The organism is Pseudomonas sp. B20 (assembly GCF_020515755.1).
Classification (GTDB): Bacteria; Pseudomonadota; Gammaproteobacteria; order Pseudomonadales; family Pseudomonadaceae; genus Aquipseudomonas; species Aquipseudomonas syringae.
In genome coordinates this window covers 115,344-166,301 of sequence record NZ_JAHPJG010000016.1, presented here as the reverse complement: position 1 = coordinate 166,301, position 50,958 = coordinate 115,344, and the positions used below count along the sequence as shown (strand labels likewise).

At 60.2% G+C, this 50,958-nt stretch carries 44 protein-coding genes; 20 read left to right on the top strand and 24 right to left on the bottom strand.

Annotated elements, in window-relative coordinates:
* Positions 1-11 precede the first annotated feature (11 nt).
* From msrQ to LIX91_RS16940, 6 genes are all read right to left on the bottom strand, one after another.
* Positions 12-644 (bottom strand): protein-methionine-sulfoxide reductase heme-binding subunit MsrQ, encoded by a 633-nt coding sequence (gene msrQ, locus LIX91_RS16965; protein ID WP_226488829.1) that lies wholly within the window; start codon positions 642-644, stop codon positions 12-14.
* Positions 644-1,657, bottom strand: a complete 1,014-nt coding sequence (gene msrP, locus LIX91_RS16960; protein ID WP_004410035.1) for a protein-methionine-sulfoxide reductase catalytic subunit MsrP — start codon at positions 1,655-1,657, stop codon at positions 644-646. Before msrP ends, msrQ begins: the two co-directional genes overlap by 1 nt.
* Positions 1,658-1,726: 69 nt before the next feature.
* A complete protein-coding gene (gene pssA / locus LIX91_RS16955; RefSeq protein ID WP_004410031.1) occupies positions 1,727-2,572 on the bottom strand; it encodes a CDP-diacylglycerol--serine O-phosphatidyltransferase in 846 nt (281 codons plus the stop codon).
* 147 nt (positions 2,573-2,719) lie between these two features.
* Positions 2,720-3,736: a ketol-acid reductoisomerase gene (gene ilvC, locus LIX91_RS16950; protein WP_002552076.1), complete on the bottom strand. Its 1,017-nt coding sequence runs from the start codon at positions 3,734-3,736 to the stop codon at positions 2,720-2,722.
* 47 nt (positions 3,737-3,783) lie between these two features.
* Positions 3,784-4,275, bottom strand: coding sequence for an acetolactate synthase small subunit (gene ilvN, locus LIX91_RS16945; protein ID WP_002552075.1), 492 nt, complete (start codon positions 4,273-4,275; stop codon positions 3,784-3,786).
* A gap of 2 nt (positions 4,276-4,277) precedes the next feature.
* Positions 4,278-6,002 carry an acetolactate synthase 3 large subunit gene (locus tag LIX91_RS16940; RefSeq protein WP_003317709.1) on the bottom strand — a complete coding sequence of 575 codons (1,725 nt, stop codon included), beginning with the start codon at positions 6,000-6,002 and terminating at the stop codon, positions 4,278-4,280.
* Positions 6,003-6,399: 397 nt separating this feature from the next.
* On the opposite strand from LIX91_RS16940, the gene LIX91_RS16935 reads away from it, so the two are divergent.
* Entirely contained in the window at positions 6,400-6,816 is a 417-nt protein-coding gene (locus LIX91_RS16935) for a DUF4124 domain-containing protein (protein ID WP_103696387.1), read from the top strand.
* 11 nt (positions 6,817-6,827) lie between these two features.
* Here the strand turns inward: LIX91_RS16935 and LIX91_RS16930 are convergent, their stop codons facing one another.
* The 3 genes from LIX91_RS16930 to mrcB are packed head-to-tail and all read right to left on the bottom strand — an operon-like array spanning position 6,828 to position 10,227.
* On the bottom strand, positions 6,828-7,157 hold the full coding sequence (locus tag LIX91_RS16930; protein WP_226488828.1) for a YqcC family protein: 330 nt from the start codon (positions 7,155-7,157) through the stop codon (positions 6,828-6,830).
* Positions 7,157-7,888, bottom strand: coding sequence for a tetratricopeptide repeat protein (locus LIX91_RS16925; RefSeq protein WP_219818074.1), 732 nt, complete (start codon positions 7,886-7,888; stop codon positions 7,157-7,159). Before LIX91_RS16925 ends, LIX91_RS16930 begins: the two co-directional genes overlap by 1 nt.
* 17 nt (positions 7,889-7,905) lie before the next feature.
* Positions 7,906-10,227 (bottom strand): penicillin-binding protein 1B, encoded by a 2,322-nt coding sequence (mrcB, locus tag LIX91_RS16920; protein WP_226488827.1) that lies wholly within the window; start codon positions 10,225-10,227, stop codon positions 7,906-7,908.
* A 130-nt stretch (positions 10,228-10,357) separates the two neighbouring features.
* On the opposite strand from mrcB, the gene LIX91_RS16915 reads away from it, so the two are divergent.
* Both LIX91_RS16915 and LIX91_RS16910 read left to right on the top strand, forming a co-directional pair.
* A complete protein-coding gene (locus LIX91_RS16915; RefSeq protein ID WP_226488826.1) occupies positions 10,358-11,896 on the top strand; it encodes a bifunctional aminoglycoside phosphotransferase/ATP-binding protein in 1,539 nt (512 codons plus the stop codon).
* A 100-nt stretch (positions 11,897-11,996) separates the two neighbouring features.
* Positions 11,997-12,341: a pentapeptide repeat-containing protein gene (locus LIX91_RS16910; RefSeq protein ID WP_103696448.1), complete on the top strand. Its 345-nt coding sequence runs from the start codon at positions 11,997-11,999 to the stop codon at positions 12,339-12,341.
* Positions 12,342-12,708: 367 nt separating this feature from the next.
* Here the strand turns inward: LIX91_RS16910 and deoC are convergent, their stop codons facing one another.
* Positions 12,709-13,494: a deoxyribose-phosphate aldolase gene (deoC, locus tag LIX91_RS16905; protein WP_226488825.1), complete on the bottom strand. Its 786-nt coding sequence runs from the start codon at positions 13,492-13,494 to the stop codon at positions 12,709-12,711.
* 241 nt (positions 13,495-13,735) lie between these two features.
* Here deoC and LIX91_RS16900 point away from each other — a divergent pair, with 241 nt between their 5' ends.
* A complete protein-coding gene (locus LIX91_RS16900) occupies positions 13,736-14,065 on the top strand; it encodes a Rieske (2Fe-2S) protein (protein WP_153222703.1) in 330 nt (109 codons plus the stop codon).
* Positions 14,066-14,095: 30 nt separating this feature from the next.
* On the opposite strand, the gene sfsA is transcribed toward LIX91_RS16900, so the two are convergent.
* Together sfsA and LIX91_RS16890 are read right to left on the bottom strand one after the other, a co-directional pair.
* Positions 14,096-14,809 carry a DNA/RNA nuclease SfsA gene (gene sfsA / locus LIX91_RS16895; RefSeq protein WP_003406665.1) on the bottom strand — a complete coding sequence of 238 codons (714 nt, stop codon included), beginning with the start codon at positions 14,807-14,809 and terminating at the stop codon, positions 14,096-14,098.
* Positions 14,809-15,981: a pyridoxal phosphate-dependent aminotransferase gene (locus tag LIX91_RS16890; protein WP_226488824.1), complete on the bottom strand. Its 1,173-nt coding sequence runs from the start codon at positions 15,979-15,981 to the stop codon at positions 14,809-14,811. The genes sfsA and LIX91_RS16890 overlap by 1 nt, the downstream gene beginning before the upstream one ends.
* A 347-nt stretch (positions 15,982-16,328) precedes the next feature.
* Here LIX91_RS16890 and dksA point away from each other — a divergent pair, with 347 nt between their 5' ends.
* The 12 genes from dksA to LIX91_RS16830 all read left to right on the top strand — a co-directional run bounded on the left by dksA (position 16,329) and on the right by LIX91_RS16830 (position 32,182).
* Positions 16,329-16,769, top strand: a complete 441-nt coding sequence (gene dksA, locus LIX91_RS16885) for an RNA polymerase-binding protein DksA (protein WP_003317723.1) — start codon at positions 16,329-16,331, stop codon at positions 16,767-16,769.
* Between the two features lie 698 nt (positions 16,770-17,467).
* The gene (gene gluQRS, locus LIX91_RS16880; protein ID WP_153222700.1) at positions 17,468-18,355 is read left to right on the top strand and encodes a tRNA glutamyl-Q(34) synthetase GluQRS; all 888 of its coding nucleotides are present in this window, start codon (positions 17,468-17,470) and stop codon (positions 18,353-18,355) included.
* Positions 18,356-18,453: 98 nt separating this feature from the next.
* Positions 18,454-18,630: a hypothetical protein gene (locus tag LIX91_RS16875; protein ID WP_002552060.1), complete on the top strand. Its 177-nt coding sequence runs from the start codon at positions 18,454-18,456 to the stop codon at positions 18,628-18,630.
* Positions 18,614-21,568: a sensor histidine kinase gene (locus LIX91_RS16870; protein WP_004415167.1), complete on the top strand. Its 2,955-nt coding sequence runs from the start codon at positions 18,614-18,616 to the stop codon at positions 21,566-21,568. The genes LIX91_RS16875 and LIX91_RS16870 overlap by 17 nt, the downstream gene beginning before the upstream one ends.
* Before the next feature lie 22 nt (positions 21,569-21,590).
* Positions 21,591-23,024, top strand: coding sequence for a sigma-54-dependent transcriptional regulator (locus tag LIX91_RS16865; RefSeq protein ID WP_004412367.1), 1,434 nt, complete (start codon positions 21,591-21,593; stop codon positions 23,022-23,024).
* A gap of 698 nt (positions 23,025-23,722) precedes the next feature.
* The gene (locus tag LIX91_RS16860; protein ID WP_003345072.1) at positions 23,723-25,126 is read left to right on the top strand and encodes a polynucleotide adenylyltransferase PcnB; all 1,404 of its coding nucleotides are present in this window, start codon (positions 23,723-23,725) and stop codon (positions 25,124-25,126) included.
* Positions 25,119-25,625: a 2-amino-4-hydroxy-6-hydroxymethyldihydropteridine diphosphokinase gene (gene folK / locus LIX91_RS16855; protein WP_226488823.1), complete on the top strand. Its 507-nt coding sequence runs from the start codon at positions 25,119-25,121 to the stop codon at positions 25,623-25,625. Before LIX91_RS16860 ends, folK begins: the two co-directional genes overlap by 8 nt.
* Positions 25,626-25,853: 228 nt before the next feature.
* Complete coding sequence (panB, locus tag LIX91_RS16850) at positions 25,854-26,654, top strand: 3-methyl-2-oxobutanoate hydroxymethyltransferase (protein ID WP_003423024.1); 801 nt, start codon at positions 25,854-25,856, stop codon at positions 26,652-26,654.
* Positions 26,651-27,502, top strand: a complete 852-nt coding sequence (gene panC / locus LIX91_RS16845) for a pantoate--beta-alanine ligase (protein WP_226488822.1) — start codon at positions 26,651-26,653, stop codon at positions 27,500-27,502. The genes panB and panC overlap by 4 nt, the downstream gene beginning before the upstream one ends.
* Before the next feature lie 253 nt (positions 27,503-27,755).
* Entirely contained in the window at positions 27,756-29,420 is a 1,665-nt protein-coding gene (pgi, locus tag LIX91_RS16840; RefSeq protein WP_004409985.1) for a glucose-6-phosphate isomerase, read from the top strand.
* Between the two features lie 609 nt (positions 29,421-30,029).
* Entirely contained in the window at positions 30,030-30,896 is an 867-nt protein-coding gene (locus tag LIX91_RS16835) for an oxygenase MpaB family protein (RefSeq protein WP_032702605.1), read from the top strand.
* A 107-nt stretch (positions 30,897-31,003) separates the two neighbouring features.
* Positions 31,004-32,182 (top strand): acetyl-CoA C-acetyltransferase, encoded by a 1,179-nt coding sequence (locus tag LIX91_RS16830; RefSeq protein WP_004412356.1) that lies wholly within the window; start codon positions 31,004-31,006, stop codon positions 32,180-32,182.
* Between the two features lie 39 nt (positions 32,183-32,221).
* Here the strand turns inward: LIX91_RS16830 and LIX91_RS16825 are convergent, their stop codons facing one another.
* Genes LIX91_RS16825 through ptsP form a run of 3 tightly spaced genes read right to left on the bottom strand, consistent with a single transcriptional unit; the run spans position 32,222 to position 37,788 of the window.
* A complete protein-coding gene (locus LIX91_RS16825) occupies positions 32,222-33,964 on the bottom strand; it encodes a PTS fructose-like transporter subunit IIB (protein ID WP_004412354.1) in 1,743 nt (580 codons plus the stop codon).
* Positions 33,965-33,976: 12 nt separating this feature from the next.
* A complete protein-coding gene (gene pfkB, locus LIX91_RS16820) occupies positions 33,977-34,918 on the bottom strand; it encodes a 1-phosphofructokinase (protein WP_024663879.1) in 942 nt (313 codons plus the stop codon).
* Positions 34,918-37,788, bottom strand: coding sequence for a phosphoenolpyruvate--protein phosphotransferase (gene ptsP / locus LIX91_RS16815; RefSeq protein ID WP_226488821.1), 2,871 nt, complete (start codon positions 37,786-37,788; stop codon positions 34,918-34,920). The genes pfkB and ptsP overlap by 1 nt, the downstream gene beginning before the upstream one ends.
* A gap of 354 nt (positions 37,789-38,142) precedes the next feature.
* Here ptsP and cra point away from each other — a divergent pair, with 354 nt between their 5' ends.
* Positions 38,143-39,138, top strand: a complete 996-nt coding sequence (cra, locus tag LIX91_RS16810) for a catabolite repressor/activator (protein ID WP_004412350.1) — start codon at positions 38,143-38,145, stop codon at positions 39,136-39,138.
* On the top strand, positions 39,135-39,935 hold the full coding sequence (locus LIX91_RS16805; protein ID WP_226488820.1) for a TatD family hydrolase: 801 nt from the start codon (positions 39,135-39,137) through the stop codon (positions 39,933-39,935). The genes cra and LIX91_RS16805 overlap by 4 nt, the downstream gene beginning before the upstream one ends.
* Before the next feature lie 35 nt (positions 39,936-39,970).
* On the opposite strand, the gene ampE is transcribed toward LIX91_RS16805, so the two are convergent.
* From ampE to LIX91_RS16790, 3 genes are all read right to left on the bottom strand, one after another.
* On the bottom strand, positions 39,971-40,807 hold the full coding sequence (ampE, locus tag LIX91_RS16800; RefSeq protein ID WP_003345100.1) for a regulatory signaling modulator protein AmpE: 837 nt from the start codon (positions 40,805-40,807) through the stop codon (positions 39,971-39,973).
* Between the two features lie 15 nt (positions 40,808-40,822).
* Positions 40,823-41,371 carry a 1,6-anhydro-N-acetylmuramyl-L-alanine amidase AmpD gene (gene ampD / locus LIX91_RS16795; RefSeq protein WP_003414880.1) on the bottom strand — a complete coding sequence of 183 codons (549 nt, stop codon included), beginning with the start codon at positions 41,369-41,371 and terminating at the stop codon, positions 40,823-40,825.
* A gap of 197 nt (positions 41,372-41,568) precedes the next feature.
* Entirely contained in the window at positions 41,569-43,824 is a 2,256-nt protein-coding gene (locus tag LIX91_RS16790; RefSeq protein WP_226488819.1) for a DUF1631 domain-containing protein, read from the bottom strand.
* Positions 43,825-44,177: 353 nt separating this feature from the next.
* Here LIX91_RS16790 and nadC point away from each other — a divergent pair, with 353 nt between their 5' ends.
* Together nadC and LIX91_RS16780 are read left to right on the top strand one after the other, a co-directional pair.
* The gene (gene nadC / locus LIX91_RS16785) at positions 44,178-45,026 is read left to right on the top strand and encodes a carboxylating nicotinate-nucleotide diphosphorylase (protein ID WP_226488818.1); all 849 of its coding nucleotides are present in this window, start codon (positions 44,178-44,180) and stop codon (positions 45,024-45,026) included.
* A gap of 47 nt (positions 45,027-45,073) precedes the next feature.
* Positions 45,074-46,150 carry a TIGR00266 family protein gene (locus LIX91_RS16780; protein WP_003414874.1) on the top strand — a complete coding sequence of 359 codons (1,077 nt, stop codon included), beginning with the start codon at positions 45,074-45,076 and terminating at the stop codon, positions 46,148-46,150.
* Positions 46,151-46,348: 198 nt separating this feature from the next.
* On the opposite strand, the gene LIX91_RS16775 is transcribed toward LIX91_RS16780, so the two are convergent.
* The 6 genes from LIX91_RS16775 to LIX91_RS16750 are packed head-to-tail and all read right to left on the bottom strand — an operon-like array spanning position 46,349 to position 50,937.
* Positions 46,349-46,927 carry a TerD family protein gene (locus LIX91_RS16775; RefSeq protein WP_003317757.1) on the bottom strand — a complete coding sequence of 193 codons (579 nt, stop codon included), beginning with the start codon at positions 46,925-46,927 and terminating at the stop codon, positions 46,349-46,351.
* Positions 46,928-46,964: 37 nt separating this feature from the next.
* The gene (locus tag LIX91_RS16770) at positions 46,965-47,540 is read right to left on the bottom strand and encodes a TerD family protein (protein WP_226488817.1); all 576 of its coding nucleotides are present in this window, start codon (positions 47,538-47,540) and stop codon (positions 46,965-46,967) included.
* A gap of 27 nt (positions 47,541-47,567) precedes the next feature.
* Positions 47,568-48,602: a TerC/Alx family metal homeostasis membrane protein gene (locus LIX91_RS16765; RefSeq protein ID WP_003414862.1), complete on the bottom strand. Its 1,035-nt coding sequence runs from the start codon at positions 48,600-48,602 to the stop codon at positions 47,568-47,570.
* Positions 48,603-48,628: 26 nt separating this feature from the next.
* Positions 48,629-49,078 (bottom strand): tellurite resistance TerB family protein, encoded by a 450-nt coding sequence (locus LIX91_RS16760; protein ID WP_003371299.1) that lies wholly within the window; start codon positions 49,076-49,078, stop codon positions 48,629-48,631.
* Positions 49,079-49,129: 51 nt separating this feature from the next.
* Positions 49,130-50,347, bottom strand: coding sequence for a TerD family protein (locus LIX91_RS16755; protein WP_226488816.1), 1,218 nt, complete (start codon positions 50,345-50,347; stop codon positions 49,130-49,132).
* The gene (locus LIX91_RS16750) at positions 50,344-50,937 is read right to left on the bottom strand and encodes a TerD family protein (RefSeq protein WP_003414858.1); all 594 of its coding nucleotides are present in this window, start codon (positions 50,935-50,937) and stop codon (positions 50,344-50,346) included. Before LIX91_RS16750 ends, LIX91_RS16755 begins: the two co-directional genes overlap by 4 nt.
* Positions 50,938-50,958 lie beyond the last annotated feature (21 nt).

The following is a 50,958-nucleotide window of genomic DNA, read 5'->3' as shown; positions in this document are numbered from 1 at the left end:
GACAGAGGGCGTCAACCGTTATTTTGAACTTTTACCGATCTGGCCTTCGCAGCTCCGCCCAGACGTGGGATTCGCCGAGCAAACACGGGAATCCGCAGCAGTAACAGGAATGCACCTATCCCCGCATACAGCGCCCACTCTTTAAGGTCAGCCCGCACGATCCAGAACATATGCAGCAAACCCAGCCCCAGAATCACATAGATGATCCTATGCAGCTTTTTCCAGCGCGCTCCCAGACGGCGCTGACTGTAACGGTTGGAAGTCACCGCCAGCGCAAGCAAGCCCAGCAACGCCAGCGCACCGACGATGATATAAGGACGCTTGACCAGCTCGACACCCAACTGCCCCCAATCCAGCCCCAGAATGAACAGCGCATACATGGTCAGGTGGAGCATCGCATAGGCAAAACACCACAGGCCCAGCTGGCGACGCACCACAACCCATCCGGACCAACCGGTAAGGCGCTGCAACGGTGTCATGGAGAGCGTGATCAGCAGCATGACCAGCGTCGCCACTCCGAAGTTCTCCACAAGGACCTTGCCGGGATCAGGCCCGAGCGCAAAGATCCATGCCTGGTACAACCACCACACAGGCGCAATGCAAGCGGCAAGAAATACAGCCAGACGCAAAAACGGATATCGCATCAATAGTCCTTCCGCAAATCCATACCGGCGTACAAGGCACCCACCTCTTCCTCATAGCCATTGAACATTTTCGTATCGCGCAGATTCGGGCTGAACAGACCGCTCGGCAAGCGGCGCTCACGGGCCTGTGTCCAGCGCGGATGATCGACAGTCGGGTTGACGTTGGCATAGAAGCCATACTCGTTTGCCGCAATGCTTTGCCAGGTGGTCTTCGGCTGTTCACTGACCAGACTGATACGCACGATGGACTTCACACTCTTGAAACCATATTTCCATGGCACCACCAAGCGTAACGGTGCGCCATTCTGGTTAGGCAGCTCCCGCCCGTACATGCCCACCGCCAGAATCGCCAGAGGGTTCATCGCCTCGTCCAGACGCAGTCCTTCTACATAAGGCCAGTCGATCAGTGCGAAATCGGAGCGCTGACCCGGCATGGACTTGGGATCCTCCAGCGTTTCGAAACGGATGTACTTGGCTTTGGAGGTAGGCTCTACCTGCTTGAGCAACGCCGAGATCGGAAAGCCGATCCACGGAATGACCATCGACCAGGCTTCGACGCAACGCAACCGGTAGATCCGCTCTTCCAGCTGGTAAGGCTTCATGAAGTCTTCGAGCGCATAGCGGCCAGGCTTGCCGACTTCACCATCGATCACCACGCTCCACGGCTCGGTCTGCAGAGAGCCGGCATTCTTCGCGGGATCGCCCTTGTCCGTACCGAACTCATAGAAGTTGTTGTAATGGGTCGCGTCCTTGAACGGCGTGATCGCCTCGTCCTTGACGTTGACCGCCTGCCATTTCGTGGCAGGCAGTTTATCCGCGAACCAGCCCGGCGCTTTACCAGGCTCCACATCGGCATACCGCGAAGCATCGGCGGCACCGGCCCAGCGCGGCATTGCTGTGACGGCAAGACCTGCAAGCGAGCTGGCGAGCAATGTGCGTCGCGAGAGATAAATGGATTCAGGCGTGACGTCCGACTCTTTGGAGTCGGACGCAGAAGGAAGTTTGATTAACATGATGACTCCGCAGGCCAGGGAACTGATGCACCAATAGACTACGGAGTATGGTGGAAATTAGATCATTGACTAGGCCTTGCGGCGACGTAATAGATACTGAATCGGTCCGGACAGAGCGTAGGCGAGGAAGATCAGCAGCAAAATGCGCGGTGGGTCGCTAAATACGACAGCAAACACCAATACTACCGCCAGAATCGCAACAAAAGGCACGCGTCCCTTCAAGTCCAGCTCCTTGAAGCTGTTGTACTTGATGTTACTGACCATCAGCATACCGGCGGCCGCCACCAGCAACGCAACGAGAAACGACAGCTTGGAGCCCTGAATCCCGAAATCGCTGAATGCCCAGACCGTGCCGGCCACTACGCCTGCTGCTGCCGGACTGGCCAGGCCGATGAAGTAGCGCTTGTCAGCCTTGCCGACCTGAGTATTGAAGCGCGCAAGACGCAATGCAGCGCCAGCTACATAGATGAAGGCGACCATCCAGCCGACCTTGCCCATGTCGCCCAAGGCCCAGCCGAACGCCAGCAACGCCGGGGCCACACCGAAGGCGACCATGTCGGACAGCGAATCGTACTCGGCGCCGAACGCGCTTTGCGTATTGGTCATGCGCGCCACACGACCATCCAGGCCGTCGAGCACCATGGCCACGAAGATCGCAATCGCAGCGAAGGCGAAATACTTGCTCGCACCAACGGTATCACCTGCACTCATCGCGCTTTGTGCACTCATGGAGCTGATGATGGAGTAGAAACCCGCGAACAGATTCGCCGTGGTAAACAGGTTGGGAAGCAGGTAGATACCCCGATGCCGGACTTGCCGGCCTTCGGCGTCATGCCCTTCTTCTACATGTTCATCGATCGGTAGCAGACTTTCAGCGTCAGAGGCCTTGATGGGCTCTTCAGGACGTTCGCTCATGGAGATTACCTTGCAGCGGTATGAAAAGGTTCGACACAGGTCTGCAGCGAGGGTTCGCCTGCAAACAATTGCAGCTTTATACCAGAGCCTGACCCATAACGAAAAAACGCGACCGATTGGCCGCGTTTTTTTTGTGAAGCTGAATGCTTAGTTCTTGTCTTTGTCGACGATTTTGTTCGCCGCGATCCAAGGCATCATCGAGCGCAGTTTTTCACCGATGATTTCGATGCCGTGCGCAGCGTTGTTACGACGCTTGGCAGTCATCGACGGGTAGCCGGTGGCGCCTTCGCTGATGAACATCTTCGCGTACTCGCCGTCCTGAATGCGCTTCAGAGCGTTGCGCATGGCCTGACGGGATTCGGCGTTGATGACTTCAGGGCCGGTGACGTATTCGCCGTATTCGGCGTTGTTGGAGATCGAGTAGTTCATGTTGGCGATACCGCCTTCGTACATGAGGTCAACGATCAGCTTCAGCTCGTGCAGGCACTCGAAGTAAGCCATTTCCGGCGCGTAGCCAGCTTCAACCAGCGTTTCGAAACCAGCCTTGACCAACTCGACAGTACCGCCGCACAGAACAGCCTGCTCGCCGAACAGGTCGGTTTCAGTCTCGTCCTTGAAGGTGGTTTCGATGATGCCGGTACGGCCGCCGCCAACGCCCGAAGCGTAGGACAGGGCAACGTTCTTGGCGTTGCCGGAAGCATCCTGATAAACCGCGATCAGGTCAGGGATACCGCCGCCCTTGACGAACTCGGTACGCACGGTATGGCCCGGGGCCTTCGGCGCGATCATGATCACGTCGAGGTCAGCGCGCGGCACGACCTGGTTGTAGTGAATCGCGAAGCCGTGGGAGAACGCCAGTGTTGCGCCCTTTTTCAGGTTCGGCTCGACTTCGTTCTTGTACAGCTGGGACTGGAACTCGTCCGGGGTCAGGATCATGACCAGGTCGGCAGCAGCAACGGCAGAAGCGACGTCGGTCACTTTCAGGCCATGAGCCTCGGCCTTGGCGACAGTGGCCGAACCTTTACGCAGGCCGACAGTGACATCAACGCCGGAGTCTTTCAGGTTGCACGCCTGAGCGTGACCTTGCGAGCCGTAACCGATGATGGCGACTTTCTTGCCCTGGATGATCGAAAGGTCACAGTCTTTGTCGTAGAAAACTTTCATGGAAATCCCCTGTTATCTTGGCCACGCAGGCCATTTGCTTAATTGATTTAGATGCTCAGCACTTTGTCGCCACGGGCAATGCCCGTTACGCCACTGCGTACTGTTTCCAGGATAGCGGCGGTGCCGATGGCCTGAATGAAGCTGTCCAGTTTGTCGCTCGTGCCGCTCAGTTGCACGGTGTAAACGCTGGCGGTGACGTCGACGATCTGCCCGCGGAAAATATCCGTGGTGCGCTTGATCTCGGCACGCTGCGCGCCGGTGGCCTTGACCTTGACCAGCATCAGTTCGCGCTCGATGTGAGCGCTTTCCGACAGGTCGACCAGCTTGACCACTTCGATGAGCTTGTTGAGGTTCTTGGTGATCTGCTCGATCACCTCATCATGACCTACGGTGGTGAGCGTCAGACGCGACAGGGTCGGGTCTTCGGTCGGCGCAACCGTCAGGCTTTCGATGTTGTAATTACGCTGGGAGAACAGACCAACGACGCGCGACAGTGCACCCGGTTCGTTTTCCAGCAGCAGGGAAATGATATGGCGCATGATTATGTCCGCTCCGTCTTGCTCAACCACATATCGCGCATGGAGCCGTCCTTGATTTGCATCGGATAGACGTGCTCGGTCACATCGACCTGAATATCCATGAACACCAGCCGGTCAGTCATGGCAAAGGCTTCTTCCATCTTCGGCTTCAGATCCTTCAGGTCCGTAACACGCATGCCGACGTGGCCATAAGCCTCGACCAGCTTGACGAAATCAGGCAGCGACTCCATGTAGGAGTGCGAGTGACGCGCGCCGTAGCTCATGTCCTGCCACTGGCGGACCATGCCCAGCACACCGTTGTTGAGCAGAATGATCTTCACCGGCAGACCGTACTGCAGGCAGGTCGACAGTTCCTGAATGTTCATCTGGATGCTGCCTTCACCGGTCACGCAGGCGACGTGCGCATCCGGAAAGTTTAGCTTGACGCCCATCGCAGCCGGGAAGCCGAAGCCCATGGTGCCCAGACCGCCCGAATTGATCCAGCGGTTCGGCTTGTTGAAGCGGTAGTACTGCGCAGCGAACATCTGATGCTGACCGACATCCGAGGTGACATATGCGTCGCCCTTGGTGACTTCGCAGAGCGTTTCGATAACGGCCTGCGGCTTGATGACCGTGCCATCGCCGCGGTTGTAAGGGAACAAATCACCCGTACCGCGCCACTCGTCAATCTGCTTCCACCACGCGGCAACCGATGCCTTGTCGGGTGTCTCGCCGATCTCTTTCAAGGTGGCGACCATTTCGGTCAGCACGCTTTCGACAGGACCGACGATAGGCACGTCGGCCTTGATGGTCTTGGAGATCGAAGCCGGGTCGATATCGATGTGGATAATCTTGGCGTTCGGGCAGAACTTGCTGGCGCCGTTGATGACACGGTCATCAAAGCGCGCGCCGACGGCCAGGATCACATCGGTGTGGTGCATCGCGAGGTTGGCGGTGTAGCTGCCGTGCATCCCGAGCATGCCGACGAACTGACGATCCGTGCCCGGATAGCAACCAAGTCCCATCAGGGTGTTGGTTACCGGTGCATCGAGCAGTTGCGCCAGTTCGGTCAATTGCGCCGAAGCATTGCCCATGATCACCCCGCCACCGGCGTAGACGATCGGGCGCTTGGCAGCCAGCAGCATCTCGACGGCCTTGCGGATCTGACCGGAATGGCCACGAACCGCCGGGCTGTAGGAGCGCAGCTTGGCTTTTTTCGGGAAGACGTATTCGAATTTTTCAGCCGGGTTGGTCATGTCTTTCGGAATATCGACGACCACCGGCCCCGGACGACCTGACTGCGCCAGATAGAAAGCCTTTTTCAGGATTTCCGGGATTTCCGACGGGTGCTTGATCATGAAGCTGTGCTTCACGATCGGCCGGGAGATACCGATCATGTCGGTCTCCTGGAACGCGTCGGTGCCCACCAGCGTACTGGCTACCTGACCGGAGAGGACCACCATCGGAATGGAGTCCATGTACGCCGTGGCGATACCGGTAATGGCATTGGTTGCACCAGGTCCCGAGGTCACCAGCACCACGCCCGCCTTGCCGGTAGCCCGCGCATAGCCATCGGCCATGTGCGTGGCAGCCTGCTCGTGGCGAACAAGGATGTGGCTCACCGCCGGTTCTTTGAACAGGGCATCGTAGACATGCAGAAGAGCACCACCGGGGTACCCATAGATATGCTCAACGCCTTCGTCACGCAAAAAGCGGACGACCATTTCAGCGCCAGATAAAAGCTCCACGTTGTTCACCTCTAAAACGCCAGAATACCGCCCACTCCGGGACGGGTCTTAATAGGTTTACTGCCAGCAGAGCATGAGCGACGGTGGTCGCCGACTACGTCAGCACTGACTGAGCAAGTATTGGGAGGTCCCTGAGTGTTGCGGAACATTCCCACCCAGCGCGAGGTAACGCGTTGCGGGTGTTACAGGTCGGCGCGGGTGTGCGCCTCATGATCTACCGAGAGGGTCTGCTTCTGGCAGTCCTTCTACAGCGAACTTTGGATTGTTGTGATTCCCCCCCTTCAAGTCAAGCGATCCGTGCGCTTTCTTGAAACCCGGCGAGTGAAATCGCACCGTTTCGGACTGAAATGCACTGTTATGGTAGCTTTCTGCATGCACAGACTTTCAAGGACCCGACATGCATTGGATGATTCTCGCCGCCGCGCTGGCCATCAGCGCAACCAGCCAGGCCGCTTCGATCTACAAGTGGGTGGATGCCCAAGGCGTGACGCACTTTGATGCCCAGCCGCCCACTGGCCAGCCGGTGCAGGAAATCAATGTGCAGACACCGCCACCCGCTGCCGCGCCGGGCATGCCCGCGGACGATGGGGCTGCGCAGCAACGCGAGATTGACCAGAAAGTCAAAAGCCAGGTGAAGGCTCAGGAAGCCAAGCGCGCGGAAAATTGCGAAACCTTGCGCACCAATCTCGCGCAATTACAGAACAATCCGCGCGTGCGCGAGCAGTTTGGAGGGGAATCGAGGCGCCTTACGGATGAGAACCGCAAGACGCGTATCGAAGAAACCAACAGGGCTATCAGCGAATACTGCCGCTAGAAGCGCGCCAATCAGCGCGCTGCTATAATCAGCTGGTCGAACCGCGCCAGATGCGCTTGCAGTTGCCGGGTTTCACTCATGCACCCGGCATAGACCATCTCGGCCATTTCCAGAATGCCGGACGCATTGGGTAATGGCAGGTCGCGCTCAAGGATGACCTTCATCCGCGGCAGGAAAATCCATTGCAGCCACTGGGCGAACTCCAGGGTATCGACGCTGAACGGTTCCTGACTGGCGAGCGCCTGCTCGCTGGGCGGTGTCGCATCCCACCAGCCCAGCAAGCGCAACTCGCGCTCTATCAACAACAGCTGCTCGGCAACCTCAGGCAAACGTCCGTCCATCAGCGAGCCTTTTGACGAGCCAGGGCAGCACCGGCCGCATCACCTTGCTTTTCGCGTGACTGAGCGATCAATCCCCACAGGCTGGCCTGAAGGCTGGTGCGCCCGTTGGCGTAAGTCAGACCACGACGTGCCAGTTGCTCGGCCTGGGCCGCATCGCCCTGAGCCAGACGCACCTGAGCCAGACGATAAAGCACTTGCGGCTCGCGCGGTGCAACCCGCTGCGCACGCTCGAGACTGGACGACGCGCCGTTGAGGTCGCCACTGGTCTGCTGTTGCTGTGCGGTGGTCAGCAATGCCAGTACAGGACCGTCAAGCTGCTCGTCCTCCGACAGACCGCCACCGCTGGACGGGATTCCGGTCGGGGCAGAGGCAGCCGGCATGCTGTAACTGTTGTTCACAGGAGCCTGACTGACCGGGGCCTGATTGACCGGCGCCGCATCGACAGGCGGAGTGTTGACACTGAACGGTGCCTGACTGGCGGGCGCAGAGTAGCTCTGTCCTGCATCAGCGCCACTCGCGCCCGGTACCATCACCACCACGCCCGAATCCTGCGGTACAGCTTGCGGCTGCTGTTGCACCGGAGCGGTGTTGGTGCGACGCGAAGCTGCCGCTCGTTCGCCGTTGGACACCTTGGAGCTCGAATCCACGACCGGAATCGAGCCGCGTTCCACACTGGCGCAGCCGTTCAGCAAGGCCAGTGCCGTTAAAGCTGGAATCCACCATTTATTCACTTCAAAACCTCGATTGCCTAGTTCAACCAACCCTTGACCCAGTCCATCACCTCAGTGGCAGGTGCCGGAGCGCCGCCGCATGTCGCGCCGGGCTGGGGCTCACTGCCGCGAATATACGGCATCTGCACGGCATTCGGGCAGCTAGCATCCGAACCCTGACCAGTCTGCGCATCGACCCACGCCTGAACGACGTTGTCCGGCATCGCCATGTCCAGCGGCAGCGGACCGGCCTTGCGCATGAAACTGGTCCACACCTGAAGAGCACCGGTGGCACCGGTAAACGGTGTCTTGCCGTTGTCGTCGCGGCCCATCCACACCACGGCCAGCAGGTCCTGACTGAACCCGGCAAACCAGCTGTCGCGCGAGTCGTTACTGGTGCCGGTCTTGCCCGCCAGATTCAACGAGCTCGGCAACACGTTGTAAACAGATTTGCCCGTACCTTCGCGCATGACCCGCTGCATCGCATTCTGCACCAGGTATATGGCACCCGGATCGAAGCGCTGTTCAATCTGGAACGGATAACGCTTGAGCGGCTCGCCTTCAGCGGTGAGCACGCTGCGAATACCACGCATCGGCGTATTGAACCCGCCGCTGGCGATGGTCTGATACATGGTGGCCACTTCCATCGGACTCAAGCCACCCGCACCCAGCAGCATCGACGGATAGGCAGGCCATTCGCGCGTCACACCCAGTTTGGCCAGCGTCTTGAACACGCTTGGAATGCCCAGCTCAAGACCCAGCTTGGCGGTCGACAGGTTGTAAGAATGCGCCAGCCCCTGGTACAGGAAGATATTGCCGTGTGACTTGCGATCGTAGTTCTGCGGTTTCCAGATCTGGCCATCGGCGCCTTTGACCTGAAACAGTTCGTCGGCGATCCAGCTGGTCAAGGTGTACTGGCTTGGCCGCTCGAGTGCCGTCAGGTAGATAGCCGGCTTGACCAGCGAGCCGATCGGCCGCACCGCGTCGATCGCCCGGTTGAAGCCCGAGAACCCGGCCTCACGCCCACCGATCAACGCCTGCACTTCGCCGGTTTCCGGGTTGGTGACGACCATGGCCGACTCCACTTCATCAGAGCCCTTGCGCCCGGCGAGCTTCTTGAACGTATCGTCCATGGCAGCCTGGGACTTCATCTGCAGGATCGGATCGAAGCTGGTAAAGATCCGCAGCCCTTCTTCGGTCAAGTCTTCGTCGCGATAATCTTCGCGCAGCTGACGCTTGACCAGATCGAGGAACGCCGGGAACGAGCTGTCGGCGAGGGTCCCGGTCTTGGTCACACCCAGTGGCATTTTCTTCGCAGCGGCAACCACTTCCGGCGTAGCGACGCCCTGCTGCTCGAACAGGTCGAGCACCAGATTACGACGCTCCAGAGCACGCTCCGGATTGCGCCGCGGGTTGTAGAAGGAAGGCCCCTTGACCAGACCGACCAGCATCGCCACCTGATGGATTTTCAGTTCGGACAGCGGCTGGCTGAAGAAATACTGGCTGGCCAGACCGAAACCATGAACGGCTCGCTGGCCGTCCTGACCGACGAACACTTCGTTGAGATAGGCCTCGAGGATTTCCTGCTTGCTGTAATGGATCTCCAGCAAAATGGCCATCATGGCTTCGGTCAGCTTGCGGGTCAGGCTGCGTTCGTTGGTCAGGTAGAAGTTCTTGACCAACTGCTGGGTCAGCGTACTGCCGCCCTGGCGCATCTGCCCCTGTGAGGTATTGACCCAGATCGCCCGGGCAATGGACTTGGGCGACACGCCGAAGTGGTGATAGAAATCCCGGTCTTCGACCGCCACCAACCCATCGAGCAGATAGGGCGGCGCCTGATCCAGCTTGATCAGGATCCGGTCTTCCAGATTCTTCGGGTACAGGCCGCCGATCAGCAACGGCTCAAGCCGTGCCACCGCAAGCTTGGCACCATTGCCCGAAGACAAGTCAGCCACGTAGTCACCGGAAAAGCGCACGCGCACCTGTTGCGCTGCGTCGGTGCCTTCATAGAACTGAAAGCCACGCGTATTGAGGTCGACGGTATTGCCGTTCACCGCTGCGGCGCCGGGCCCGTTCGCCACGCTCTCGCGGCGATAGCCCAGAGCGTCCAGTTCGATGAGAAAGTCATCGCGGCTCAGCTTCTGTCCGACGAACAGCTCCAGCGGCCGTGCATAGACCTTGGCCGGGATGGTCCAGCGCTTGCCGGAGAATTTTTCCTGGACGATTGCATCAAGGTAAATGGCCAGGCCGCCGAGCAGAACCAGGCCGACAATACCGAGCTTCAACGCCCAGCCCAGCCACTTGTTAAGGCTGAGGGGAGGTTGTTTTTTTGCAGAACGAGAGGTGCGGGATCGAGTCATGGGCGCGGATTATACGCACTTTACCGAGGATCGACAGACGCCCGAGTCAGCGGTTTGCAGCCTCGCGCCAAGCGGCCATAATGGCGGCATCGTGTACTTACATTTTGAACACATTCCTGAAGGATCGACCGTGAGCCAGTCTTTGATTGCTGCCCTGCAGAACCCTGCCCTCTTCCCGCATCCGGTGGAGAGTTTCCAGGTCATCGAAACGCACATTTCCTGGGTGCTGCTGACGGGTCCGTATGCCTACAAATTCAAAAAGCCGATGAACTTCGGCTTTCTGGATTTCACCACGCTGGCCCTGCGCAAGCATTTCTGCGAAGAAGAGTTGCGCCTGAATCAGCGTCTGACCGACGACCTCTACATCGAAGTCCTGCCGATCACTGGCACAGAGGACGCGCCACAACTGGGCGGCGACGGCGAAGCCATCGAGTACGCGCTGAAGATGAAGCAGTTCTCGCAGGATGGCCTGCTGAGCACGCTGCAGGCCAACGGTGAAGTGACGACTGCGCACATCGACGAACTGGCCAACCAGATTGCCGGCTTTCACCTGACCTCACCGCAGGTCGGGGCCGAAAGCGAACTCGGCTCGCCCGACAGCGTGATGGCCCCGGTGGTACAGAATTTCGAGCAGATTCGCCCGCTGCTCAGCGAAAAATCCGACCTCGCACAGCTCGATGCCCTGCAGGCCTGGGCAGAGTCGAGCTTTGCGCGACTCAAGCCGCTGCTGGCTCACCGCAAGGCCGACGGGTTCATCCGTGAATGCCATGGCGACATCCATCTGGGCAACGCGACGGTGATTGACGGCAAGGTCGTGCTGTTCGACTGCATCGAGTTCAACGAGCCGTTCCGCAAAACCGACGTCTACGCCGACATCGGCTTTCTGGCAATGGACCTTGAAGACCGTGGCCTGAAGTCGCTGTCGCGGCGTTTGATCAGTCAGTACCTGGAAGTCACCGGCGACTACGCAGGCCTTGAGCTGTTGAACTTCTACAAGGCTTATCGCGCAATGGTCCGCGCCAAGGTGGCACTGTTCACCCAGCCGGCCAATGCCGACGGTTTGCAGCGCGCGGCGACACTTCGTCAATACCGCAACTATGCCAATCTGGCCGAGAGCTACAGCGCAATCCCTTCGCCGTTTCTGACGATTACCCACGGTGTCTCTGCCGTCGGCAAAAGCCACGTAGCAATGCGCCTGGTGGAATCGCTGGGCGCCCTCCGCCTGCGCTCGGACGTAGAGCGCAAGCGCCTGTTTGCCGGCCAGAATCAGGATTTGTACGACGCGCAAGCCAGCAGCACAACGTATGCACGCCTGCATGAGCTGGCCTCCGCAACCCTGCGAGCGGGCTTCTCGGTGGTAATCGATGCGACCTACCTGAAGCGCGAGCAGCGCGATGCGGCGGCAAAGATTGCGGAAAACACCGGTGTGCAGTTCCTGATTCTGGATTGCGAAGCGCCACAGGCAGTGATCGCTGGCTGGCTTGCGCAGCGTCAGGCACAAAACAACGACCCCTCCGACGCGACACTGGAAGTCATTGAGGCGCAGCAGGCCAGTCGCGAGCCGCTCGGCGCCGACGAGATCCTGCGCAGCAAGAAGGTTGCAACCAACGTCAGCAGCGACCTGGACAGCCTTATCGACAACCTGCGTCAGCGCCTGCCGGGCCTGTAAAGAGACACATGGCCGTTGAGCGGTTAATGCTTCACGGCCTTACAGTGATGGCGATATACTGGCGCCATAATTCCAACGCAATGACATGTCGGAGGCCATCATGAGCCACCCCAAACAGATCGACTCACCGCTTTATATGCTGCTGCGCAAAGATGACGTCGAAGGTTTCAATCAAGAGAAACCACATACTGGCACCATCGACATGGTCGGGGGCGACTTCAGGGGGCTGGACCTGCGCGCGCTGGACACCGCCAATATCGACTTCACCGACGCCTACTTTCGCTCTGCCGACCTTCGTGGCCTGGACCTGCGCAATACGCCGATGGAAGGTGCGAGCATCGCTCACGCACAGATTTCAGGGGTGTTCTTTCCGGCTGAACTGTCAGCCGACGAGATTCTGATGTCGGTGAATTTCGGCACGCGCCTGCGCTACCGTACCCACTGATACCGCAAAAACGTTGCAGCCTGCATGCGCGATGCATAGCGGGCTGGCGATGTGTCGCACTCTTTTCATGCCCCTCTTCTTTTGCATGCGCGACCCGGTCACCACCGGCGCTTCGCTGTGCCCAGCACTTTTTAGTCCTTGAATATCAGTCCTGAATCAGGCGCAGGCAACGGCATCCAGGCGGCCAAAAGAAATGTTGACTTACAAATGAGAATCGTTATGATTATCACATCCGGTCGCGAGACTGGACGGTAGCCTGAAAGACCTTGGTTCGGACTTTCAGATTATCTCCTCATCAGGCTAATCACGGTTTTTGACCCGGCTCTTTGCCGGGTCTTTTTTTGCCTGGCGCAAAGCTGCCGATCATTCAAAAGCCATCGCCACTACCATGCGACTCGAGCAGGCCGAGCCTTGCCAGTAAGTCGTCCAGCAAGCTCGATCCTCCCAACCGTAAACGCCCGGCGTTGATCCATTGCAGACCAAATCGCGCGCGGACGAGCGCCATGTAAACACGCGCCTCGTCGAACGTACGGATCCCGCCTGCAACCTTGAGCCCCACTTGCCCGCCTACGTCCGCAATGGACTCCAGCATGATCCGTGCAGCCTGCGGCGTGACATGCCGGGCGGCCTTGCCCGTGCTGGTCTTGATGAAGTCAGCGCCCGAAACAATCGCATCGCGGCACGCATCGAGGATCATTTGCGAGTCACGCAAGTCACCGGTTTCAAGGGTCGCGGTAAGCCTGACCTGCCCGGCACACAAGGCCGAACAGGCCGAGACCATCGCCAGGCCGGGCTGCCGGTCTCCGCCGAGCAGCGCGCGAAAGGGATACACGACGTCGATCTCATCCGCGCCAGCCATCAGCGCAGCGCGTACCTGGGCGATGACTGACTGAACATTGCTGCTGCCATGAGGGAAATTGACCACCGCGACGACCTTGATATGACGAGCCTGTAGGCGATCCAGCGTGGTGCGCGCCAGACACACGAAACGTTGCTGGACGCTGACCGCTGCAACCGGTCCCACAGGCGTACAGGCACGCCGACAGATGCCGACAATGCGCTGCTCCGTGTCGTCTGTATTGAGGGCGAACAGCTCAAGCAACCCGATGACCTGACGCGCCAGTCGCTCATCATCTGCTGTCATCTCTTTCATAGTGTTTCCGCTCTGCAAGACATGAGCGGACGATATACGGCTGCCACGCTTACAGGCACGAGTGACGTGCTTAGAGAAGAAAGCTACAAAAAGACAGGAAAGAACCGACGCAGCCTGTAATGACTTCAACGTAACGCAGCGCATCAATCCGAAGAAAATGCCAGACTTGTCCGATCAGGCACCGCCCCGGAAAACTGGCACCCTGAAACCGATCCCCGAAGAACTGGCCAATGGAGACTTCTTGATATTCCTTTGCACTTCAAGCCACCTGCCCGAAGCCCACAGCAAAGGCTTCGCGCTGGGCGAACATGCGCTGTTCGCCGTGCGCCGCCAGGGCGAGGTGTTCGTCTACAAAAACCGCTGCCCGCATCGCGGTGTTCCGCTGGAATGGCAACCCGATCAATTTCTGGACAGCAGTGCAAGCCTGATCCAGTGCGCTACACATGGGGCGTTGTTTCTGATCGAGAATGGCGAATGCGTTGCCGGGCCTTGCGAAGGCCAGTCCTTGACCGTCATCAAAAGCCGTGAAGACGCCGAGGGCATCTGGGTGTCGCTGCATCTGGAGGCATGACGGAGTCTGAACCGCCTGTAGCCAGATGCCTCAATCCAGGCCGTGCACCTGCAGGCGCCGGTCGATAAAAATCTCCTCCGACGTCAGTTGCGCACCGTAGGCGAGAATTTGCACACCGGCATCAATGGCTTCACGCAACGCCGCCGCGTAAGCAGGATCAATCTCCTGCGCAGGCCGCACAGCGTCGATACCGGTGAGATTGACGCAATACAACAGCACGGCGCGTACGCCTTCGCGCGCCAGCGTCGCCAGTTCGCGCAGGTGCCGCGCGCCACGCTGGGTCACCGCATCAGGGAATGCCGCCACGCTGGAACCGTCGAAACCCAAAGTGACACTTTTCACTTCCAGGTACAGGTAGCCATCCGGGTACTCCAGACGAAAGTCCACACGGCTTTTTTCCTGTCCGTAGGCCACCTCACGCTTGAGCGCCGTGAAACCCGTCAGTTCGCTGATGACCCCGGCGCGCAAGGCCTCTTCAACCAGCGTATTGGCCCGTCCGGTATTGATACAGGCCAGGCGACCCTGCGGGGTTTCGCTGATTTCCCAAGTGCCCGGCAGTTTGCGCTTGGGGTCATTCGAGCGACTGAACCACACGCGCCCGCCGGGCATCATGCAGTTGAGCATCGAACCGGTGTTAGGGCAGTGAATGGTCAGCAACTCACCGCTATCGGTTTCGATATCAGCGAGAAAACGCTTGTAACGCACCAGCAGACGACCCTGTTCAAGCTGCGGAGAAAAACGCATCAGACGCCCCAGCTACGCAGGCCGCGAGCGATTCGCTCGACCGCCTGCTCAAGGCGCGGCAGGCTTTGCGTGTAGGCAAAGCGCACGTGGTGCCCGGCCTGGAAACGGCCAAAGTCCAGCCCCGGTGTAAAGGCAACGTGCTCGGTTTCCAGAAAGTGCCGGCAAAAGGCGAAGGCATCGCCGCCGAACGCGGAGATATCGGCATACAAATAAAAGGCCCCTTCCGGCTCGACGGCAATACCGAACCCCAGTTCGCGCAGCGCTGGCAGCAGAAAGTCCCGGCGGCGGCCGAACTCGGTGCGCCGTTGCTCGAGTATGGCCAGTGTCTGCGGCTCAAAGCAGGCGAGCGCAGCATGTTGCGCCATGCTCGGCGCGCTGATGTAGAGGTTCTGGGCCAGCTTTTCCAGATCGGCCACCGCATCCTCTGGCGCAACCAGCCAGCCCAGACGCCACCCGGTCATGCCGAAATACTTTGAAAAGCTATTGAGGACGAAAGCGTCGTTATCCACTTCCAGCACACTGCTGGCGTCCACACCGTAGGTCAGGCCGTGATAGATCTCGTCCACCACCAGATGGCCATTGCGGGCTTTCAATGCCTGAGACAAGGCTGCCAGTTCGTCACGACTCAATAAAGTGCCGGTCGGGTTGGCGGGCGATGCCACCAGCGCGCCGACACTGTTCTGGTTCCAGTGCGTGGCCACCAGCTCGGGGGTCAGTTGATAGCGCTCCTGCGGACCGACCGGCACCAGTTGCGCCTCGCCTTCTATCAACCGCAAAAAGTGTCGATTGCACGGGTAGCCAGGGTCGGCCAGCAACCAGTGCTTGCCGGGATCCACCAGCAGACTGCTGGTCAGCAACAACGCGCCTGAACCGCCCGGCGTGACCAGGATACGCTGAGGATCAATGTCGACGCCGTAACGCTGAGCGTAAAACCCGGAAATGGCCTCGCGCAGTTGCGGCAGGCCGCGCGCGGCGGTGTAGCGCGTCTTGCCGTCTGCCAGTGCCGCCTGGCCAGCCTTAATGATGGGCTCTGCAGTGGTGAAATCGGGCTCGCCGATTTCAAGGTGAATCACATCATGACCCGCCGCCTGCAATTCATTGGCACGCGCCAGCAGCGCCATGACATGAAAAGGTTCTATGGCGCGACTGCGCGCACTGTAAGGCTGGCTCATGGATATTCCTTTAGGGGCAGGGTGTTAAAACATGATTGTCATCACGGCGCGCCATGATTCTACCCAAGCACCCGCCCGACGGTACGCTTGCAGGCTGAAAAACCCGGCCCCAAGTGCTGAATAAAAGAAAGCTACGACGGTGCGCAGCGACTAGAGTTCATTTAGATGAAGGTCGGATGCGAAATGGCCATCTCCATAAGAAGACGGCGTCGTCATGCTCGACAACCGGGAGTAGCGCACTCCGATTTGATCTGGTAAGTTCGCCCGCTTGCAGCTGCAGGGCCGACGGGTGTCGGTGATGGAACAATCCTGCGCAATAGATTAGAAGAGTGAGAGGCGGTCCAGACATGCCCACCCCAGAAAAGCAACAGAACCATCTAATCAGCGGCTTTGAGCCCTACGTGCAAACGAAGGGTGAAGAGTACATGGGCGAGCCGATGCGCGCGCACTTCACCAAGATCCTGAACAAGTGGAAGCAGGACTTGATGCAAGAGGTCGACCGAACGGTAGACCATATGAAGGACGAAGCTGCCAACTTCCCTGACCCGGCCGACCGTGCCAGCCAGGAAGAAGAGTTCAGCCTTGAACTTCGTGCCCGCGATCGCGAACGCAAGTTGATCAAGAAGATCGACAAGACGCTGCAACTGATCAAGGATGAGGAATATGGCTGGTGCGAATCCTGCGGCGTAGAGATCGGCATCCGCCGTCTTGAGGCTCGCCCGACTGCAGACCAGTGCGTCGACTGCAAGACCCTTGCAGAAATCAAGGAAAAACAGGTCGGTAAATGACCTGGGGCCGCCTTTGACTGAAAAGACGCTTCGGCGTCTTTTTTTGTGCCTGTGGAAGTCACTCTGCGCAACGCATGCCAAGGGAAATTTTTCTCCGGACACTTCTTGTTCCTCACGCTCTGCGCTCGGTGTTATACACAAATCTAACTGACTATCGTGCTAATGCTCCGCGTTGGCATGCAGTTCGTGACGCTCTGCGTCACACAGCGGTTCCGTGATGTCAGGTGGATTGGAGTTCGACTCATGTCACCTTTTCGCCCCTCGGCGAGTTACTTTGATGGGGCCAAAGTAACCAAACCCCCTCGCTCCTGTTTCCGGCCCGACTTCGTCGGGTCCCTTCGCCCTGACACTGATCCGGGGGTCGCCGCAACGGGCCATCCATGGCCCGGTGCGGCTAACTCGGCATCCTTGCCGAGTTACCCCCGGATCAGCGCCAGGACTCAGCCGTCACTAACGTCGCAATTTGCGTCGTTCATGCCATCGCGATCAAAAAAGCACTTCGTTGGCAGCAGCTGCAGATAAAGCATGAGATTGTTCTGACCATCGTTCCAACGCTCCGCGTGGGAATTCAGTTCGTGGGGCTATGCGTCACACGGCGGTTTTCTTTGTCAGGTGGATTGAGATAAGACTCAGATCATCTTTTCTCTCCCCTGCGTTCCACTTGCCCGCCCAAGCCCGTCACCCGTAACATCCCGCCCATGAAAAAACCGGCCTATATAGGGCGCTTTGCGCCGACTCCCAGTGGTTACCTGCATTTTGGCTCGCTGGTCGCAGCCCTCGCCTCCTATCTCGATGCGCGCGCGGCAGACGGTCAGTGGCTGTTGCGCATGGAAGATCTCGACCCGCCGCGTGAAGTGGCCGGCGCACAGGCGGGGATTCTCGAAACGCTCGAGCGCTACGGTTTTGAATGGGACGGCCAGATAGTCCGGCAAAGCGAGCGCCATGACGCCTATGCCGAGATCCTCCAGCGCTGGTTCAATCACGGCCTGGCCTACGCCTGCACCTGCTCGCGCAAACAGCTCGAAGACTTTCAGGGTGTCTATCCGGGTTTCTGCCGCAATGCCGGGCATTCGCCGGACAACGCCGCAATCCGCATTCGCGTGCCGGAGCTGGAATATCGCTTCGAAGACCGGGTTCAGGGCACATTCAAAATGCACCTGGGGCGCGAAAGCGGTGACTTTGTGATTCGCCGGCGCGATGGGCTATATGCCTATCAACTGGCGGTGGTCATTGACGACGCCTGGCAAGGCGTCACCGATATCGTTCGCGGCGCCGACCTGCTCGACTCGACACCCCGCCAGCTGTACCTGCAGGAACTGCTGGGCCTGCCCCAACCGCGCTACCTGCATGTACCGTTGATCACCCAACCCGATGGTCACAAGCTGGGCAAGTCCTATCGCTCCCCACCACTGCCGGCCGATCAGGCGACGCCGCTGCTGCTGCGGGCCTTGCGCGCGTTGGGGCAACCGCTCGATGCACACATGACCGATGGCACCGCGCAGGAAGTGCTCGCCTGGGGCATACGTCACTGGAACGCTGACCTGATACCGCGACTGCGCAATATTGAGGAAGCCCGGATAGACTGATCCAGAGCGGTCGCCGCAAACTGCGACGCAAGGATACTTGCAGGTTATCCGGCATCCGTTAACATGCCGCTCCTCATCTACCAGCGCAGGGAGACCAGATGTACATATACCGGTTGGTTTTGCTTCTGGTGGTCGGCATTTATCTGTTCTCTCCAGCCATCATGGACTGGTGGATCGATGCTACCGGTGCCTGGTATCGGCCCTACATGTTGTGGCTGATCCTGATTGTGGTGACGTTCATTCTGCAGAGCCAGCGAGATGCCGATGAGCTTTAGTCTGACGCAGATGCTGCTGGTCAGCGCCGCCTACCTGTTGGTGCTGTTCGGTGTAGCCTGGGTCAGCGAACACGGTCTGATTCCGCGCTGGATCATTCGTCACCCGCTGACCTACACCCTGTCACTGGGCGTCTACGCCAGCGCCTGGGCGTTTTATGGCACGGTCGGTCTGGCCTATCAGTATGGCTACGGCTTTCTGTCCAGTTATCTGGGGGTGTCCGGGGCCTTCCTCCTCGCGCCGGTGCTGCTTTACCCGATCCTGAGAATTACCCGCACCTACCAGCTGTCATCACTGGCCGATCTGTTCGCCTTCCGTTTTCGCAGCACCTGGGCCGGCGCGCTGACCACCGTATTCATGCTGATCGGCGTGCTGCCACTGCTGGCCTTGCAGATTCAGGCGGTCGCCGACTCTATTGGCATTCTGACCCGCGAGCCGGTGCAGGACCGGGTCGCCGTGGCGTTCTGCGCCCTGATCACCCTGTTCACGATTTTCTTCGGCTCGCGGCACATCGCGACCCGTGAGAAACATGAGGGCCTGGTGTTCGCCATCGCCTTTGAATCGCTGATCAAGCTGATCGCCCTGGGCGGCGTCGGGCTGTATGCCTTGTATGGCGTATTCGACGGCCCGCAACAACTGGAACTGTGGCTGCTGCAGAACCAGACCGCCCTCGCCTCGCTGCACACGCCTTTGCAGGAAGGCCCGTGGCGCACGCTGCTGCTGGTGTTCTTCGCCTCGGCCATCGTCATGCCGCACATGTACCACATGACCTTCACGGAAAACCTCAACCCGCGCTCGCTGGTCAGCGCCAGCTGGGGTCTGCCGCTGTTTCTGCTGTTGATCAGCCTGGCAGTGCCGCTGATCCTCTGGGCCGGGCTCAAGCTCGGCGCCACCACCAGCCCGGAATACTTCACGCTCGGCATCGGTATCGCCGCCAACAGCAAGTCTCTGGCCCTGCTCGCCTATATCGGCGGGCTGTCGGCGGCCAGCGGGCTGATCATCGTCACCACGCTGGCGTTGTCCGGCATGGCACTCAATCACCTGGTGCTGCCGCTGTATCAGCCACCCGCCGAGGGCAATATCTATCGCTGGCTGAAGTGGACACGACGCGGATTGATCGTGGCGATCATCGCACTGGGTTACGGCTTCTACCTGATGCTCGGCGCGCAGCAGGATCTGGCCAATCTGGGCATCGTCGCCTTCGTTGCCACCCTGCAATTTTTGCCGGGCGTGCTGTCGGTACTGTACTGGCCGACCGCCAACCGACGCGGCTTCATCGCCGGGCTGCTGGCCGGCATTTCGGTCTGGGCAGTCAGCATGCTGTTGCCGCTGATCGGCAACCTGCAGGGCTTCTATATTCCCTGGCTGAACATGATCTATGTGCTGGACGACACCAGTTGGCACATGGCAGCCATCGCCTCGCTGGCCGCCAACGTCTTGCTGTTCACCCTGATCTCGCTGTTCACCAATGCCAGCCCTGAAGAAGCCGGGGCCGCCGAGGCCTGCGCAGTCGACAACGTGCGCCGCCCGCAACGCCGTGAACTGCACGCCGTATCGCCGCAGGAGTTCGCCACCCAACTGGCCAAGCCGCTGGGCGCGAAAGCCGCGCAGAAAGAGGTCGAGCAAGCGCTGCGCGATCTCTACCTGCCGTTCGACGAGCGCCGCCCTTATGCCCTGCGCCGCCTGCGCGACCGCATCGAGGCCAACCTGTCCGGGCTGATGGGGCCGAGCGTTGCCCAGGACATGGTGGAAACCTTTCTGCCGTACAAATCAGGCAGCGAAAAATACGTCACCGAAGACATACATTTCATTGAAAGCCGGCTTGAGGATTACCACTCGCGCCTCACCGGCCTTGCCGCCGAACTCGATGCCTTGCGCCGTTACCACCGCCAGACCCTTCAGGAACTGCCGATGGGCGTTTGCTCGCTGGCCGAAGATCAGGAGATCCTGATGTGGAACAGGGCCATGGAAGAATTGACCGGCATCGTCGCCCAGCGCGTGGTCGGTTCGCGACTGGAAACCATTGCCGAGCCGTGGAAGGGCCTGCTGACCGGTTTTACCAGCCTGCCCGATGAGCATTTACACAAGCAGAAGCTCGGTCTGGACGGCCAGACACGCTGGCTCAATCTGCACAAGGCAGCCATCAACGAGCCCCTGGCGCCAGGCAACAGCGGGCTGGTGGTGCTGGTCGAAGACCTGACCGACACGCAGATGCTCGAAGACAAGCTGGTGCATTCGGAACGTCTGGCAAGTATTGGCCGACTGGCCGCCGGTGTGGCGCACGAGATCGGCAATCCGATTACCGGTATTGCCTGCCTCGCCCAGAACCTGCGCGAAGAACGCGAAGAAGACGGCGAACTCAAGGAAATCAGCAGCCAGATTCTCGAACAGACCAAACGCGTATCGCGCATCGTCCAGTCATTGATGAGCTTTGCCCACGCGGGCGCTCATCAGCATAGCGACGAAGCCGTTTGTCTGGCCGTGGTGGCCCAGGATGCTATTGGTCTGCTGGCTCTGAACCGGCGCAATTTCGAAGTACACTTCTACAACCTGTGCAACCCCGAGCACTGGGCTGTCGGCGATTCGCAGCGACTGGCGCAGGTGTTGATCAATCTGCTCTCCAACGCCCGTGATGCCTCCCCGGCAGGCAGTGCAGTCAGGGTCAGAAGCGAAGTATCCGAGCACACTGTGGACTTGATCGTCGAAGACGAAGGCAGTGGGATTTCAAAGGCAATCATGGACCGATTGTTCGAGCCGTTCTTCACCACCAAGGATCCCGGCGAGGGAACCGGACTTGGCCTGGCGCTGGTCTATTCCATCGTTGAAGAGCATTATGGACAAATCACCATCGACAGCCCGGCCGATCCCGAGCAGCAGCGTGGAACCCGTATTCGGGTGACCTTGCCACGCCATGTCGACGCGACGTCCACCGCGAACTGAGACCGTCGAGAGAACTGAATCAATGCCGCATATTTTGATCGTCGAAGACGAAACGATTATCCGCTCAGCCCTGCGTCGCCTGCTTGAACGCAACCAGTATGAAGTCAGTGAAGCCGGCTCCGTTCAAGAGGCTCAGGAACGCTTCAGCATCCCGTCGTTCGATCTGATCGTCAGCGACCTGCGCCTGCCCGGCGCGCCCGGCACCGAACTGATCAAGCTCGGCGAAGGCAAACCGGTGCTGATCATGACCAGCTACGCGAGCCTGCGCTCGGCAGTCGATTCGATGAAGATGGGCGCGGTGGACTACATCGCCAAACCCTTCGATCACGATGAAATGCTCCAGGCGGTCTCGCGGATCCTGCGTGATCGGCAGACGGTCAAGCACCTTCAGGACGAACGCAGCGCCACAGCCAGGACCAGCAGTGCTGAAAAAAGCCCGGCTCAGAACCATAACGGCGAGATCGGCATCATCGGCTCATGCCCGCCCATGCTGGATCTCTACAGCAAGATCCGCAAAGTCGCCCCGACGGATTCCAATGTCCTGATTCAAGGGGAGTCAGGCACCGGTAAAGAGCTGGTCGCCCGCGCCCTGCACAACCTCTCACGCCGCGCCAAGGCGCCGATGATTTCCGTCAACTGTGCGGCCATTCCAGAATCGCTGATCGAGTCCGAACTGTTCGGTCACGAGAAAGGCGCGTTCACCGGAGCCAGCGCAGGCCGCGCAGGTCTGGTCGAGGCCGCTGACGGTGGCACGCTGTTTCTCGATGAGATCGGCGAACTGCCGCTGGAAGCCCAGGCTCGCCTGCTGCGCGTGTTGCAGGAAGGCGAGATTCGGCGCGTCGGCTCGGTGCAATCGCAAAAGGTCGACGTGCGCCTGATCGCCGCGACCCACCGGGACCTGAAAACACTGGCCAAAAATGGCGAGTTTCGTGAAGACCTGTTCTATCGCCTGCACGTCATCGCCCTGAAACTCCCGGCGTTGCGCGAACGTGGCAACGACATCCTGGAAATCGCCCGTGCGTTCCTGGTCCGTCAAAGCAGCAAGGTCGGACGCGACGACCTCAAATTTGCACACGACGCCGAACAAGCGATCCGCCATTACAGCTGGCCGGGTAACGTACGCGAGCTGGAAAACGCAGTGGAGCGCTCGGTGATTCTCTGCGAGAACCCGGAAATCACCGCTGACCTGCTGGGTATCGACATCGAGCTCGACGGTCTGGATGACGACGAGTACATGGGCATGGCGCCTTTACCGGGCTCTTCCGGCTCGTCGGGCAACGAGCCCGCCGAAGACCTGTCGCTCGAAGACTATTTTCAGCACTTCGTTCTGGAGCATCAGGACCACATGACTGAAACCGAGCTGGCGCGCAAACTGGGCGTCAGTCGCAAATGTCTGTGGGAACGCCGTCAGCGTCTGGGTATCCCGCGGCGCAAGGGCGTGGCCAGCGAGACATAAAATCAGCCCAAGGCTCTGGCACGCGGTGCGCAGGGCGGGGACAAACTGTTACCTCAAGCGTTTCACGTAACAAAAGCCGGGTCTTACGGTAACGCAGGCCCGGCTTTTTTGTGTGCGCAAAAACGCCCTGCTGCCCGCCAAGCCCCGGTTTACGGGGCTTGGCAAAAGTTGGCACAGCTTCTGCTATATGCTTGGTACAAGAAGAACAACAAGCAGTACGACACCCACAATAAAAACAATACGAATCGACTCACGCATAACAAGAACAACACGGCGGAGGCGCAGCTAACTGATTCTTTTGGAGAGGAGTTGTATTTGGGGCTTGCCCCGCAACCAGGCCGAGAACAACAAAAACTACCCTTAGGTAGCGCCTGAACTGGTTGGATCGAATGATCATTGCAACGCAGCGACCAAAGCAATCCGTTTGCTCTTGACTCCCGACTGGGAGGTTTCACAGACGCAAGTCTCGTGAATGGGCACTCAACAAAAACAAGAAGCCCAGGCAGAAAACAATAATAAAGAGCACACACTTTGGGGGAGCTTCGGCTCCCCCAGTAGCTTCCCCGCCTTGATCCGCGCCATCGTTTACCCTTCCGCGACAGCTTCCTACACCATCACTCGACTAAATGCTAGAATCCCCGCCCATCATGCGGTCATTCCACGTTTTTGGCCGAATATTCCTTCAAACAGTGCATCCCATGCTGAAGAAGTTGTTCCAGTCATTTCGTTCCCCACTGCGCAAACCGCAGCAACATACGCGCACCACGCCTGAAGTGCTCAACAGCAGCCAACATTCGCTGCAACGCAGTCAGTTCAGCCGCTATGCCGTGAATATCGTCGAGCGCCTGCAGAATGCCGGCTACCAGGCCTATCTGGTCGGCGGCTGCGTACGCGACATGATGCTCAACATCACGCCCAAGGATTTCGACGTCGCCACCAGCGCCACGCCCGAACAGGTGCGTGCCGAATTCCGCAACGCGCGGATCATCGGCCGCCGGTTCAAGCTGGTGCACATCCATTTCGGTCGCGAAATCATCGAAGTCGCGACGTTCCGCGCCAATCATCCTCAGGATGATGAAGAAGAGGACAGCAACCAGTCCTCGCGCAATGAAAGCGGACGCATCCTGCGTGACAACGTATACGGCACGCTTGAAGAAGACGCCCAGCGTCGCGACTTCACGATCAACGCGCTTTACTACGACCCGGTCAGCGAGCGCGTTCTGGATTACGCCAATGGCGTGCACGACATCCGCAATCGCCTGATCCGCCTGATCGGCGATCCGGAGCAGCGTTATAAAGAAGACCCGGTGCGCATGCTGCGTGCCGTGCGTTTCGCGGCCAAGCTGGACTTCGGCATCGAGAAGCACAGCGCTCAACCGATCCGCGCACTGGCGCCGATGCTGCGTGACATTCCGTCGGCACGCCTGTTCGAGGAAGTGCTCAAACTGTTCCTCTCCGGACACGCCGCCCCCACCTTTGAAATGCTGGTGGACCTGGAACTGTTCGAACCGTTGTTCCCGGCCAGCTCCAAGGCCCTGGAATACAACCCGACCTACACCCATACGCTGATCAGCAATGCGTTGATCAATACCGACCTGCGCATCAAGCAGAACAAACCGGTCACACCGGCGTTCCTGTTCGCGGCCCTGCTCTGGCCTGCACTGCCGGCCAAGGTGCTGCGTGCCCAGGAACGCGGCATGCCGCCGATCGCAGCCATGCAGGAAGCCGCTCACGAACTGATCATCGAGCAGTGCCAGCGCATCGCGATTCCCAAGCGCTTCACGTTGCCGATTCGCGAGATCTGGGACATGCAGGAGCGCCTGCCGCGCCGTTCGGGCAAGCGTGCCGACCTGCTGCTCGACAACTCGCGGTTCCGCGCCGGCTACGATTTCCTGCTGTTGCGTGAAACAGCGGGCGAGCAGACCGATGGTCTGGGCCAGTGGTGGACCGATTATCAGGACTGCAACGACAGCGAACGCCGCGACATGATTCGCGACCTGAGCAACAAGCCTGAAGCGGCGGGCACAGCCCCGCGCAAGCGCCGTCGTAACAGCGGCGCCAAACGCAAGCGCACCACGGGCGAGGCGCAAAGCGGTGAATGAACCGCTGTTGGCCACTGAACGCGTGTATATCGGTCTGGGCAGCAACCTGGCTGACCCGGCCGAACAATTGCGCAGCGCCCTCAAGGCCATAGCGCAGTTGCCCGACTGTCAGTTGAGCGGCGTGTCGTCCTTCTATATCAGCGACTCGCTACTGCCCGGCCAACCGCGCTTCACCAATGCCGTTGCGGCAATCGACACCTCCCTGGCGCCCCTGACGCTGCTTGATGCGCTACAGGCCATCGAGCTGGACCAGGGCCGCGAACGCCACGAGCGCTGGGGGCCACGCACGCTGGACCTCGATATCCTTCTGTTCGGCGACCGTCTGATCGACGAGCCACGCCTCAAGGTGCCGCATTATCACATGCAGGCCCGGGCCTTCGTGCTGTACCCGCTGGCAGAGCTGGCTCCAAGGCTGACACTGGCAGACGGCCGACCGCTGAATCGTCTGCTCGATGAATGCCCGTTCACAGGTCTTGAGCGTCTGCCCGCCGAGGCATGAAGCCTGTCTGTCACCGCGCCGGTGTAACCGCTCAGACGCACAGGTAACACCTTCAATTGACTTCACGCCCCCTCCTCACGAAGATAGGCCTCCCGCCGCCACACCACAGGCGAACGGGCGCGAAACAGGCCTTTGCAAAACATCGCGACACGACGGTGTGCCTGCTTTTCCAGGATGACTCTCACGCGCTGAGCACCCGTCTTCACAGCGCCTGATGGAGGACTTTACATGCCGAACATAACCGTTACGTCGCTGCTGGCCATGAAGCAGAAGGGTGAGAAGATCACCATGCTGACCTGCTACGACGCAACCTTCGCCCACACGGCCTCCCAGGCGGGTGTCGAAGTGCTGCTGATAGGCGACTCGCTGGGCATGGTCCTGCAGGGTCACGACAGCACCCTGCCTGTTACCACGGCTGAAACGGCGTACCACGTTGCCTGTGTGAAACGCGGCAACCAGGGTGCGATGATTCTCGCCGACCTGCCGTTCATGGCCAACGCGACGCTGGAGCAGACCCTGATCAACAGCGCGACGCTGATGCAGGCAGGCGCACACATGATCAAGGTCGAAGGCGCTGCCTGGCTGGCCGAGTCGATCCGTTTGCTGGCCGAGCGCGGCATTCCGGTGTGCGCACACATGGGCCTGACCCCACAGGCCGTCAACGTGCTGGGCGGCTACAAGGTTCAGGGCCGGCTGGAAGCGCAGGCGCGGCAGATGCGCGCCGATGCCATCGCACTGGAACAGGCGGGCGCAGCGATGATCCTGCTGGAGTGCGTGCCCAGCGAACTGGCCGAGGAAATCACCCAGGCGGTGAAGGTCCCGGTCATCGGCATTGGCGCCGGCAGCGCCACTGATGGTCAGGTCCTGGTGCTGCACGACATGCTCGGCCTGTCCATCACCGGACGCGTGCCCAAGTTCGTGAAAAACTTCATGACCGGTCAGCCCGATATCCAGTCGGCTATCCGGGCCTACGTGGCCGCAGTCAAAGACGTCAGCTTTCCGGCCACTGAACACGGATTCTCGGCATGAACACAGTAAAAACCGTACAGGACCTGCGCGCCGCTGTTGCGCGGGCACGCAGCGAAGGCAAGCGGATCGCGCTGACCCCGACGATGGGCAACCTGCACAGCGGCCACGCCGCGCTGGTCACCAAGGCGGCGCAGCGTGCCGATTTCGTGGTCGCCACTATTTTCGTCAATCCCCTGCAGTTCGGCCCCAACGAAGACCTGGCCACCTACCCTCGCACGCTGGCTGCCGATCAGGAAAAACTCCTGCAGGCCGGTTGCAACCTGCTGTTCACCCCAAGCGTCGAAGAAATCTACCCGCACGGCATGGCCGACCAGACACTGGTCAGCGTGCCGCACCTGTCGCAAGGCCTGTGTGGCGCCAGCCGTCCCGGCCATTTCGAAGGTGTCGCCACCGTGGTCAGCAAGCTGTTCAACATGGTGCAGCCTGACCTGGCGATCTTTGGTGAAAAAGACTTCCAGCAACTGGCCGTGATCCGGTCCATGGTCCGTGATCTGAACATGCCGATCCAGATCATCGGCGAACCGACGGTACGTGCCGACGACGGCCTGGCGCTGTCCTCGCGCAACGGTTATCTGAACGACGCTCAGCGCGCCGCTGCACCCGCGCTGTATCAGGCGATCCGCCAGATCGCCGACGCGATCAAGGCCGGCGAGCAGGATTTCGACGCGCTGCTGGCGAGCAAGAAGCAGCAACTGGAGGCTGCCGGTTTTCGTATCGACTACCTGGAGATACGCGATGCCACCAGCCTGCGGGCGACGACTGCCGACAATCGCGACCTGGTCATCCTCGCAGCGGCATTCCTGGGCAAAACCCGCTTGATCGACAACCTGCACCTGACCAGAAGCTGACAGGATGTGCGCTGGCAATGAACTAAGACACACCGGTAATGCCATACCGGTACAGGTTGCCTGAACCACAACCGGCAGTATTCGAGACAAAACCCCGGTTGCCTGTGTGCGAAAAAGTACCGGGGTCATGTAAGGCGAGGCGCAGACAAACAGGTACGCGAAGGGTAGTCTGCGATGTGTAGCCCGTGAGAAAGCTTGCGACCTCGCTCCAAGAATATCCAAAGACAGAACCAGTTAAAGGAAACCCGCAGCGATGGCGTACTACCGCACTCCTTCCGATGTGACCGCTCTGCCCGCCTGGCAAGCGTTGAACAAACACCGCCAGGCCATGCAGAACTTCAGCATGCGCGAAGCGTTCAACACCGACCCGCAGCGCTTCAGCCAATTCACTCTCAGCAGCGCTGGCCTGTTTCTCGATTACTCCAAAAACCTGATCACCACCGAGACCCGCGACCTGTTGGTCAGCCTGGCGGGCGAAGTGGGCCTCAAGGATGCGATCAAGGCTCAGTATGACGGCGAGCTGGTCAACTCATCCGAAGGCCGCCCTGCCCTGCACACCGCTCTGCGCCGCCCGGTAGGCGACAAGTTGAAAGTCAACGGCGTCGATGTGATGCCGGACGTACACCGCGTACTCAATCAGATGACCGAACTGGTCGGCCGCATCCATGACGGCCTGTGGCGCGGTTACACCGAAAAACCGATCACCGACGTGGTGAACATCGGCATCGGCGGCTCGTTCCTCGGCCCGGAGCTGGTCTCCGAAGCGCTGGTGGCCTACGCGCACAAAGGTGTCCGCTGCCATTACCTGGCCAACATCGACGGCAGCGAATTCCATGAGCTGTCGATGAAGATTCGTGCCGAGACCACGCTGTTCATCGTCTCGTCGAAATCCTTCAACACGCTGGAAACCCTGAAAAACGCGCAGGCTGCACGTGCCTGGTACCTGGCGCAGGGCGGCTCGGAAGTCGAACTGCATCGCCACTTCATCGCGGTGTCCAGCAACAACGCGGCGGCCGTGGCCTTCGGCATCCGTGAAGAAAACATCTTCCCGATGTGGGACTGGGTCGGCGGTCGCTATTCGCTGTGGTCGGCCATCGGTCTGCCTATCGCGCTGGCCATCGGCATGTCCAACTTCAAGGAACTGCTGTCCGGTGCCTACACCATGGACCAGCATTTCCAGAGCGCGCCGTTCGAGCAGAACATGCCGGTATTGCTGGGCTTGCTGGGCGTCTGGTACGGCAATTTCTGGGGCGCACAAAGCCACGCGATCCTGCCGTACGATCACTACCTGCGTAACATCACCAAGCACCTGCAACAACTGGACATGGAATCCAACGGCAAGAGCGTCCGTCAGGACGGTACGCCGACGTCGACCGACACCGGACCGGTTATCTGGGGCGGCGTGGGTGCCAACGGTCAGCACGCTTACCACCAGTTGCTGCACCAGGGCACGCAGATGATTCCGGCCGACTTCATTGTACCGATCGTCAGCTTCAACCCGGTCGCCGACCACCACCAGTGGCTGTACGCCAACTGTCTGTCGCAGAGCCAGGCACTGATGATGGGCAAGACCCGCGCAGAAGCCGAGGCAGAACTGCGCGAGAAGGGTATGGACGAGCAAGAGGTGCAGAAGCTGGCACCGCACAAGGTCATCCCCGGCAACCGTCCGAGCAACACGCTGGTGGTCGAGCGCATCAGCCCGCGTCGTCTTGGCGCGCTGGTGGCCATGTATGAACACAAGGTGTTTGTACAGAGCGTGATCTGGGGCACCAACGCCTTTGACCAATGGGGTGTGGAGCTGGGCAAGGAAATGGGCAAGGCGGTGTACCAGCGCCTGACCGGCGGCACCGAAGAGCCGGCTGACGATGCATCGACCCAAGGCCTGATCAACTACTTCCGCGGCCGTCACCGCGGCTGATTTGTCCCTCTCGTTCCCACGCTCTGCGCTCAGCGTTACGCAGAAGTCTTGATGAGTAGGGGAAACGGGGCTTTTGTGGAGCGAACCTGTTCGCGAAGGCGTTATGTCAGACGCAGAAACTTCTGCGACTGCACAGGCCCTTTCGCGAACAAGTTCGCTCCCACGCCCTGCGGGCAGAAGCCCTGTACATCTTCAGCGGATGTACGCTCTCCTTGTGGAAGTCTTGATGAGTAGGGGAAACGGGGCTTTTGTAGGAGCGACCGGGGCGGCGATCCGCCTTCTTCGCGAAGGCGTTATGTCAGACGCAGAAACTTCTGCGGCTGCACAGGGCCCTTTCGCGAACAAGTTCGCTCCCACGCCCTGCGGGCAGAAGCCCTGTACATCTTCAGCGGATGTACACTCTCCTTGTGGGAGTCTTGATGAGTAGAGGAAACCGGGCTTTTGTAGGAGCGACCGGGGCGGCGATCCGCCTTGTTCGCGAAAGCTTTATTTCGAGTGATACATCTTTAGCGGATGTACCGGCCCTTTCGCAAGCAAGCGAAGGGTCGCACGGTCCGTTACCACAAAAGTCTCTTTGCCGTACTTCCCTCCCCGATGCCCGAGCTCGACATGGAATTCATCCGTACCCGCATCGAAAACCAGGTCATCAGCCTTACCGGCCTGGCCCTGGGTCAACTGGATCTGGAAAACCCCAAGGGCGACCCGGGTCTGTTTGGCCCTCAGGCGGTGTGCTGGGAGGTGCATGGCGATTTCACCAGCATGCTGGTCGGCGGCATCAGTGCATTGATGCTGCAGGCGCTGCACCCTCTGGCGCTGGCGGGCATCTGGGACCACTCCAACTTTCGTCAGGACATGCTTGGCCGCCTGCGGCGTACCGGGCAGTTCCTGTCCGGCACCACCTACGGCTCCACACGCGATGCCAACTGGCTGATCGACAAGGTCCGCAACATTCACCTGAACATCGTCGGCACCGCGCCCGATGGCCGGCCGTATGCCGCCAGCGATCCGGATTTGCTGACCTGGGTGCATGTGGCCGAAGTCAGCAGCTTTCTCGCAGCACATGTGCGCTATCTGAACCCGGACATGCCGCTCGCCGCTCAGGACGCGTACTACGCTGAAACAGCGCTGGTGGCCGAGCGACTCGGCGCGCGCAACGTTCCGCGCTCGCGTCAGGCCATTGCTGACTACCTGGCAGACATTCGCGGCCAACTGGTGTGTGACGCGCGCAGCCGCGAGGTAATGCGCCTGCTGCTCGATGCCCCCGCACCCAACTGGCTGGCCAAGCCGTTTGGCGTGTTGATGATGCGCGCCGGTATCGAGCTGCTGCCGGACTGGGCCAGCGACATGCTCGACGTCACGCAAAGCCCCTTCAAACGCCGGATGATCCGCCTGGGCGTCAACAGCACTGCGCCCATTCTGCGCTGGGCCGTGCGCGACGGATCGGCGCAACGTGCCAGACGCCGCATGGACGTTTGAACGAGGCATGACGGTTTTCGGCAAACCGTGACCGGGCGGTTCACGGTTGGAACCTGCCTGCCTATCTGTGCCACCATGAGCGCTCAATAACAATGAGGATCAGCACCATGCACGACGTCGTTATCGTCGCCGCCACCCGTACCGCCGTGGGCAGTTTTCAGGGCTCACTGGCCTCTGTCGCCGCAGTCGACCTCGGCGCAGCGGTCATTCGTCAACTGCTTGCCCGCACCGGCGTGGATGGCGCGCAGGTCGATGAAGTCATCATGGGTCAGGTGCTGACCGCAGGCGCTGGTCAGAACCCTGCGCGACAGGCAGCCATCAAGGCCGGCCTGCCCTTCTCGGTACCGGCCATGACCCTGAACAAGGTCTGCGGCTCCGGCCTCAAGGCCCTGCACCTGGCGACCCAGGCGATTCGTTGCGGCGACGCCGAGATCATCATCGCCGGCGGTCAGGAAAACATGAGCCTGTCCAACTACGTGCTGCCGGGCGCACGCACCGGATTGCGCATGGGCCACGCCAGCATGGTCGATACGATGATCACTGACGGCCTGTGGGATGCATTCAATGATTACCACATGGGCATCACCGCCGAGAACCTCGCGCAGCAGTACGACATCAGCCGCGAGGCCCAGGATGAGTTCGCCGCCCTGTCTCAGCAGAAGGCGCTGGCTGCGATTGAAGCCGGACGCTTCGTCGATGAGATCACCCCGACCCTGATCCCGCAACGCAAGGGTGATCCGCTGTCCTTTGCAACAGACGAACAACCCCGCGCCGGCACCACCGCCGAGACCCTGGCCAAGCTCAAGCCCGCCTTCAAAAAGGATGGCACGGTCACCGCCGGCAATGCCTCATCGCTGAACGACGGGGCTGCCGCCGTGATGCTGATGAGTGCCGCCAGAGCCGAGCAACTGGGCTTGCCGGTGCTGGCGCGCATTGCCGCCTATGCCAACGCCGGCGTCGACCCGGCCATCATGGGCATCGGGCCGGTCAGTGCCACGCGTCGCTGCCTGGACAAGGCTGGCTGGTCGCTGGCCGAACTGGACCTGATCGAAGCCAACGAAGCCTTTGCCGCACAGTCCCTGTCGGTCGGCAAGGAGCTGGGGCTGGATCCGCAAAAGCTCAACGTGAATGGTGGCGCTATCGCCCTTGGTCACCCGATTGGCGCATCGGGCTGCCGCGTGCTGGTGACACTGCTGCACGAGATGATCAGGCGCGATGTGAAGAAGGGCCTGGCCACGCTGTGCATCGGTGGTGGTCAGGGGGTTGCTCTGGCGCTCGAACGCTAGAGCAGGAAGAAGGCGCGGGACAGCCCGCGCCTTGCGTCATCAGGCGGCTGCGGGCGCCACTTCCATGTCAGCGGGCTCCGGACGCTTGATCAGCGCGTAGATCACACCGGTCAGCACGCTGCCGGCGATGATCGCCAGCAGATAAAGCAGCGCATGGTTGATCGCGTTGGGGATCAGCATCACGAACAGGCCACCATGCGGTGCCATCAGCTTGCAGCCGAAGTACATCGACAACGCACCGGTCAGCGCGCCACCCACGACACTGGCCGGAATCACCCGCAACGGGTCCTTGGCAGCGAAGGGGATGGCACCTTCCGAGATGAAGCACAGCCCCAGCACGAACGCCGCCTTGCCTGCCTCACGCTCGCTCTGGGCGAACTTGCGGCGAGCCAGGATCGTGGCGATGCCCATACCGATAGGCGGCACCATACCGGCAGCCATGGCGGTGGCCATCGGCGCGTAGCTCTGGGATGCCAGCAAACCGACCGAGAACGCATAGGACGCCTTGTTGATCGGCCCACCGAGGTCGACGCACATCATTGCGCCCAGCACCACGCCCAACAGGATCGCGTTGGTGGTGCCCATGCTGTCGAGGAAGTGCGTCAACGCTTCGAGCATCCCGGCAACCGGCTTGCCGACCACGTAGATCATCACCAGACCGGTGAACAGGCTCGACAGCAACGGGATGATCAGAATCGGCTTGAGCGCTTCGACGCTGGCCGGCAGACGTGCGTAGCGGTTGATCGCGGCAGCACTGTAGCCGGCCAGAAAGCCCGCGACGATACCGCCGATGAACCCGGCACCCAGCGTACTCGCCAACAGGCCACCGATCATGCCGGGTGCCAGCCCAGGACGGTCAGCAATCGAATAGGCGATGTAACCGGCCAGCAACGGCACCATCAGTTTGAATGCCGCTTCCCCACCGATCTGCATCAGTGCCGCAGCCAGCGTGCCCGGCTCTTTGAACGCGGTGATACCGAACACGAAGGAAAGAGCGATCAACAGGCCGCCCGCCACGACCATCGGCAGCATGAACGACACGCCGGTCAGCAGGTGTTTGTAGACGCCCGCCTTCTCTTGTCTGGCAGGTGACTTGGCGGCGGCCTCATCGGATTCCACCTGCCCTTCCGCCAAGGCTTTTTTCAGGGTGGCTTCGGACTGCTTGAGGGCGATCCCGGTGCCGCAACGGTAGATCTTCTTGCCGGCAAAGCGGTCGGTGTTGACCTCGATATCCGCCGCCAGCAGCACCACGTCGGCATCGGCGATGGCCTTGGCGCTGAGCGGGTTGCGCGCGCCTACCGAGCCCTGGGTTTCGACTTGCAGGTCGTAATTCAGACGTTTGGCCGCCTGCTGGATCGCTTCGGCCGCCATGAACGTGTGTGCTACACCGGTCGGACAAGCCGTGATCGCGACGATGCGCGGTTGTGCGCCGGTGCCGCCGCTTGCCTGAGGCGCCGCTGCTTCGGACGCTGCATGTACCTGCGCTTCTCGCTCGGCGCGCTGCAGAAAGCTGTCGACATCCTGCAACGCATGCGCAGGCGAATCCTGAAACAGGCGCTTGCCGACAAAGCGGCTCAAGTCCACAGGACCGGTATTGACCACCAGAACAAGATCGGCGGCTTCGATGTCCTGGGTGGACAACTGTTGATCGGCCTTGTTGGGGTCGATGATTTCGACGCTGGTTTCCCAGCCCTGGCGCAGGGCCGCCGCTTCGAGCAATCGTGCGCTGAGTACGCTGCTGACCTTGCCGTTCGGGCAGGCCGTAACTATGGCTAACTTCATGACGATCCTCTCTTATTGTTCTGAAAGGCTGCGTACAGTGACGCCGCCTTCAAGCCGTTTGAGTTGCGCGGCATCGGTGATACCGAAACCGATCTGGGTCACCGCCATGGCGGCAATCGCTGTGGCAGTGCGCAAGGTCTTGTGCGGCTCTTGACCGGTGATCAAGCCGTGCACCATGCCTGCCAGCAGCGAGTCACCCGCACCGACCGTACTGGCCACGGTGACCTTGGGCGGCAGTGAATGCAGCGCCACGCTCGGGCTGAACCAGTGAACGCCTTCGGAGCCCTGAGAGATCACCACATGCTCAATGCCCTGCGCCTGCAAACGCGCAGCCGCCTCGGCTTGCGCAGCGATGGAGATGATCGGTGCGTCGAGCGCATCAGCCAGCTCTTCGGTATTGGGTTTGATCAGCCAGGGCCCGGCCTTCAGACCGGCACGCAAGGCCAGACCACTGCTGTCCAGCGCCACTTTCAGACCGAGGTCCTTGAGCATCACCAGCAGTTTTTGCAGCCACTCCGGGGTGACGCCGCGCGGCAGACTGCCCGCAACGACCACCACGTCGAAACCCTGAGCGATCTGTTCGACGCGGGTGAATAGTGCTTGCTGCGCCTCTTCACTGACTTGTGGCCCCGGGCCGTTCAAATCGGTGATGCGGCCACTGCCTTCGGCCAGCTTGATATTGCTGCGCGTTTCGCCCGGCACCCGGACAAACTCGTCGACGAACTGACGACGCTCGAACAACGCTTCGAACGCTTGCTGATTGTCGACGCCAAGAAAGCCGGCAACGGTCAGGTCATGGCCCAGATCAGCCAGCACCTGCGCCACATTCAGGCCTTTGCCCGCGGCGTGAGTGAGCATCGCCGTGCTGCGGTTGACCTGGCCCAGCTCCAACTGCCCCAACTGCACAGTCAGGTCCAGCGCCGGGTTCATGGTCAGGGTAAGAATCTTCGCCATTACACAGCCTCCACAAGCGCGCGGACTTCGGCGGCGCTGCCCGCCGTCAGCGCATTTTGCGCCAGTTGCTGAGCGCTGCTCAGGGTCAGTTCACGTACGCAGGCCTTGACCTCGCCAATGCTGCGCGCCGAAACACTCAATTCATCCACGCCCAGACCGACCAGAATCGGCACCGCCAGCGGGTCTGCAGCCAGTTCGCCGCATACACCCACCCATTTGCCGTTGGCATGCGCAGCACGCACGGTCATGTCGATCAGTTGCAGCACCGACGGGTGCAGGCCGTCAGCCTGGGCCGACAGCGTCGGGTGGCCGCGGTCAATGGCCATGGTGTATTGCGTCAGGTCATTGGTGCCGATACTGAAGAAGTCCACTTCCTTCGCCAGCACCGGGGCGATCAGCGCCGCCGATGGCACCTCGATCATGATCCCCAGTTGCAGGTCGCTGACCGGGATTTCCTCGCGCAGGCGCTGGGTCATGTCCCGCGCCTGACGCCACTCTTCAAGCGTGCCGATCATCGGGAACATGATGCGCAGTGGGCCGCTGTCTGCAGAACGCAACAGGGCGCGCAGCTGGCTTTCCATGACGTCCGGGCGCTGCAGGGTAAGACGGATACCGCGCACGCCGAGGAACGGGTTTTCCTCTTTGGCGATCGGCCAGTAAGGCAGCGGCTTGTCGCCACCGACGTCCAGCGTACGCACCACCAGCGGACGCCCGCCCAGATCGGTCAGCACGCGGCGGTATTCAGCTTCCTGCGTGGCTTCATCCGGCGCCTGGGAATGCGCCATGAACAGCAGCTCGGTGCGCAACAGGCCGACGCCTTCCGCGCCCTGCTCCACGGCGGCCGGTGTGCCGGTGCTGTCGCCGATATTGGCGAAGACTTCGACAGCATGACCATCGCGCGTCACAGCGGGCTCCATGCGCGCTTCGGCGGCCGCCTTGAGACGTTGCTCACGCGCGTCACGGTCCTGAACTGCGCGCTGCAGGGTCGCTTCGTCAGGCGCGACGGTCAGCCGTCCGCGCTGGCTGTCGAGCAGCAACACGGTGCCCGGCTTGAGCAGCAGCACTTCATCACCGGCCCCCACCAGCGCCGGAATGCCCAGCGCACGTGCCACGATGGCACTGTGAGCGGTGGCACCGCCGCGTGCGGTAAGAATACCGGCGACCTGCGCCGGGTCGAGACGGGCCACGTCGGACGGGCCGACTTCATCCATCACCAGAATGTAGGGTTCGTCCGGGGCCGCAACAGTTTCGACGCCACAGATCTGCGCCAGCACGCGGCGACCGACATCACGCAGGTCTGCGGCGCGCTCGGCCAGCAGTGCGTCCTGCAGTTGTTCCTGCTGAACGGCAGCGGTCTCGATAACCGTAGCCCAGGCCGCAGCCGCGCTTTCGTCGTTATTGAGGCGCGCCTCGACTTCGCTGGTCAGTTCCGGATCTTCGAGCATCTCCTGGTGGGTGATGAAGATTTCCCGGATGGCCTTGGACTTGCTGCGCTGAATGAGATTTTCGATATCGCTGCGCACCTCGCCGATCGCCTTGTGCAGGCGCTCGCGCTCGGCAGCCACCGACTCGCCCCGCTGGGGATAATCGAAGCTTTGCAGCACTTGAACGTGGGCCGGCCCCATGGCAATCCCCGGTGAAGCAGATACCGCCTGCAACACGCTACCAGCTAGCGGAGCACTGAGCGGTTTGGCAGCAGCCGGGGTCGGCGCTGGCGCAGCCTCGGTCTGCGAGACGGCGGGCAAGGGTTCGACTTCCTCGCCCAGGCCTTGCTCCACGGCGGCGATCAGGGCTGGCAGTGCGTCGTCGGCGATGCTCGGCTCGGCAATGAATTCCAGCGTCTGACCACGACGGGCGCCGAGGCTGAGCAGCTTGCTCAGGCTCTTGGCCGACACGGCGGCTTCGCCGGTTTCCAGCACACGCATGCGGATCTCGCCGTCAAACTCCTTGGCCAGCTGCGCCAGTATCTTCGCCGGGCGGGCGTGCAAGCCATGGGCGTTGGCCAGCTGAATCTGCCGGGTCGGCCACTCGGCTGGCAATTCGCCGCCCAGTGCTTCGAGCACGGCGCGACTGTTGGTGGCGTGCCCCAACTCGTGGCCACGGCCTTCGATCAGCAACAGGCACAGACGCTCGAGCAGCGCCTGATGCGCCTCACCGAGGCTGGCCAGGCAGAACAGACCGGTCAGCGGCTGGCCCAGATAGCGCATGGGTTTGTCGGGGGTGACGAACGCCAGACCGGGGCGCTTGACGGTTTGCTCGCTGTGCAGCCACCACAGGCCATCACCCAGCGACAAGGCTTCCACTTGCTGGAGCACGGCGGCAAAGCCGTTACTCACGCAGTCGGCCTTGCGCAACAGGCGTGCGCCGCGCCAGACCAGTTCTTCAAAATCGTCGGCCGATACGCCGAGGCTGATCATCTGTGCGTCGAGCGCCAGTTCCTGCGGAGCACCTTGCAATAGCTTGAGCAGGTCTTCCGGGGTCTTCGCTTCGCGCAGCGCCTGGCCAAGATCCTCTTCACCCAATGCGCGAGTCAGCAGTTGCAGCAGGCGCAAGTGCTCGTCGGATTTGGCAGCGATACCAATCGCCAGGTAAACCATTTGTCCGTCGCCCCAGTCCACCCCTTCGGGGAACTGCATCAGACGCACACCGGTGGTAAACACCAGGTCGCGGGTTTCGGGTGTACCGTGTGGGATGGCGATGCCCTGACCGAGGAAGGTCGAGCCTTGCTGCTCACGGTTCATCAGCCCGGTGAGGTAGCCCTCGGCAACCAGACCATCAGCGACCAGGTGGTCGGCAATCAGCTTAAGTGCGGCAGTTTTATCCACAGCCGACTGGGCCATGGATATTTGCTCCAGAGTGAGTTCGAGCATTGCCTTGACTCCTGTGCAGCGCCAAGGCGCCACCTGATTCTTGTTTTAATGGCGATCGTGTGATCGACAGCTTAGGGGGATGAAGGTGATATCTGTCCGAGCATCGTATCGGACATCACTTTCATCTCGATTGCAGCAGACAACAGGCGTGCTGAATCGTTTAATCTAGAATTGCCCGGCACGTTACTCGATTCTGGGGATTCATTGAAGCCCAGTCGATCCGATCACTGTGGGACAATTCCCAAAATACGTGAAGTACTTGGGAATTTCCTACGGTCTGGTGTAAAGATCAGCGCCATGAAAAAAATAACTCGATTGTCCTGAGCCGCGTACCTAATAAAAGGAAATTCCGGGGTGAAACTGAGCGATATCGCACGTCTGGCAGGTGTTTCTGTCACGACGGCCAGTTACGTCATCAATGGCAAGGCCGAAAAACAGCGCATCAGCCCGGCAACGGTCGAGCGTGTCAAAGCCGTGGTCGAGCAGCACGACTTCCGACCCAACCCGCAAGCGGCGGGCCTGCGCAGCCGTCATAGCAAGACACTGGGCTTCATCCTGCCCGACCTGGAAAACCCCAGCTATGCGCGCATCGCCAAATTGCTCGAGCAAGGCGCGCGCAACCTCGGTTATCAACTGCTGATCGCCAGCTCAGATGACGACCCCGCCAGCGAGCTGCAGCTTTTGCAGCTGTTCCGCGCACGCCGTTGCGATGCGCTGCTGGTTGCCAGCTGCCTGCCGTCCAGCAACGACAGCTACCGCGAATTGCAGCTCAAGGGCACGCCGATCATCGCCATCGACCGGGAAATGAATCCCGAATTTTTCTGCTCGGTGGTCAGCGACGACCATGACGCCTGCCTGCAACTGACCCATAGCCTCCTGCAAACCCGACCGCGCCACATCGCCCTGATCGGCGCACGTCCTGAGCTGAGCATCAGTCGCGCGCGTGCCGCCGGCTTCGAACATGCACTCGACGGGTTTACCGGAGCCACCATCGTCGAGCATGGCGAAGCGTTCAGCCGCCAGTGTGGCCAGCGTTTGATGACCGGGATGCTACAGCGCCAGGGACATTTTCCGGACGCGTTGATCACCACCTCCTACGTGCTGCTGCAAGGCGTGTTCGATGTGCTGCAAAGTCAGGCACTGCAATCGACCCCACTGCATCTGGGTACCTTCGGCGATACGCAATTGCTCGACTTCTTGCCGCTACCAGTCAACGCCATGGCCCAGCAACACCAGTTGATCGCCGACAAGGCCCTGCAATTGGCACTGGCCGCTATCGAAAAGGATGATTACCAGCCCGGCGTGCACGCTATTGCCAGGGCCTTCAAGCAACGTATTCACGAGGCATGAAGGTGACGCTGATCGATACCCACACCCACCTGGATTTTCCGGACTTCGATGCCGACCGCGCTCAAGTGCTGGACAACTGTCTGGCGCTCGGTGTGCAGCGCCTGGTGGTGCTCGGGGTGTATCAGCGTAACTGGCAGCGGCTCTGGGAGCTGACCGAGGCCAACCCCGCCCTGTGCGCCGCGTTCGGCATGCATCCGGTGTACATCGATGAGCACCGCACTGCACACCTGACCGAGCTGGGCGACTGGCTGACGCGCCTGAAAGGCCATCCGCAGCTGTGTGCAGTGGGTGAGATCGGTCTGGATTATTACGTCGAAACGCCGGATAAGCCGCGTCAGCAGGCACTCTTTGACGCGCAATTGCAGCTGGCGAACGACTTCAATCTGCCCGCCTTGCTGCACGTGCGGCGCAGCCATGCCGATGTGATCGCGACGCTCAAGCGCCACAAGCCAAAGCGCAGCGGCATCATTCATGCCTTTGCCGGCAGCCGCGAAGAAGCGCGCGAGTACATCAGGCTGGGGTTCAAACTGGGCCTGGGCGGAGCCGCGACCTGGCCGCAGGCTTTGCGCATGCATCGGGTCATCGCCGAACTGCCGCTCGACAGCGTGGTGCTGGAAACCGACTCACCGGACATGGCGCCCGCCATGCACCCCTATCAGCGCAACAGCCCGCAGCATTTGCCCGACATTTGCGAGGCCCTTGCGGGGCTGATGAAGATCAGCCCCGAACGCCTGGCCCAGGCGAGCACGGACAATGCCTGCGAACTGTTTGACTGGCCTCGTCTGTCACACAGCTGATGTCACATGCCTGAGCCTGCGCGGCCAGTATCGAATCAGAGCAGAAGGGTCCACAGGGCAAACCCTGCGTACCAGACCACCGCGGCACGTACCAGCAGCTCCCAGAGCATGTCGAGACCGGTGACGCCCTGCGCGCCCATCATCGGCGGCGGAACCTCGCTGGCGGCGCAGCCAACGCGCGTAATCAGTTGTGCAGCACTGATGTTCCAGTTCAACAGCTCATGCAGCATCACCCGGGTGACCGCCACAAAATTGCCGACCAATGCGAAGCTGGCGGCGAGCAACCTGACCGGCACCCAGTCGAAGGCATGACGCAACTGCCCTGCGCGTTCCACCAGTGCGGGTGTCTTGCCGTGCTCGGCAGCAAGTGCCAATAGCCTGTAGGCCAGCGCAGCCACCGGGCCGAGTACGAAGTACCAGAAAATCACGGCGAAGAAACTCTGAAACGCCTGCCAGAGCAGGTAGCCCTGCACACCCTGCAGCAATTGCTCGCTGTTGTCCGCCTGCACGCCCATGTCGCGCTCGGCCACGTGCACCGCAGCCTGCGCATCGCCACGTCGGCAGGCATCGCGAAACGGCCCGAGCACCGCAATCAGGTCAACCCGGCCAAGGCTGTAGATCAACACCAGCAGGTGAATGGGCAGAACCAGCCAGCCATAGGCCACCGAGCCGATGATGGTCAGCGCCAGTTGCAGAATCAGCACGGGCACAAGCACCAGCAGCGCCAGCATTACCCAGGGACGTGTCGAGGTCCGCGGGCTGGCCTCGAGTTTTGCCAGTTCTTTCAGCCACGGCCCGTCACGCTGAACGCGCTGACGCAGAGCAGAAAATTTTTCGATAAGAACGGCCAGCAGTAGCACCAGAAAACTCATTGTTCGTCCCTCACATCAATCCAGCAAAGCCGCTCGAAACCTGGCCCAGTCAAAACAGGGCCCAGGATCAGTCTTGCGTCCCGGCGCCACGTCACTGTGGCCACAGATACGCTCGGGGGTGATCGCCTCGAACGCCTGACGCAACTGTCGCGTCAGGTCGATCAGCGCGTCGTATTGCGCTTCGGTGAAAGGCTGGTCATCCGTCCCCTCCAGTTCGATGCCGACAGAAAAGTCATTGCACCCTTCGCGGCCCTGAAAACTGGAAACACCGGCGTGCCAGGCACGATCAAGACAAGAGACGAACTGAACGACCTCGCCATCACGTTCAATCAGAAAATGCGCTGAAACGCGCAGATCGGCAATCCCCACAAAGTAGGGATGCTCGTCGATGTCGAGCTGGTTCTGAAAGAAAGCCTGCACCTTGCCGGTCTTGAACTGTGCTGGCGGCAGGCTGATGTTGTGAATCACCAGCAGCGAGATTTCGCCTTCGGGTCGCGCATTGAAGTTGGGCGAGGGGCAATGCTGCACGCCGTCGCACCAGCCGCTTGCGGAGTCCAGTTGCATGAATGCTCCTTGAACGGGGAGAAATAAGTAGCGCTGATTATGCCCGTGACAGGAGCTGATGTGGGAGCCTGGCTACGGATCCGCGATGCAGGAAACACGCTGTAGACAGCAAAGACCCGCAGCGGCGCGGACTGCCTGCCGACGCGGGCGTCGGCACCTTGGTCAAACGTGTGCCTGACGACAGGCACCGCCGCCAGTCAGGCGCCCTTGAGCTTGCGCAGGTTGCTGATGACGGACTCCAGAGCCCGATCGAAGAGCAGCGCGTCGTCGAGAATACGTACCGCGCCACGACGAAATTCGACGGCAAGGCCGGTGCGGGTCTTTTCCAGAACCTTCATGCCGGTCCGATTGACGAACACATAACGCCCGGTCGGCTCGACAATCGCAGTCAACTTGCAACGCAGCTTATGCTCTTCATCTTCCTGAATCTCGACCCAGCAACCGACCCGCAGCTTGTCGACCATCTGCAGGCCTGCATCGTCGTCGGGCAACTGGACCACCGGCTCATTGAGCATCTGCTCTTCAGGGGTGATCAGTACGATTTCTTCAATCACCGCCATCATCGGCGGGCCTTCGACGGCCTGGCCATCTGCCTGCGCCGAATCACCTTGCGCAGTGTCACCCTCGCCTTCCTGCAAGCGCGAGAAGTGCTGGAACGCTTTCACGTGCAGCGACTCCAGCTGACTGAAGAATTCGCTGGTGGCAAACGGATCGAACGCGGCGCTGGTCAAGCCATCCCGCAGCGACTTGAGCAGTCCAGGAACCAGCTCCAGCAAGCGCTGCAGGGCCTGCGGGTCGTCGTGCAGCTCGACGCTCCAGATCAACTCGTCCATGGTCTCCAGCCCGGCCTGCCACTCGCTGGACTCCTCGCCATGCTTGAGGCAGGTCAGCAGCAGGACCTTGCTCCAGGCCTCCTGCAACAGCCGCACAACAACCTCGGGCAAGGTTTTGCCCAGCAGTCGCTGATTCAGCTCGTGCTGCACCTGCTGCCGAGCCAGTTCGGCACGGGCACGACCCTCTTCGGCATCACGGGTACGCTGCTCGAGCAGCTCGCTGCGGCGACGTTCGTCACTGGTGAAGGCCAGAAAATCCGCCAGCAATTCAGAAAAGATCGCCGGGTCATCGACAAAATCATTGAGCAGGCGCTGCACGATCTGCTCGACGCGCTGATACAGCGAGTCGCGCTGATAGTCGTCACGGCCACCCCAGCCCAGCGCGGCAGTGGCAATTTCGTTGAGCAGGCGACGGGCAGGATGACTGCCGCGGCTAAAGAAACTTTTGTCGATGACCGCCACTTTGAGCATCGGAATCTGCAGGCGCCCGATCAGAGCACGCAATGACGGCGTCAGGTTGCGGTCATCGAGAATGAACTCGAAGAGCATGGCGATCAGGTTGATGACATCTTCGTCACCAACACCGACGATTCTGGATTTGCCGGTCTTGACGTTGACCCGCGTCAGCAGCTGCTCCAGCTGGTTGCGCAGATCGAAATCGTCTGCAGTGTCTTGCGAGGGCACATATTGCTGCAGGTGAGACAGCAGGCGCAGCAGGTCCCGGCTGGAAATCGGACGCACTTCGGCGTTGGGCTCATGACGCGGCGCGAGGTGGCCGCGCACGTGCAGCAGCAGTTCCTGCAACGCCGAGAAAACCTCCTGCACACCCTTGTCGAGCTTGTCGGCAGCTTCATTCAGGGCGGGGTCGGACATCTCGGCGGCGCGGCTTCTGGGCGCCGCCCGGTCAGATGAGCGGCGAGCCGGCAGCGCTTTCATGTCCGGCAATACACCGGTGGCAATCAGCAGTTGATTGGCTTCGCTGTACAGGTCGTCCGTATTGGCCAGGACGTACTTCTCGAACAGTTTGAGAATGATCAGTTTGACCTTGATCTCGACGCCAAGGCTGCGCCCGGCCTCCAGAAAGAATCTGCAGAGCATCGCCGGCCCCAGCGGGTTGGAATCTTCGGCAATGGCTTGAGGAATGAGAACGTTCAGGCGTGCAGTGAGCTGGCCCAGGGCTAGGGCGTCACGGCTCATGACCTTGCTGACCATGGCATCCACGGCCACGGTCTTCTCGAGATCATCGTTGTGCACCAGCGACAGCTTGTCGAAGGACACCGCGGGCGGAAGCGCTGGCTCCTGGATCTGATACTGGCCCAGGACCAGAAAGGACTCATAGAACTTGTCGAGGAAACCCCGTTCTATGCTTTTGCGCTTGAGGCGCAGGTCACGCATGGCTTCAAAAAAGATGTTCTGCTCAGTGTTGCTGCGGGCGCGGTCAGCCATTTCGAACAGCGTATCGTCGGCGTTATCGAACAAAGCCTGCAATGCATCCTTGAGCTGCTGGGCCGCCTTGTCGCGAACCTGCAACAACACAACAGGTAATCGGGCCAAAGGCGTACCCGCCCCCTGCAAAGGGAACGATTTGCTCAACGGCACTACTTTTTCGTCGTTCGGCATTACACCCCCTGACAGGAAACAACCTGAACCCCATCACAAACGTGGCTTGTTACCCTCGCACTGTGAAGCGACCCTCTTGGCCTCGCGCAACGTCAAACTCATGGCGTCAATTACAAGTCGGATTATCTTTCAAAACTTGTCATCAGCGCCAGTGAGACTTTTCTTTCACTCTCGCGAAGGAAGTGGCAAGGCATTCATGTGCAGCGATAGACCGCGATATTCGCTTTCCATCGCAAACGAATTTGCCAAACCGACCAACTGCACGTTCCCAGAGGTAACACCCTGGCATGGCGCAGGTGGGTAAGCGGGATGCGGTGCCTTATACTCGAACGACTTTGCTACTGGAGCCCGCTATGCCGAATTTACGAATTGCCGACCTGACCGCCGAGATCGAGGCCAATGTGCGTCGCGCATTGCTGGAGGATGTCGGCAGCGGCGATATCACCGCCCAATTGATTCCGGCAGAGCGACTGGCCAAGGCCACCATCATTTCCCGCGATGCAGCGGTGATCGCGGGCACTGCCTGGGTCGATACGGTCTTCCGGCAACTGGACCCGCGCGTTGCCGTGCACTGGCAAGTGACCGATGGCGACCCTGTCAGTCCCAATCAGGCGCTGTTTCACCTTGAAGGTCCGGCCCGCTCCCTGTTGACCGGCGAACGCAGCGCGCTCAATTTCCTGCAGATGCTCTCGGGAGTGGCCACGCGTGCCCAGTATTTCGCAGACATGGTCGCAGGCACTCAGGTCAAACTGCTGGATACCCGCAAGACTCTGCCAGGCCTGCGCATGGCGCAGAAATACGCGGTCACCTGCGGCGGCTGTCACAACCACCGCATCGGGCTGTACGACGCGTTTCTGATCAAGGAAAACCATATCGCAGCCTGTGGCGGCATCGCCCAGGCAGTGGAAGCGGCGCACCGGATTGCACCCGGCAAGCCAGTGGAAGTCGAGGTGGAGAGCCTGGGTGAACTCAAGCAGGCGCTGGACGCAGGCGCCGACATCATCATGCTCGATGAATTGAGCCTTGATGACATGCGCGAGGCCGTGCGCCTCACCGCAGGCCGTGCCAGTCTGGAGGCCAGCGGCGGCATCAACGACGATACCCTGCGGGTGATTGCCGAAACGGGTGTCGATTACATTTCCATCGGTGCGATGACCAAGGATGTGAAGGCCGTGGACCTGTCCATGCGCCTGAGCCTCTGACGCATCGCGCACAGCCAACTGTCACTATTCGCTCGGGAGTAGACGTCTTGGAACAATGGTTTGTGATGAACGCGGGCAAGCAACTCGGCCCGATGGACGCGGATGCTGCGCGGCTGATTGCACGTGAGTCGCCCGGTGCCTGGTGCTGGAAGCAAGGCATGCCGGACTGGAAGCCGATCTATCAGGTGCCGCAGGTGCGCGCCATGAAGAAGGACGGTGTGACGCCTTTTCCTGATCCGACGCCGGACATGGTCCAGCCCAGGCCGTCCGGGCTGCCAGCGCAGGCAGCCCCGACACCCGCGCCTGCCTCGGTGCCCGCCAGACGCCCTTCGTTTACGCCCGACCCGAACGCCTCGGGCGGCTATGGCCTGGCGCAGACCACCGATGGCGTGGACTTCAAGCTGTACGGCACGGAAACCCAGTTCATCGAACTGGAACTTGACCCTGGCGAAAGCGCCGTCGCCGAAGCCGGAGCGATGATGTACAAAACCTGCGACGTGCAGATGGAAACCATCTTCGGCGACGGCAGCAATCAATCGCCAGGGCTGCTGGGTTCGCTGTTCGGTGCAGGCAAGCGTATGCTGACCGGCGAAAGCCTGTTCACCACAGTGTTTTCGCAACAGGGTTCGGGCAAGGGCCGCGTGGCGTTTGCAGCGCCCTACCCCGGCACGATCTTGCCGCTCAACCTGCGTGATTTCGGCGGCAAGCTGATCTGTCAGAAAGACAGTTTCCTGGCTGGCGCCAAAGGCGTCTCCATCGGTATCCAGTTCCAGAAGAAAATCCTCACCGGCCTGTTCGGAGGCGAAGGTTTCATCCTGCAAAAGCTGGAAGGCGACGGTTGGGTCTTCGTGCACATGGGCGGCACGGTGCGCAAGATCGAACTGGCGGCGGGCGAAGCGCTGGATGTCGATACCGGCTGCCTGGCAGCCATGACCCAGACGGTCGATTACGATATCCGCATGGTCGGTGGCGGCATCAAGTCGATGCTGTTCGGCGGCGAAGGGGTGTTCTTCGCCAGACTGACCGGCCCCGGCACGGTATGGCTGCAAAGCCTGCCCTTCTCTCGACTGGCCGGGCGCATGCTGGCCGCAGGACCATCGGGCGTGGGCAGAAGCGAACGCTGACTTCAGCACTACATTATTAGACCGGAGACTGTGCTGCGTACTTGCGACTATCGTGCGACGCTCCGCGTCCTCTTGACGACGCAGAGCGTCGTGAACTGCATTCCCACGCCGGAGCGTGCGGAACGATAGCGGTAATCAGCGCCCAATAAAAAAACCCCGCCATCGCTGGCGGGGGTTTTTATTGGGCGCTGCTCGGGTTTAGCCGATTGCCACGCCGTGAGCTTCTGCCAACGGCTTCAGACCGCCGGCAAAGCCCTGGCCAATGGCCTTGAACTTGAACTCTTCGCCATTGCGATACAGCTCGCCGAAGATCATCGCGGTTTCAGTGGATGCATCTTCCGACAGGTCGTAACGAGCGATTTCCTTGCCGTCAGCCTTGTTCACAACGCGGATGTAGGCATTGGAAACCTGGCCAAAGCTTTGCTTGCGCTCTTCGGCGGAATGGATGGTGACCGCGAAAACCAGCTTCTTCACTGCCGCTGCCAGGCCAGTGAGCTTGACCGTTACCGACTCGTCATCGCCTTCGCCAGCGCCTGAACGGTTATCGCCCAGGTGCTCGACCGAACCATCAGCCGACTTCTTGTTGTTGTAGAAAATGAAGCTGTTATCGTCCAGCACTTTGCCATTTTCGCCAACGATGAAGATCGACGCATCCAGGTCGAACTCGGTGCCATCGGTCACACGCGGATCCCAGCCCAGGCCCACAGTGATTTCTGTCAGGCCAGGAGCCTCTTTGGACAGGGAAACGTTGCCGCCTTTACTCAGACTTACTGCCATGTTCTTGATCCTTTCCAGAAAAGTGGTTGGGCGTGAATCAGAAATTCATGCCGAAAGAGTTGGCCAATGCTTTCAGGCCCCCCTTGAAACCGCTACCAACGGCGCGGAATTTCCACTCGCCGTTATTGCGGTACAACTCAGCGAAGATCATTGCGGTTTCGGTAGAGGCATCTTCAGCAAGATCGTAACGGACGACTTCCGCGCCCGACTTTTCATTCACTACGCGAATGAAAGAGCGGCTCACCTGGCCAAAATTCTGGCCACGACTTTCTGCGTCATGAATGGTCACCACGAATGCGATCTTGTCGACGTCAGCAGGCACACGGGTCAGATCGACCTTGACCACTTCGTCATCACCGTCACCTTCACCGGTACGGTTGTCACCGGTGTGCTCGACAGAACCGTCGGCGCTCTTGAGCTGGTTGTAGAAAATGAAGTCAGCTTCACTGCGGACCTTGCCATTGGCGGCCAACAGGAATGCGCTGGCGTCCAGGTCGAAATCCTGTCCGTCAGTGGCTCGCGGATCCCAGCCCAGACCGATCAATACGTTGGCCAGGGTAGGGTCGGTTTTCGACAGCGAAAGGTTGCCACCTTTTTGCAGAGTCAAAGCCATGATTCGTTTATCTCCTTTATCCAGTGTTTACGCTTTTTCTTCCGCGGATTCGTCTTTGCCCGGGAAGAGCAGGCTTGCAACGATACCGATGATCAACACGACGACCACAACCAGCAGGCTGGTGTTGGCGCTGATCTCGTAACCGTGATGGAACAGGTGGTTGGTTGCGTTCAGGCCCAATTTCAAGGCAATGAAGAACAGCAAGGCGATAACCGCTTTCTCCAGATGCACCAGGTAACGTTTGAGGGCTTCAAGTACGAAATACAAGGTACGCAGACCAAGAATCGCGAACAGCATGGCCGAGAATACGATCAGCGGCTCGCGGCTCACGGCGATGATTGCAGGCACGGAGTCGAACGCGAACAGCACGTCGGAGATTTCCGCCACAACCAGACACAGGAACAACGGGGTCGCGAACAAAGCGCCTTTGGCGGCCAGCGTGATACCGGCGTTTTCAGGCTTTTTGACTTCCTGCTCCAGAACCGAGCGGCTGACGAAGAAGTTGCTGCCGTGCAGTTTTGGCCACACAGGGAACAGCTTCTTGGCGAAGCGATAAGCCATGTGTTGCGAGTAGTCGACTTCTTCGTCGTCGTCATCGCCAGCCCTGAGCATCATGATGGCTGTCCAGGCAACGATGACCGCAAACACCACTTCGACCCATGGACCCAGCGCCAGCAGGCCGGTGCCGATGGCGACGAAGATGCCGCGGAAGACGATGGCGCCGATGATGCCCCAGTACAGAACGCGGTGGCGCAGGCCATCCGGAATCTTGAACCAGGAGAACAACGCCATGAACACGAACAGGTTGTCGACGCTCAGCACTTTTTCCAGCGCGTAACCGGTGACGAACAGCGTGGCCACTTCAGAGCCGTGCTGGACATACAGGAAACCGGCGAAAGCCAGCGAAATGGCGACCCAGAAAATCGACCACGCCGAGGCTTGTGCGAGGGTGATTGGCTTGTTTCCCCGGTGGGAGAACATGTCGATAGCCATGGCCGTAACGGCCAGACCGACGAAAACCGCCATCGTGAGTGGAGGGAAGCCTAGAGAGGTGCTTTCCATTTAACTGCGTTCCTTAGGGTAAAAAATTACAGGTCGAAATCGGACGGGTTGAGGCCAAGCTCTCGACAGATCGTGCGGCAGACTTCCCGCTCTTTCTCATCGAAGCTGCCATCGGCGCCACCGATAGCACAGCAGACGCGCACCAGCAAACGGGCTGCATCTTCTTTCTTTTTGATCTTGCCAATGGTTTTCAAGGCCTCGGCGCGACCAATTTCAAAATCGAACTCGAACTTGGAGCAGGCTTCCTGGAAGCCCTGGATGACGTCCTTCATGTCAAAAACTTTCAGTTCCTGAGAGTTCTGAATGAAGCCCGCCATTTTCTGCTTTTCACTGGAGCTGATATCACCGTCAGCGGCCGATACCAGAGCACAGCCGGAAACCACCGCCTCCATGAATTCGCGATTCTTGAACTTCGAGACTTCCGAAGCCAGCTTGTCGCGAGCAGCTGTTGCGTTTGTTTTCAACCAGTCCAGCATGTCTATCTCCCATGAGGCGGCACAGCCAGCCCAGAAATACCACGGTATTGTTTACTTGGAACCGGCAGCCCAGCGCATGCCCCATCCGTAGGCTTTATCCATGTTGCTGTGGCCGTTGTGGAAATCCACGCGACGCGTCACCTTGACCGCACCGTTGTCATTTTCCAGCAGGGCAATGGCACACATGCCCTGACGACCGCCCTCTTCATTGAGGCGAACCTCGATGGGCGGCTGGCCCGGCGCGTGAATGGTGACGACCCCGTCGGTTTCCTTCCAGTTCGGTGCACCTTCATAGATGAACGCGTAGACCAGAATGCGACGGATCTTGCTCCAGTGCGCGCCATTGATATGCAGCCACTCACCGTCGCTGATCGAGCCGGTACGGTCATCGCCCATCAACTTGATGAATGGCTCGGTGTTGAGCGAACCGAACGAGTTACCCAGCGCCTGAACAGCGCCTTTGAGACCGTCCTGCATTTCGAAGAGGCAGCCTACATCAAGGTCGATGGCATTGCTCTTCTTCATCGAGAAGAAGCCACCGCCCTTGCTGTCGTTACGACGGTTCCAGTTCAGGTTGACCCGAATCTCACCGAAGCCGGCACTGGATTTTTCCAGACTGATCGAAGCACGGGTCTTGTCGAGCGTAATCTTGCTCAGACTGACGGTCGACTTCGCTGCAGGCGCTGGAACAGGTGCAGGTGCAGGTGCAGGTGCAGGTGCAGGTGCAGGTGCAGGTGCAGGTGCAGGTGCAGGCTCATCCTGAGGCGCGGCGACTTCAACGCCGAAGTTTTTCGCCAATGGCTCAAGGCCGCCGGCAAAACCCTGGGCCACGCAACGGAATTTCCATGCACCCTGACGCAGATAGAACTCGCCCAGAATCAGCGCGGTTTCTTTCATGCCACTGGTCGGGATATCGGCTTCGATACCGCCGGTGATGTTCAAGGCCAGGCGTGACACGCTGCCGAAACTGGCCTTGTTCTCATAGATGGTCGCCGTCAGGGCAACCTTCTCGATGGCCGAGTCCAGACGGCTCGGGTCAAGACTGAACACCGCGCGTCCGGCTGATGCTTCCGTCTGCTGCAGCGCACCGCCGTTCACGCTTTTCTGGCCGTAGAAACACATGTCCTGATCGCCACGGACCTTGCCGGACGCGGTCAGCAGAAAAGCGGAGACGTCGATATCCGCATCCGCGATCGGGGAGTAGATAATTTCTACAGTCAGCGGGCCGGCAGCGACCGGCGCGTTGGCGCCCGGGACAAGTTGGGTCATGCGCGTACAGCCCCGATCGCCAACTCGACCAAATCATCAGCAGTGCGACCGTTGGTGACCTGGCCTACTGCAGTGAAGTCCCAGCCCGATGGCGTGCGCGCCAGATAAGACATCACCACGCCGGTGTGCTGGCCTTTTTCGGACAGATCGAAGCGACCCAGTTCGTTACGGCTGCCCAGATCGACAATACGGCAGTAGGCGTTGGCGACTTTTTCGAAATTCTGACCGGTGAACGAATTGACGGTGAACACCAGGTATTTGACCGTGGCAGGCAGTTTTTCCAGATCGACGCTGATGGTTTCATCGTCGCCCGCGCCTTCGCCGGTACGGTTGTCACCCGAATGCTGAATGGCACCGTCACGCGATTGCAGCTGGCGGAACCAGACCAGGTCGAGGGGCTTTTTGTCGGCGTCGAGCATGATGCACGAGGCATCCAGGTCGATATCGCCGCCGCCACCACCGAGCAATTTACCGAAGAAACCACTGGCTTTTTCAGGGTCCCATCCAAGTCCCATGCTGACTTTCTTGAGGCCTGTACCAGCAGTTTTCTCGAGTGAGATCGTCTGGTTCTTTGCCAAAGTGAGTGCCATTTTTCGCTCCATGTGACGTTG

What these genes read in the sequence shown, in the direction of transcription:
- LIX91_RS16760 (WP_003371299.1), bottom strand. Translation starts at nt 49,078, where the DNA reads ATGCTGGACTGGTTGAAAACAAACGCAACAGCTGCTCGCGACAAGCTG.
- pssA (WP_004410031.1), bottom strand. Translation starts at nt 2,572, where the DNA reads ATGAGCGAACGTCCTGAAGAGCCCATCAAGGCCTCTGACGCTGAAAGT.
- panC (WP_226488822.1), top strand. Translation starts at nt 26,651, where the DNA reads ATGAACACAGTAAAAACCGTACAGGACCTGCGCGCCGCTGTTGCGCGG.
- ampE (WP_003345100.1), bottom strand. Translation starts at nt 40,807, where the DNA reads ATGAGTTTTCTGGTGCTACTGCTGGCCGTTCTTATCGAAAAATTTTCT.
- pfkB (WP_024663879.1), bottom strand. Translation starts at nt 34,918, where the DNA reads ATGGCGAAGATTCTTACCCTGACCATGAACCCGGCGCTGGACCTGACT.
- LIX91_RS16930 (WP_226488828.1), bottom strand. Translation starts at nt 7,157, where the DNA reads ATGGACGGACGTTTGCCTGAGGTTGCCGAGCAGCTGTTGTTGATAGAG.
- LIX91_RS16870 (WP_004415167.1), top strand. Translation starts at nt 18,614, where the DNA reads ATGCCGATGAGCTTTAGTCTGACGCAGATGCTGCTGGTCAGCGCCGCC.
- gluQRS (WP_153222700.1), top strand. Translation starts at nt 17,468, where the DNA reads ATGAAAAAACCGGCCTATATAGGGCGCTTTGCGCCGACTCCCAGTGGT.
- LIX91_RS16790 (WP_226488819.1), bottom strand. Translation starts at nt 43,824, where the DNA reads ATGCCGAACGACGAAAAAGTAGTGCCGTTGAGCAAATCGTTCCCTTTG.
- LIX91_RS16890 (WP_226488824.1), bottom strand. Translation starts at nt 15,981, where the DNA reads ATGAGCCAGCCTTACAGTGCGCGCAGTCGCGCCATAGAACCTTTTCAT.
- LIX91_RS16750 (WP_003414858.1), bottom strand. Translation starts at nt 50,937, where the DNA reads ATGGCACTCACTTTGGCAAAGAACCAGACGATCTCACTCGAGAAAACT.
- mrcB (WP_226488827.1), bottom strand. Translation starts at nt 10,227, where the DNA reads ATGACTCGATCCCGCACCTCTCGTTCTGCAAAAAAACAACCTCCCCTC.
- nadC (WP_226488818.1), top strand. Translation starts at nt 44,178, where the DNA reads ATGCCGAATTTACGAATTGCCGACCTGACCGCCGAGATCGAGGCCAAT.
- LIX91_RS16875 (WP_002552060.1), top strand. Translation starts at nt 18,454, where the DNA reads ATGTACATATACCGGTTGGTTTTGCTTCTGGTGGTCGGCATTTATCTG.
- ptsP (WP_226488821.1), bottom strand. Translation starts at nt 37,788, where the DNA reads ATGCTCGAACTCACTCTGGAGCAAATATCCATGGCCCAGTCGGCTGTG.
- LIX91_RS16830 (WP_004412356.1), top strand. Translation starts at nt 31,004, where the DNA reads ATGCACGACGTCGTTATCGTCGCCGCCACCCGTACCGCCGTGGGCAGT.
- LIX91_RS16805 (WP_226488820.1), top strand. Translation starts at nt 39,135, where the DNA reads ATGAAGGTGACGCTGATCGATACCCACACCCACCTGGATTTTCCGGAC.
- LIX91_RS16865 (WP_004412367.1), top strand. Translation starts at nt 21,591, where the DNA reads ATGCCGCATATTTTGATCGTCGAAGACGAAACGATTATCCGCTCAGCC.
- LIX91_RS16765 (WP_003414862.1), bottom strand. Translation starts at nt 48,602, where the DNA reads ATGGAAAGCACCTCTCTAGGCTTCCCTCCACTCACGATGGCGGTTTTC.
- sfsA (WP_003406665.1), bottom strand. Translation starts at nt 14,809, where the DNA reads ATGCGTTTTTCTCCGCAGCTTGAACAGGGTCGTCTGCTGGTGCGTTAC.
- pgi (WP_004409985.1), top strand. Translation starts at nt 27,756, where the DNA reads ATGGCGTACTACCGCACTCCTTCCGATGTGACCGCTCTGCCCGCCTGG.
- dksA (WP_003317723.1), top strand. Translation starts at nt 16,329, where the DNA reads ATGCCCACCCCAGAAAAGCAACAGAACCATCTAATCAGCGGCTTTGAG.
- LIX91_RS16770 (WP_226488817.1), bottom strand. Translation starts at nt 47,540, where the DNA reads ATGGCTTTGACTCTGCAAAAAGGTGGCAACCTTTCGCTGTCGAAAACC.
- ampD (WP_003414880.1), bottom strand. Translation starts at nt 41,371, where the DNA reads ATGCAACTGGACTCCGCAAGCGGCTGGTGCGACGGCGTGCAGCATTGC.
- LIX91_RS16860 (WP_003345072.1), top strand. Translation starts at nt 23,723, where the DNA reads ATGCTGAAGAAGTTGTTCCAGTCATTTCGTTCCCCACTGCGCAAACCG.
- panB (WP_003423024.1), top strand. Translation starts at nt 25,854, where the DNA reads ATGCCGAACATAACCGTTACGTCGCTGCTGGCCATGAAGCAGAAGGGT.
- LIX91_RS16910 (WP_103696448.1), top strand. Translation starts at nt 11,997, where the DNA reads ATGAGCCACCCCAAACAGATCGACTCACCGCTTTATATGCTGCTGCGC.
- LIX91_RS16935 (WP_103696387.1), top strand. Translation starts at nt 6,400, where the DNA reads ATGCATTGGATGATTCTCGCCGCCGCGCTGGCCATCAGCGCAACCAGC.
- LIX91_RS16755 (WP_226488816.1), bottom strand. Translation starts at nt 50,347, where the DNA reads ATGACCCAACTTGTCCCGGGCGCCAACGCGCCGGTCGCTGCCGGCCCG.
- ilvN (WP_002552075.1), bottom strand. Translation starts at nt 4,275, where the DNA reads ATGCGCCATATCATTTCCCTGCTGCTGGAAAACGAACCGGGTGCACTG.
- LIX91_RS16835 (WP_032702605.1), top strand. Translation starts at nt 30,030, where the DNA reads ATGGAATTCATCCGTACCCGCATCGAAAACCAGGTCATCAGCCTTACC.
- LIX91_RS16825 (WP_004412354.1), bottom strand. Translation starts at nt 33,964, where the DNA reads ATGAAGTTAGCCATAGTTACGGCCTGCCCGAACGGCAAGGTCAGCAGC.
- msrQ (WP_226488829.1), bottom strand. Translation starts at nt 644, where the DNA reads ATGCGATATCCGTTTTTGCGTCTGGCTGTATTTCTTGCCGCTTGCATT.
- LIX91_RS16775 (WP_003317757.1), bottom strand. Translation starts at nt 46,927, where the DNA reads ATGGCAGTAAGTCTGAGTAAAGGCGGCAACGTTTCCCTGTCCAAAGAG.
- deoC (WP_226488825.1), bottom strand. Translation starts at nt 13,494, where the DNA reads ATGAAAGAGATGACAGCAGATGATGAGCGACTGGCGCGTCAGGTCATC.
- msrP (WP_004410035.1), bottom strand. Translation starts at nt 1,657, where the DNA reads ATGTTAATCAAACTTCCTTCTGCGTCCGACTCCAAAGAGTCGGACGTC.
- ilvC (WP_002552076.1), bottom strand. Translation starts at nt 3,736, where the DNA reads ATGAAAGTTTTCTACGACAAAGACTGTGACCTTTCGATCATCCAGGGC.